We start from the raw sequence: 56,173 nt of genomic DNA, 5'->3' as shown, positions 1-56,173 counted from the left end.
CCGGTCCAGCGGCAGGTCCAGGGCGGTCGCCGCGACCTGCAGCATCTTCGTGTGCAGCCCCTGTCCCATCTCCGTGCCGCCGTGGTTGATCAGCACCGACCCGTCCTTGTAGACGTGCACGAGTGCGCCACCCTGGTTGAACGAGGTGAAGTTGAAGGAGATGCCGAACTTCACCGGCGTGATCGCCAGACCCCGCTTGGCATGGGGGTCCTGGTCGTTGTGACGCGCAATTTCATCGCGACGTTTCGCGAAGTCGCTGGTGTCGAGGACCTGCTGCCACGCGCGGTCGAGACGCGCCGCGTGCCGCACCGGTTGCCCGTACGGCGTCGGCTGGTCGTCGACGTAGAAGTTCCGCCGCCGCAGGTCGTCGGCAGCGATCCCCAACAAGGGCGCGCAGCGCCCGAGGATGTCCTCGATCACGAGCATCCCCTGCGGGCCGCCGAAGCCGCGGAACGCGGTCTGCGACGTCTTGTGGGTGCGCGCAATGCGCCCGTCCACCAGCAGGTGAGGGATCCAGTAGGCGTTGTCGATGTGGCACAGCGCGCGGGAGAGCACCGGCTCGGACAGGTCGAGGCTCCAGCCGCCGTCGGAGGTCAGCGTCGCCTCGAGTGCCTGCAGGCAGCCGTCGTCTCCGAAGCCGACCTTCCACGCCGCGTGGAAGCCGTGCCGTTTTCCGGTCATCGTCATGTCCTGCTGACGGGTCAACCGCACCCGGACCAGGCGTCCGGTGAGCCGGGCGCCGAGCGCCGCAATGGCCGCGAAGCCGTGCGGCTGCATCTCCTTGCCGCCGAAGCCGCCGCCCATCCGCAGGCACTGCACGGTCACCTGGTGGCTGGAGAGACCGAGCACGTGGGCCACGATCTCCTGCGTCTCGGTGGGGTGCTGGGTGCTGCACTGCACGAACACCTGGCCGTCGTCGTCGATGCTCGCCAGGGAGGCGTGGGTCTCGAGGTAGAAGTGCTCCTGCCCGGCGAACTCGATCTCGCCCTCGAAGACGTGGCTGCTCGCGGCAAGTCCAGCGCTGACGTCGCCGCGTTCCAGGCGTGGTCGCGCACCCTGGAAGCTCTCCTGCGCGATGGCGTCGGTGAGCTCGATGATCGACGGCAGCGGCTCGTAGTCGACCTCGACCGCCAACGCCCCCAGGCGCGCACTCTCGAGGTCCTCGCCGAGCACCCACGCGACGGCGTGGCCGTGGAACATCACCTCGTCAGGGAACAGGGGCTCGTCGTGCTTGGTGCCGGCGTCGTTGACGCCCGGCACGTCGGCGGCCGTCAGCACCCGCACCACCCCGGGCACCTGGTGGGCCGGCGTGACATCGAGGCGGGTGATCCGGGCATGCGCGTGGGGCGCCTGGACGGGGTGCGCATGCAGCAGTCCGGGCGTGCGGGCGGCGACGTCGTCGGTGTAGAGCGCGCGCCCCGTGACGTGCAGCGCCGCGGCCTCGTGCGGGAGCGACCGGCCGATCATGCGCCCTCCCGGTGGTCGAGGCGCGAGCGAGCTTCGAAACCCAGGAGCGACTCGCGCAGCATCGCCCTGCGGTACGACGCACTCGCGCGGTGGTCGTCGAGCGGGGTGCCCTCACCGGACAGCACCTCGGCGGCGGCCTGCACCGTGGCGGCCGACCACGGCTGACCGACCAGCGCAGCCTCGGCAGCAGCGGCCCGGATCGGCGTGGCCGCCACGCCTCCCAGACCGATCGCCGCTCGCCCCACCACGCCGTCAGACACCTCGATCGCGAACGCGACGGCCACCGAGGAGATGTCGTCGAACCGCCGCTTGGCGATCTTGTGGAACGCCGACATCGGAGCGAGCGGCTGCGGGATCCGGACCCGGCCGATCAGCTCACCGGGTTGAAGCACGGTCTCCCGGTAGCCAGTGAAGTAGTCGGCCAGTGGCACGACCCGTTCCCCCGCGCGGGAGACCAGCACGACGTCCGCGGACAGCGCCAGCAACGCCGGCGGGAGGTCACCGATGGGCGAGCCCGTGCCGAGGTTGCCGCCGATGGTCGCCCCGTTGCGGATCAGCCGGGACGCGAACTGCGGGAACACCTCGTCCAGCAGCGGGACCCGGCCCGCGAGCTGCCGCTCGATCTCCGACAGCGACAGCGCCGCGCCGATCTCCACGAAGTCCGCACCCACCTCCAGCGAACGCAGCTCGTCCAGCTGGTCGATCGCGACCAGGAGCGCCGGCCGGGCACCCCGCAGGTTGGCCTCGACGCCGAGGTCGGTCGACCCCGCAACCGCAACCGCTCCCGGTCCGTCGAGCGCAGCGAGCGCTTCGTCGAGGGAGCCCGGGCGGACCCACCCCGTCAGGCGGACCGGTCGCGTGAGCGGCGCTGCGGCCGTCGTACGACGTCGAAGGGGGTCGTCCGCGGACGGTGCTCCGAGCGCAGCGGCTGCGTCCATGATCGGCCGGTAGCCCGTGCAACGGCAGAGATTGCCCGAGAGCGCGTGGTGGTCGAACTCCGCACGCCCCGGCCGGTAGAACTCGGCGGCCATGCTGCACACGAAGCCCGGCGTGCAGTAGCCGCACTGCGAGCCGCCCCGGCCGGCGAGCTCGGCCTGCACGGGGTGCAGGGCCTCGGGCGTGCCCAGGCCTTCGGCGGTCACGACCTCCTGGCCGACCAGCGCTGCGGCCGGGACCAGACAGGCGTTGATGGCCGTCCACTCGGTCGGCGCGTCCAGGCCGGGCCGGGCGACCAGGACCGCGCAGGCGCCGCACTCACCCTCGGCGCAACCCTCCTTCGCCCCGGTCAGCCCGATGCCGCGCAGCCAGTCGAGCGCGTTGACCGCGGGACCGGCAGCAGCCAGCGACCGGACGGTCCCGTTGACGGTGACGGGAGCCTGCGGCAGATTGGCGGCCGGGTCGGTGCTCATCACCCCCACCGTAGGCCCGCTCCCGGTGCCTTCGGGTCCACTTGTCGACGAGACGGAACGAATTAACCCTGCCGAAACGCGGGGCGACAGCACTGAAACGCTGTGCTCATAGCGTCACTCACCAGCAACGGCCGTTGCATCTCGGACCGGTCCCGATGTCAGCTCACGCAGGAGAACACATGACCCACCCGTCCCCTCGCCCGTCCGCACGCAGGCGCCTCCGGATCATGGCGGCCACGATGGTGGCCACCGTCGGCATGCTGGGCCTCGCGGCCTGTGGCAGCGACGACGCCGACGAAGGCAGCGGCCACGGCGAGATCAGCGTGCAGTACTCCTGGATCAAGAACGAGGAGTTCGCCGGCGAGTTCTACGCCTACGACAAGGGCTACTACGAGGACGCCGGCTTCAGCACCGTCAACGGCATCTCCGGTCCGGACACCGGCGTCGCGAAGCTGCTCAGCGGCACCGTGCAGGTCGCCCTCAGCGACGCCGCCTCGATCGGCGCCGCGATCGCCAACGAGGACGCCCCGCTGAAGATCATCGGCGCGACGTTCCAGAAGAACCCCTTCACGATCCTGTCCCTCAAGGGCGGCGCCGACATCAAGACGCCCGCCGACCTCAAGGGCAAGAAGATCGGCGTCCAGGACTCCAACGCGAGCGTCTTCGAGGCGATCCTCAACGCCAACGGCATCTCGAAGGACGAGGTCGAGGTCGTCCCCGTCGACTTCGACCCGACGCCGCTGATGGAGGGCAAGGTCGACGGCTTCATGGCCTACCTCACCAACGAGGCGATCACCGTCGAGCTCGCCGGCCACGAGGTCACCAACCTGCCGTACGCCGACAACGGCGTGCCGTACGTCGCGGAGACGTTCAGCGTCACCGACCAGTACCTCGCCGAGAACAAGGAGCTCCTCAAGGACTTCCTGATCGCCGAGATCAAGGGCTGGACCGACGTCTTCAAGAGCTCGACCGACGACACCGTGGGCGTGATCACCGAGTTCTACAACAAGGCGGCCTCCGACAACGCCGAGGGCCTCGAGGCGGTGTTCGGCGCGCTGGACCCGAAGAAGACGGGCCTCGGACTGGACGCGCAGAAGCTGCTGATCTCGACGCCGGACACCGAGGCGAACGGGCTGTTCACGATCACCGACGAGCTCAAGGCGCAGACCGTCGAGTCGCTCGCCGCGGCCGGCTGGAAGGTCAGCGTCGAGGACCTCTTCGACACGACCATCATCGACGAGATCTACGAGGAGAACCCGGACCTCAAGGGATACCTGCCCTGATCATGAGCACCGGACTGCAGGTCACCGGACTGGCCAAGACGTTCAAGGTCGGGCGGGGCCGCAGCATCACGGCACTGGAAGGGACCGACCTCCACACGGAGGTCGGCTCCTTCCTGGCCCTGCTCGGCCCGTCGGGCTGCGGGAAGTCGACGATCCTGCGGATCCTCGCCGACCTGGAGCAGCCGAGTGCCGGGACGGCGCTGGTGGACGGCAAGACCCCTGCCGAGCTCCGTCGGGGCAGCGAGCTGGGCATCGCCTTCCAGGACCATGCGCTGCTGCCGTGGCGCAGCGTCACCAAGAACATCCGGCTGCCGTACGAGGTCGCCGGACGCCCGGTCGACACCGACTACATCGAGGAGCTGATCGACCTCGTCGGGTTGCGTGGCTTCGAGAAGAGCCTGCCGGCCCAGCTGTCGGGCGGCATGCGCCAACGGGTGTCGATCGCGCGCGCCCTGGCGCTCAAGCCGTCGGTCCTGCTCCTCGACGAGCCGTTCGGTGCGCTCGACGACATGACCCGGCAGAACCTCAACCTCGAGCTGCTGCGGATCTGGACCGAGAAGCCGGCCACGACGTTGCTGGTCACCCACGGCATCTCGGAGGCGATCTTCCTGTCCGACCAGGTCGCTGTGATGTCGCCGCGGCCGGGCCGGATCAAGGCGATCATCGACGTCGACCTGCCGCGGCCGCGCACGCCCGAGATGATGCGGACACCCGAGTTCCACGCGCTCGTCGACCAGGCCTCGGAGATCCTGTTCGGTGCCGACGGGCGCGCGGACGCCGAGTCATGAGCGCATCATGAGGTGGCCGTGAACAGGATCCCCGGCTGGCTGGCGACCGTCCTCGGCTGCGTCGGCCTGGTCGCCGCCTGGTGGCTGTTCTCCGCGCTCGCGTTCCGCCCGGACGCCGGCACCACCTACGACCCCGTCCCGTCCCCCCTGGCGGTCGGACGGCAGATCCTCGACGACGGCTTCTCGGCCTACTGGGACTTCTTCTCGGTCACGATCCACGAGGCCGCCATCGGGTTCGCCTGGGGCAACGGGCTCGCCCTGCTGCTGGCAGCGACCGTCCTGCTGGTCCCCCGGATCGAGGCCGTCGTGGTCCAGATCGCCGTGGTGACCTACTGCCTGCCGATCGTGGCGGTCGGCGGCATCGCCATCGTCGCGCTCGGCGGCGCGAACGCTCCGGGCGACCCGTCGAAGACGGCGATCTTCCTGGCCGCCCTGTCGGTCTTCTTCACCACCGTGGTCGGGGCGCTGCTCGGCTTCAAGGCGGCCGACAAGGCCAGCCTCGACGTCGTACGCGTCTTCGGCGGCGGACGCCTGCGCCAGCTCCTCAAGGTCCGCCTCCTCTCGGCCCTGCCGGCCATCCTCAACGCCCTCCAAGTGGCCGTACCGACGTCCCTGCTCGGCGCTGTCCTCGGTGAGTACCTCGGCGCCACCGACCGCAGCGTCGGCATCACCCTCATCCGCCTCCAGGGCTCGCTCGACTCGGTGCGCGTCTGGGCCGTCTTCCTGCTGTGCGCGCTCGTCGCCCTGGTCGGGTACGCCGCATTCGGGCTGGTCGCCCGCCTGATCACGCCCTGGGTCGCCGGACGGAGCACCGGATGAGCCGCGCGATCGGCCGGTCGCTGGTCAACGCCCTCGCCACCCTGCTCATCGTGCTCGCCCTGTGGCAGGCAGTGGTCAGCTTCGCCGGCGTCTCGCCGTACGTCGCCAAGGGGCCGCTCGACGTCTTCCGGTTCCTGTTCGTGGACGAGGCGGGCGCTGCCCCCGGGCGCCTGGCCGCGGACCACCGCGCCTCCATGCAGCCCCTGATGATCCAGACCCTCCAGGACTCCGCGCTCGGGTTCGTCGTGGGCCTGTCGATCGCGATCGTGCTGGCCGTCGGCTTCTCACTGTCGAAGGTCGTCGAGGCCAGCGTGATGCCGCTCGCGCTGCTGCTGCGGAGCGTCCCGCTCGTGTCGATCTCGCCGGTCATCATCCTGATCACCGGCCGGGGCTCGACGGCCTCGGTGGCCACCATCGGCAGCATCGTCGTGCTGTTCCCCGCGCTGGCGTCCGCGCTGTTCGGTCTCAGCCGGGCCAGCCGCGAGAGCCTCGACCTCGTCCACGTGTACGGCGGCGGGAACCTCACCGCGCTGCGCAAGGTCTCGATCCCCGGAGCCCTGCCGTCGCTGTTCGCGGCGGCCCGGGTCTCCGTGCCCGGGGCCGTCACCGGCGCCTTGCTCGCCGAGTGGCTCTCGACCGGCCAGGGCATCGGCGGCTCGATCCAGAAGTTCAACGCGGCCGCGAAGTTCGACGACCTCTGGGCGTCCGTCGCGATCATCACCGCGATCACGCTCGTGCTCTACAACCTGGTCCAGCTCCTGGAGAACGTCGTCCTCGCCCGGATGGGGATGAGCCAGCAGCAGAGCTGAGGGCCGCGCGAACGACGACGGGACGACTACGGGACGACGGGAAGGCTCAGCGTCTGGGCCGAGCCCGAGGAGATGGTGACGGGCGCCGCCACCAGGCCTCCGCGGTAGTTGATCGACCCGCCCGCGACGACCAGGCGGACCTGGTGACCGGCCGCGAACTGGTGCACGATCGCCGGCAGGGTCACTGTGAACGGCTGGTTCACGTCCGGCACCCGCACCGGCGCCTCGAGGCCGTTGATCATCGTCGCGGTGCCGTCAGGAGCCACGTCGACCACCTTGACGAAGAGGACCAGCTGGCCCGCCGCACCCAGGACCTGGGTCAGCGCGGCCGTCGGCGCGCCGACCTTGAGGGTGGCCTTCGGCGAGCCCGCGACGCGCAGCGGCGCCGTCAGCGTGGGCGAGGACCAGGCGGCGTACGTCCCGGGGAGATCGGTCACGGCCGAGCTGATCGGGCCGAGCACGCTGCCGAAGACGTCCATCTCGTCCAGGCGCGTCGGCAGTCCGGCCGCCGTGGTCAGGAACGACTGGCTGCCGGCGACCGACGGCGTCGTCCCCGACACCAGGGCGTTGGCGCCCGACAGGCGCCAGGTGCGGGCGGTCCCGACGGGGAAGGCCGACGACGTGCCGTAGGCGGGCGCCGCGTTGCCCGTGTAGGGGATCCAGTTGCGGAAGTACGCGAACTCCGGACCGGTGCTCACCGAACGACCCTTGAGGTACCGCTCGAACCAGCCGAGCACGCGGCCGGACGTGTAGCCCTGGGCCGGGTCCGTCCAGTTGACCTCGCCCGGGGCGCTGTCACCCGAGTGCCCGCCCTGCTGCCAGATCATCTTGGCCTCGGTCCCCTGCGCCTGCAGCGCGCGATAGGTGGCCACGGCCTCGTTGAGGTTGAAGAGGGTGTCCCGCTCCCCCTGCACGAGCAGGGTCGGGACCTTCACCTTCGCGACGTACGACGCCACCGACGCGTGCCGCAACGAGGCGATGTCGCCGGGCTGCAGGTAGCCCGTGGTGCCGGCCAGCACCAGTGCCGGGCAGACGAAGTCGGCGAAGTTGGGGCACGGCAGCAGGTCCGGCGGGACCTGCTGGTTCTGGAGGTCACCGGCCACCCCGGTGACGGAGAACCCGAGCGCCCACATCAGCTTGGCTGCACCGGGCACCGACGTCGAGACACCACTGGTCTGGGCGGTGTTGTTCGGGTCGAGGCTGTAGCTCAGGTCGTTCCACGTGATGAACGGGACGATGGCGTCGACCCGCGCGTCGATCGAGGCCACCGCGAACTGGAACCCGCCGCCGTACGACCCGCCGAAGGTGCCGACGCGGGGGTCGTTGCTGCGGGCGACACCGGCGTGGTCACGGGCGTCCTTGGTCACGACGTTCAGCACCGGAGCGGCCTGGGTGTGCGCGGCGTCGAGGTAGGCGATGCCGCCGGTGCCTCCGAGGTAGCTGACCAGCTGGCTCGCGGCCTTGCCGTCGTAGTCCGGGTCGTCGAGCGTGATCTTGCAGCTCGACCCACCGAACCCGAGGCCGGAGTACGACAGCACGACGTACCCACGCGCGGCGAGGGACGCGGCCGCCGTCGCCTGGTCGTTCTTGGAGCCGCCGAAGCCGTTGGTCGTGAGCACCGCGGGCATCCGGTTCGTGCTGCTCGCGCCGGTGGGCACGTAGACGTCGCCGACGATGTCGCACGCCTGGTTGTTCGCAGGCCCGACGACCACCTTGAAGTGCAGGGTGCTCAGGGCGTACGGCGTCGCGGCTCCCGCTGGGTTGCCCGCGGCTCCCGTGGCGAGCGGTGCGAGCACCGCGATCAGGAGGAGAGTGGCCAGGCTTCCGACAGTGCGCTTCACGGAGGTAGAACGAGTTACCTGTGACCGCCGTTACGTCATCGGCGTCGGCGGTGTCGGGCGGTGCAGGTCAGTGGTTGTTCGTCGTGACCAGCGCGGCGCCGAGGCCGACCATCATCACGCCGCCCGCGGCGCCGAGGGTGTCGAGGCGCTCCGGCTTGCGCGCGAACCAGTCGCGGGCGCGGCTCGCTGCCAGCGCCCAGCAGGTGTCGGAGGCGACGGCCATCGCGCCGAACAGCACACCGAGCAGCACCAGCTGGGGCGCGGCCGGGGCCGAGGAGTCGATGAACTGCGGGAGGAAGGCCACGAAGAACACGATGGTCTTCGGGTTCGTCGCGCCCACCACGAACCCGGTGCGCACCGACTTGAGGTCACCGGCCGGCGCGCCCCCGACGACGCCCGCTGCCTCGAGCGCGGCCCGCGCATCGGCGCGGTGCCGGAACGCCTGGACACCGAGGTAGACCACGTACGCCGCACCCACCAGCTTGATGACCGTGAAGGCGGTGGCCGAGGCAGCCACGACCGCGCCCAGCCCGACCGCGACGAGGACGACCTGCGCCACCAGCCCGAGCGCGTTGCCGACCACCGAGAGCAGCGCGTCGCGCCGCCCGACGGTCAGCGCGCGGCCGATCGTGAACAGGAGGCTCGGTCCCGGCACCTGGATGAACAGGATCGAGGCGATCGCGAAGGCGGCGAGCTGGCTGGACGAGGGCATGGGCAAGTATCCGTCAGGACCCCGCCGCCACGCGACCTCGTTTCCGCTCGACTTCCGCTCAGGTTCCGCTCAAGCCCGCCCGGTCCCGGTCGATGGGTCCCCCATGCAGACCTGCCCGCCGTGGTGCGTCACCAGCGCCGAGGAGCACGCGAACGAGGAACCGGGCTCCCGCCTGCACGAGGGCCCGACCTTCGGCCTGATCCGGACCTGGTGGCTCGAGGGCCCGACGGGCTCCTTCTCCGCGACGGTCACCGAGTCGCCGTACGGCGAGCTCACCTCCGACGACCTCCGGCAGCTGGCCACCGACACCCTCGACGCCGCGATGTGGATGGACCGCCAGGCGAGCTCCGGCACCCTCGACCAGGACGTCTCCGTCGTCGACCTCGTACGACGGGCGCACAACCAGGCGACGCGCTCGGCCTGAGCGAGCCGGTGCTCCGCCTAGGCTGCGGCCATGCCTGATCTCGAACAGTCCGTCCGGATCAACGCCAACCCGGCGCGCGTGTGGGAGCTCGTCAGCGACGTCTGCCGGATGCCCGAGTGGAGTCCGCAGGTGACATCGACCCGGTTGCGGTCCGGCTTCGACCTCGGCCTCGGCGCCGAGTTCACCAACCGCAACCGCGAGGGCGAGCTCGAGTGGACGACGCACGCAGAGATCGTGCGCTTCGACGCTGAGCAGGAGCTGGCCTTCAAGGTCGTCGAGAACTGGGCCGTCTGGTCGTTCCGGCTCCAGCCCGACGGTGACGGCACGGTGCTCACCCAGACCAGGGACACCCCCGACGGCATCTCCGACCTGTCGAAGGAGCTCACCGACGGGTTCTTCGGTGGCCAGGAGCCGTTCCTGGAGACCCTTGACGCCGGTATGCGGCAGACGCTCGAGCGGATCAAGGCTGCCGCCGAGGCCTGACGGTCCCGTCCGCCTCGCGAGGAGCGCGAAAGGTTGCACCTCGTAGGGTGTGCCCGTGCCTGTGCTCGTGCTCGCCTCCGCATCCCCCGCACGCCTGGCGACCCTGCGGAGTGCGGGTTTCGACCCGCGGGTGATCGTCTCGGGTGTCGACGAGTCGCAGGTCGTGGGCGTTCCGCCGGCCGAGCTCGCGCTGCGCCTGGCCGAGCTGAAGTGCGGCGCCGTTGCCGGACTCACCGACCTGTCCCCCGATTCGCTCGTGCTGGGGTGCGACTCCGTGCTCGAACTGGACGGTGAGGCACTCGGCAAGCCGGACGATGCCGCCGACGCCGTCCGACGCTGGGAGGCGATGCGCGGACGTTCAGGAGTGCTGCACACCGGCCACTGCCTGCGCGACGTCGCCTCGGGACAACAGGCCGCCGCCACGGCGTCCACCACCGTGCACTTCGCGAACGTCACGGACGAGGAGATCGCGGCGTACGTCGCCACCGGCGAGCCCCTCCACGTCGCCGGCGCCTTCACGGTCGATGGACGGGGCGGTGGGTTCGTGACGCGCATCGAGGGCGACCACCACAACGTCGTGGGCGTCAGCCTCCCCCTGGTGCGCGACCTGGTCCGGGAGCTCGGGCACCGATGGACCGATCTGTGGGCGCGCTGATCCGGGCGGCTGTCCTCGCGACCTTCCTGCTGTCGACACTGTCTGCACTGTCGATCCTCGCGGCACCGTCCAGCGCCGATGACGACACCGGACCCGCCCTCGCCGGCACGCCCGTCGCCGGCTCCGCCGATCCGGCACAGGCACCGGTCGTCACGACCGGCCGCTACCTCGACCGGCTCCCGGCGACGGGCGAGCTCCACTACCGGCTCGAGCGCAGCGAGCCCGGCAGCACCTTCCACGTCGGGGCGCTGTACGTCGGCTCCGGCAACTCGATCGGCGAGGGCGTCCGCCTCAAGGTCGGTACGACGCCCGGTGACCAGGGTTGCGGAAGCGGCGGTGTGTTCCGGCCGACCCTCGGCGAGCCGGCCCCGGTGCTGTTCACCACCGTGTCGACGTGGACCGACGTGCCCGACCACGAGTGCGCGGTCGCTGACGTGCTCCACCTCTCGGTGGCGGCGCCGAACGATGCCGCCGACGCGGACCTGGCGTTCGAGATCCTCGTGTTCGAGGAGCCGCCCCTGTCGTCGTACGCCTTCGGCGTGCTGCCGCTGCCAGCGCAGCCAGCGTGGACCCCGCTGGTCCCGGCGGACCCGGCGCACGACCTCCCTCTCGGGACGACCCCGACGAATGCTCCGGTGGTGCGCGACGGAACGTTCCGCCTCGACCTGCGACCGGGGCGAACCCTGGCGCTGGCCATCCCGCTCGACTGGGACCAGTCGCTCCAGGCGCAGCTCGACGCCGTGCTCCCGAAGGACGCTCCGACCATCGACGGCATCAGCGTGCAGATCGTCGGTCCGATGCTCGGCACCAGCCAGGTGTCGTTCACCGAGGGCCGACCGAAGGACTGGACCGCCGGCCGGGGCAGCGGGCGCTTCCGCACGGGCGCGCAGTCACACGTGGTCGCCTACCCGAACCGCGATTCGTACGACGCCGGCATCAACACCGAGTCCCTCGCCGGGATCCACTACGTGCTGGTCCACTGGACCGGGACCGCGGAAGCAGGACCGGCAGCAGCCTCGGTGAGCGTGCCCGCGACCCTCACGCTGGCGAGGAGCGGCGAGGCGCTGGACGGCGTACCGGCGTACACCGAGCTCGACGGACTGATCGGCCCGCAGGCCCGCTCGCGCCTGGTCGACGGCACGCTCCAGGCGCCGGATGCGGCCCCCGCCCCCGCGCCCCGCGTCGCCGACGACGACGGACCCGCGATCGAGCTGGTGGTGGCCGGCGGCCTGGCCGTGGTCGCGGCGCTGCTCCTCCTGCTCAGGAGGGTCCACCACCACGTAAAGCGTGGCCGGCACCGCCGGTAGGGCTACTCGACCGGGAGGCCGAGCCCGCGGGCGATCAGCATCCGCTGCACCTCCGAGGTGCCCTCACCGATCTCCAGGATCTTGGCGTCGCGGTAGAACCGGGCGACCGGGTACTCCTCCATGAAGCCGTAGCCACCGAAGACCTGGGTCGCGATCCGGGTCGCGGTGACCGCGGACTCCGAGGAGTAGAGCTTGGCGACCGAGGCGGCCTGCTTGAACTCCTTCACCGAAGGACCGCCGCCACCGAGCATGGCGTCCTTCATGGCGGCAGCGCGGTAGGTCAGCAGGCGCGAGGCGTGCAGCATGACCTCGAGGTCGGCGATCTGGAACGCGACGCCCTGCTTGCGGCCGATGGGACCGCCCATGGTCTGACGGTCCAGGGAGTACTCCACGCACACGTCGACGCAGGCCTGCAGCAGGCCGACGGCGAGCGCCGCGATGGCGACCCGGCCGTCGTCGAGCGTGGCGAGGAACTGGGCGTAGCCGCGACCGCGCTCGCCGAGCAGGTTGCCCTCGGGCACCCGGCAGTCGACGAAGGTCAGCGGGTGGGTGTCGGAGATGTGCCAGCCGAGCTTGTCGTAGGCGGCCTCGGCGGTGAAGCCGGGCGTGCCGGACGGTACGACGATCGTGGAGATCTCGGGCTTGCCGGAGTCGGAGACCCCTGTGCGGGCGGTCACCGTGACCAGCGAGGTGATGGCCGAGCCGGAGTTGGTGATGAACTGCTTGCTGCCGTTGATCACCCACTCGCCCGACGCCGCGTCGGTCTCGGCCTTCGTCTTCGTCGCTCCGGCATCGGAGCCCGCACCGGGCTCGGTGAGGCCGAAGCCGGCGAGCCGCTGGCCGGCGACCAGGTCGGGCAGCCAGGCCTGCTTCTGCTCCTCGGTGCCGTAGGTCAGGATCGGGTTGATGCCCAGCCCGACACCTGCCTCGAGGGTGATGCCGATGGACTGGTCGACGCGACCAAGCTCCTCGATGGCCAGGCAGAGCGACGTGAACGGGCCGTCCTCGGCGTCGAGCCCCGCGCCGCCGTACTCCTCGGGAGAGGTGAGCCCGAACAGGCCCAGGTCCCCCATCTTCTGGACCACGTCGGTCGGGAAATGGTGTGCCTTGTCCCACTCCGCCACGTGGGGACGGATGGTGGCGTCGGCGAAGTCCCGCACGGTACGGCGGAACTCCTCGTGCTCGCGGGACAGCTCGAACTGGGTCATGGGCGACATCCTAGGCCACGAGGTTAACGTTTGTTAACCACCGGCGGCGGGCAATTGATTACTGACCGGTCACTGGTCCCGGCGCGAGCCCGAAGGTAGGACGCCCTAGAATCCGACGTTGGCGCGCGAAAGCAGCGCCACCGACCGCTCGACAGGAGTTCCCGTGTCTCAGTCCGTGCAGCCGCTGCGCAAGGTCCTCATCGCCAACCGTGGCGAGATCGCGGTCCGCGTGATCCGCGCCGCCAAGGATGCCGGTATCGGCAGTGTCGCGATCTACGCCGAGCCCGACGCCAACGCGCTGTTCGTGCGCCTGGCCGACGAGGCCTACGCCCTCGGCGGTGCGACTCCGGCCGAGTCGTACCTCTCGATCGAGAAGATCCTCGACGTCGCTGCGAAGTCCGGCGCCGACTCGGTGCACCCCGGCTACGGCTTCCTCGCCGAGAACGCACAGTTCGCCCAGGCCGTCATCGACGCCGGCCTGATCTGGATCGGCCCCTCCCCCGACGCGATCGAGGGCCTCGGCGACAAGGCCAAGGCCAAGCAGATCGCCCTCGCCGCCGGCGCACCGCTCGCCCCCGGCCTCAAGGACGCGGTCAAGGACGCTGACGAGATCGTCGGCTTCGCCAAGGAGCACGGTCTCCCGGTCGCCATCAAGGCGGTCTTCGGCGGCGGCGGCCGTGGCCTCAAGGTCGCGCGCACCCTCGAGGAGATCCCCGAGCTCTACGAATCGGCCGTGCGCGAGGCGATCTCCGCCTTCGGTCGCGGTGAGTGCTTGGTCGAGAAGTTCCTCGACAAGCCGCGCCACGTCGAGACGCAGTGCCTGGCCGACCAGTACGGCAACGTGGTCGTCGTCTCCACCCGCGACTGCTCGCTGCAGCGTCGCCACCAGAAGTTGGTCGAGGAGGCGCCCGCGCCGTTCCTGACCGACGAGCAGAACCAGCGCCTGTACGACTCCTCGAAGGCGATCCTCAAGGAAGCCAAGTACGTCGGCGCCGGCACGTGCGAGTTCCTCGTCGCGGCCGACGGCACCATCTCCTTCCTCGAGGTCAACACCCGCCTCCAGGTCGAGCACTGTGTCTCCGAAGAGGTCACCGGCATCGACCTGGTCCGCGAGATGTTCCGCATCGCCGCAGGCGAGGAGCTCGGCTACGACGACCCCGAGATCCGCGGCCACTCCATCGAGTACCGCATCAACGCCGAGGACGGCGGCAACAACTTCATGCCCGCCCCCGGCACGCTCACCGCATGGAACCCGCCGCAGGGCCCGGGCGTGCGCGTCGACGGCGGCTACGAGAAGGGCGAGACGGTCCCCGGCTCGTTCGACTCCCTCGTCGCGAAGCTGATCGTCACCGGCCAGACCCGGACCCAGGCGATCGAGCGCTCGCGCCGCGCACTGTCGGAGTTCGAGGTCGACGGCATGCCGACCGCCATCACCTTCCACGAGGTCATCACCCGCGACCCGGCCTGGGTCGGCTCCTCGAACCCCACCGGTGAAGGCTCCTTCGACGTCTACACCACGTGGATCGAGACCGACTTCGACAACCAGATCACGCCGTACGGCGGCGCGGCCGGCGAAGCCGAGGAGGTCGGCGAGAAGCAGACCGTCGTGGTCGAGGTCGGCGGCAAGCGCGTCGAGGTCGTCCTGCCCGCGGGCCTGGGTGGCATCTCCACCGGTGGCGGCGCTGCTGCGAAGAAACCGAAGCGTGCCGCTGGCAAGAAGGCCGGCGCAGCCGCGTCGGGTGACTCGGTCACCAGCCCGATGCAGGGCACCATCGTCAAGGTCGCCGTCGAGGAGGGCCAGGAGGTCGCCGAGGGCGATGTCGTGGTCGTGCTCGAGGCGATGAAGATGGAGCAGCCCCTCAAGGCCCACAAGGCCGGCACCATCACCGGCCTGACCGCCGAGGTGGGCGTCACGATCGGCAACGGCGAAGTGGTCTGCGAGATCAAGGACTGATTCCAGCGGCAAGCTCGTCGAGTAGCCCGAGCCGCCAGGCGAGGGCGTATCGAGACGCCCACCGTCAGGAGAGGCGCTCCTCGAGCGCCACCTCGACGGTGTCGCCCTGACCCTTTCCGATCTGCTTCCGCACGCCCGCGGCCACGGGCAGCATGTGCGTGCCGTCGCCGAGGGCCATGAACGACGTGGTGAACGGCACCCCGTCAACCGTGCCGCGGACCTTCACCAGGCCCTTGGTGCCGAAGTAGTCGACGGACTCCGCCCACTTGACGCACGTCCAGGCGTTCGGGCTGTCGGTGCTCCTGCAGAGCGGTTCGGTGAAGGTGATGTCGAGAGGACCCGGGCCATGCGCTTCGTTGCTCATGCCCGTATCGACCCGGCGCCCCTCAACGATTCATCGCCAGGTACCGCCGCCCAGCAGGTCAGACGACACCGCGGTTCGTGATGAGCCGTGCAGCGTGCTGCGGCACCCCTGCTTCGTTGAGCGACTCGGCCAGGAGGGTCAGGGAGGCGCAGTCCTTGCTGATCCGCTTGACCGAGATGACCACGTCCTTGTAGCCGGCCTTCGCGACGGTGCCCACCGGGTAGCCGCTCGATGAGAACGCCTGGGACGTGACGTTGACCGTTCCCAGGGCAGCCGTTGCGGTGAAGCAGGCGCTGCCGGGTCCCGAGAGCCGCAGGCGGGTCGGGCTCGCCCCCGCGGAGTCGTTGCGCAGCCGCACGGTGAACTTCGCGATCCCGTTGAGGGCGAGTGAAGGCGCGGTCACGGCCTGGACCGCGGGCAGCATCCCGATGAAGGCCTGGGTGCCTTCCTTGGCGTACAAGCCGTAGGCGTCACTTCCGGTGGCTGGAGCCTGAACGTTGGTCTCGGTGGTGAGGGTCGCCATCGGACCACTGGCCCCGAGCAGGGTGGCCATCACCACCCCGGTCGTCCGTCCGGGATCCGTCGTGGCGACCTTGAGCACGTACTGCCCGACGCCGTTGGTGGCGATGGTCGGGGTGATGTAGTTCCCGTTCGCGTCCTTGGGCAGCAACGTGGTCCCGAGGTACACCCTGGCGTTGGAAGGAGCTCCGACCTTGGTGAGGGCGATCTTGAACGAGCTCGGGTTGATGGTCGTGTTGGTGACGCGGAGGGTGTAGGTGGCATCGACCCCAGCCGCGGTGACCGGCTTGGTGACGGTGTTGCCGAACGCCGTGTAGACCGAACCGGGACCGTAGACCTGCAGCGAGGGCGTGGTGTTCGGCGGCGGCGGGACGGTCGGGTTGGAGATCAGCCGGGAGAAGTGCATCGCGGTCGTGCCGTTGAACGACGTGGCCGTGTAGGTGACCGGCCCGCAGCCGTTGAGCACCCGCTTCACGGTGACGACGACGTCCTTCTGGGTCTTGATCGCCATAGACGGCGTGACATAGCCCGAGCCGTACGCCGCGGCTGTGACGTCGACGCCCGCGACGGTGACCTTGCTGGTCCAGCAGTTCTCGGCCGTCCCGGTGAGCTTGAGCGTGATCGGGTGCGCGGTGGTGCCGTCGTTGCGCAACCGCACGGTGAACGCGGCCGACCCGTTGAGGGCCACGGTGTTCGCCGTGATCGACTGGCCGTTGACCGAGCCGCCGATGTAGGGCTGGGCGTTGGCCGTGGCGAACAGGCCGTACCCGTCGGTGCCCGTGGCCGGAGCCTTGACGTTGGTCTCGGTGATGCCGGTGTCCTGGACAGCACCGTTGGGCGCCAGCAGGCGGACCGCAACCGTGCTGATGTTCTGGCCGGGAGTCGTCGGAGTGACCTTGACCAGGTACTCGATGAACGCTCCGGGGGCGATGCTGGCGGTGAACTGGTTGCCCGTCCCGTTGGTCGGCAGGGCGACGTTCCCGGTGGTGAAGACTCCCGCGTTCGCCGGAGCCCCGGACTTGACGAGGTTGAACTCGTACGTCGAGGCGGTCGAGCCGGTGTTGGTGACCTTGACCCGATAGGTCGCGGCCACGTTCGGACCGGTCACTCCCAGGGTGACCTTCGTTCCGTTGCCGGTGGTGTAGACGGTCCCCGGTCCACGCAGGTCCATCCGGCCCGCGCCCACGCCGCTGCCGGTGAGGCTCACCTGGTGGGGGCTCCCTGCCGCGTTGTCGGCGATCCGCAACGTCGCCGTGCGGGCGCCCGTTGCTCCGGGACGGAACGAGACCGGGACGGCGCAGCTGTCCCCGGGGTCGATCGATCCCTCGCAGAGGTGAAAGCCGAGGATGAAGTCACCCGGGTTGGCTCCCACGACCGTGATGCCGGGTACCTCCAGGACACCGAGACCGGTGTTGGTGATCAGGACTTCCCGGGGGGCTCCGGTGCTGCCCACCGGTACGTCGCCGAAGGACTGGTTGGCGGGGACCGAGACGACCGGCGGCGAGCCGGACCCGATCAGGGAAACCACGTGCGGGGAACCGGGTGCGTTGTCGGTGAACTGCAGGGACGCGCTACGCGTGTCGGGCGCCGTGGGGGCGAAGGCGACCTGGACGGTGCAGGTCGCGCCGACCGCGATCGGAGCCCCGACGCAGGTCCCGCCGAGGATCGGGAAGTCGACGGGGTGTGTTCCTGCCATCGTGACCGCACTGACGGTCAGCGGCGCGTTACCGGAGTTGCGCAGGGTGACCGTCCGCGACGCCGATGTCGTCCCGGTGCCCTGGGTCCCGAAGTCCACCGACGTCGGCGTCAGGGTGGCCAGGGGGGTCAGGCCGCTCCCGGTGAGGGACACCGAGTGCGGGTTGCCGGGGGCGTTGTCGGCGAAGAAGAGGACCCCGGTGCGAGTCCCCGCGACGGTCGGGCGGAACGCGACCTGCACGACGCACGAAGCGTTCGGGGCGAGGGCCGCTCCGGTGCAGCCGTCACTCACCTTCTGGAAGTCGGCGGCGCCACTGCCGAACGTCACGCCGGAGATGGTCAGGGTCGACGAACCCACGTTGCGCATGGTCACCGGCTGTTGCGGGCTGGTCTGCCCCACGGGCATGTCCGCGAACGTCAGCGAGCTCGGCGTGAGGCTGGCGGCGGGTTGGGTCGCGGCTCCCGACAGGCTCACCTGGTGGGGCGTGCCCGGCGCATTGTCGGCAAACGACAGGAGAGCCGCTCGGGAACCGGGGGCCTGTGGCTTGAAGGCGACCTGGACGGTGCAGGACTGGCCGGTGCTGAGCACGGCATTGGTGCAGTTGTCCGACGTCTTCACGAAGTCGGCCGCGTTGGTTCCTGTGAACGTCACGCCGCTGACCGTCATCGAGACCGGCCCGGTGTTCTGCAGGGTGACGCCCTGGGCCGAGCTCTGCTGACCGACCAGGGTGGCGGGGAACGCCAACGCCGTCGGGGACAGGTTGGCGATCGGGGTGACCCCGGTGCCGGTGAGCAGGACGGTCCGCGGAGAGTTGGGGGCGTTGGAGTTGACGAACAGGGTTCCGCTCGACGTCCCCGAAGTCGTCGGGGCGAACGTGACCGTCAGGGAGCAGGAGGCCCCGGGCTGGACCACGACCCCGGTGCACCCGGTGCTGGCCTGGAAGCCGGGATTGCCGCTGAAGGTGGCCGTGGAGACGGTGAAGGGAGCGCCGCCGGGGTTGCTCACGACGACGGTCTGCGCAGCGCTGGTCGTGCCGACCCGGACGTTGCCGAAGCTCATCGTGGTCGGAGAGATGGCCATGACGGGGCTCACCTGGAAGGTGATGCGGACGTTGCGTACTTCGAGTGCCGGCGCCACGTCCGAGGTTCCGCCGGCCGGGACCAGGCTCAGTCCGCCGGCGCCGCCTCCCGGGTATGCGTAGAAGCTGCCACCGGTGGTGCTCGCGGAACAGCCGCCGCCGCCACCACCGCCACCACGCCGGCCGCCCCCGCCGCCGCCGCCCGACGATTCGCCGCCGGCGCCAGCACCGCCGGCACCGCCGCCCGTCGTCGTGCCGGCGCCGCCGGTGCCGCCGGTGCCGCCGAAGGCGCCGCAATCCGCGCCGAGACCTCCGGAGCCGTTGGTGCTCGCCGTCGCTGGTTGCCCACCCCCGCCGCCGATGAGTGAGAAATCTCCGCTACCAGCCTCCCCGGGGGCGCCTGCGGGGCCGCCGGCCCCCTCACCCGCGCCGCCACCACCGGCAGCGATCACCAGGTCGGTCTCGGAGCCCGACGGTCCGAAGCGGACCGCAGCACTTCCCCCACCGGCGCCCCCTCCGTTGCTCGAGGAACCACCGTCGGCACGTGCCCTGATCTTGAACGTGGAACCGGCCGGGATCGAGGTGATGTTCGCGGTCACCAGCGCGCCGCTTCCGCCAGGGACGGTGCCGAAGTCCCCGGAGGCTGGCGCGCCGCGTTGGCCCACGGCGCGCACCTGGGCACTGGTGGTGCCGCTCGGAATCGGCAGCGTGTACTCGGTGGACCCCTGGTCGGTGTAGCTGCAGGTGACCATGTTGTTCGCGTCCGGCGCCGAGCACTGCGGCGGCAGTGCTGCGACCGATGCAGGCGCCGGGGCGAGGGCCACGACAGCCAGCCCCAGCATGCCGATCAATGATGCTCGCGCAGTCCAGTGACCGAGGCGGGAGCGTGGGGGTACGGCGGGCGAGGTGAACGGCATGTCTGCTCCAGAGGGCAACGGCCAGAACACCCGGACTACCTGGCTGTGGAGATAGTTCCGTCAACGTAACCGCCGCCGACCAGGCCCGTGCGGCACTTGCGCCCCTACTTTGTGAGGACTTGACGAGGTCGCCGGCGACGCCTGCGGCACCTCGGGTCATCGACGCTCAGACCGTACGCCGGCCGCTCTGCTCCGGCAGGCCGCGTGCTGAACGACCACGTCCCTGGGCCTTGGCGCGGTACAACGCGGCATCTGCAGCCGCCATCGTGGCTGCGAGGTCGTTGCCGACCGACATGGCGGCGATCCCGAAGGTGGCAGAGCGTCGGTCGGTCCCCCGTCGGTAGCGGGCCGCAATCGCCTCGGTGAGGAGCTCGGCCTCCAGGTCGGGAACCAGGAGCACGAATTCGTCCCCGCCCAGCCGACCGACGAGGCCGGGGGCGCCGACAACGGCTTCACAGCTCTCTGCGAACGCGATCAACGCCGCGTCACCGGCCGCATGGCCCAACCTGTCGTTGAGGTCCTTGAACCGGTCCAGGTCGGCGATGACCAGCGCGGCCGGTCGGCCGCGACGGCGGAGGTCGCGCTCGGCGACGCGGAAGAACTCGGCTCGGTTGAGCAGACCGGTGAGCGCGTCCCGGGTCGCCTGCACCCGCAGGTCGGAGGTCTGCTGCTCGTGGCTGAGCGCCGACATGCTGAACGTGACCACGACCAGCAGGACCATGGTGAGCAAGGTGGTCGTCTGGCCGCCGAACCCGACGTCGAAGACCCGATGCTCCGGGCCGAGGACGGCGAACACGACCGTTCGCACGACGTAGTAGCCGGCAATGGCTCCCGAGGTGATCGCCATCGAGGACACCGCGAACCGGATCTGGTCGCCATTGCCGTCCCGGGGGTCACGTTCGCGGAGCAGCTGGCGGAGCTCGAAGGCCGACCGCCCGATCAGGCCTGCCATGGCGAGGAGGTACGCGATGCCGCCGGACCACCTGTCGTGGACCGGGTCGTCCAGCAGTGCAACCAGCAGGACCAAGGCAGGAACCAGCACCAGCGGCCGCCATGAGACGTCCCGACCGCGGAGCGACCGGGCACCGGCCCAGACACAACCGGCACCGAGGGTGCCGGTGGCGTTGCCCAACGGATTGGCGACGACCTGGGCCGGGGTGCCGTTGAAGACGAACAGCAACGCGCTGAGGATGAAGCACGCCAGCGAGAGACACCACCAGGCGCTGTACGACGACCGCGTGGACCGGTACGTCACGCCGTAGAAGAGCGTCAGGACGCACACCGCCACGAGGCCGAAGGCCACGCGCAGGGTGATGGTGTCCACCCGGCCACGTTAGGTCCGTCCCGACCGGCCCGAGAACCAAATCGGGACCTGCCAGCAAATCATGGTCGAAGACCACAGCGCCATGGTCATTCCGGGCCGGTGAGGACTGTCCAGGACCGGGACCAAGTCCCGTCAGCTGGCGGGTCGAGTGCTCCCGTCGGCGAGGTGGACGGTGTACGACCACGTCTCCTCGGGGTGTTCGGAGCTCTGCGGAACCGACGGCCACCACACGGCGAACCGGTTGCCGGCCACCGAAGCCTCGATGTCGAGGCCGTCGGAGGTGTGCACGGTGACGCCGCTGACCTCGCTGCCCACGTAGCCCGCGGTCCAGTTGACCCATCCCTCCTCGGTGCTGCCGCCCATGCTCGCGGTCTCCTCGAAGCCGCTGGGGTCGAGGCTCGGCGGCGTGGACGGGTCCGGCGTGTAGCTCCCGAGGAAGCCCTTGCGCTTCTCGCGCTCGGTCGGGTGGGCGACGAGCTCGTCGGGCATCACGCAGGCGGCTTCCCCGCGCGGGCCGGCCAGCAGGACGTAGGTCCACTCGCCACGTCGCTCCGCCAGCGCCACCCGCTCGCCGCGGCCAGGTGCGGCCAGGGCTGCGCGGCAGGCGGTGGCAGCTGCGTCCGCGGCCGCGCCGGTGAGGGGCGTGGGCGTGGGCGTCCACGACCCGTACGCGGTGCCTCCACCGAGCAGCAGGACAGGGACGGCCACGCCGGCGGCGGCAGCCAGACCCGCCGTCACCAGCAGCCGGTTCCGACGCCGGTGCGGTCGGGTCGGCTCCACCGGAACGGATTGGTCGCCTGCCGTCGCCACGATGCGGGCGAATGCCGCGTCGGCACGTCCTCGCTCCTCCTCCGTCAACTGGGTCTTCGGCGCAGGATCCAGCTGACCGAGGGCAGTCATGATCACGGACTCGGCGGTGTGCCTTCTCATCGGGCACTCCTCTCGGAAGCAGGGTGGCCGGGGACGGGTTCGCCGGCGGTGGTGGAGTCGATGTGGCGTCGCAGGGTGCGTCGGGCACGGGACAACCGCAGGCGATAGGCGGTGGGCGAGATGCCCAGCACCGCCGCCGCCTCGGGCCCGGTGAGGCCGTCCAGGACGGAGAGCGCGATCGCCTCCTGGTCAGTCGCGCTCAGCCGGGGCCACGCTGCGGCGAGGTCGACCGTGCAGGCCACCAGATCGGGGTGTTGGCCGGCATCCGCAGGATCGTGCCGGACTTCGGCGAGACGGACCGCCACGGCGTCACGCCTGTCCTCGCGGCGGCGGTTGTTCTGGAGGACCTTGCGGGCCACGCCGAACAACCAGGCACGCGCGTCCGACAACACCTCCGGGACATCGTCGAGGCGGCGCCAGGCAACGAGCATGACCTCACCGACGACGTCCTCGGCGTGACTTGGATGCACGCGCCTGCGCACGAAGCGCAGCAGATCGCCGTACGCCGCGTCGTAGATCTCCCGAAAGCGTTGCTCACGCTCCCGCGGCGACGACGTGATGGATTCCATGCCCTGTTCCTGTCCGGGATGGGACGAGTGTGTCATCCGACTTCGACTTCGACTTCGACATCCGCAGCCTGACCCGGCACTGGCTAGGGTCGGTGCGTGAGTGAACTGCGCGATCCGGCCGAGCGGGTCAGCCCACGAGCGCTCGTCATGTGGCACGTCACGGAGGCCGTCAAGGCCGTCGTCCTGGGGATCGGGGCGGGCATCGGCATTGCGCTCTGGGCGCCCGACGGGCTGCGCTGGTGGCTGGCGGCACTGACCCTGGTCACGTGCGTGACCGGTGCGGTCGTCGTACCCCAGTGGCGCTATCGGGTGCACCGCTGGGAGATCTCCCCCACGGCCGTCTACACGCAGCGCGGCTGGTGGGCCCGGGAGCGCCGGATCGCGCCGATGTCGCGGGTGCAGACCGTCGACTTCGCGCAAGGACCGCTGGCCCGGCTGTTCAACCTGGCCACGGTCACGGTGACCACCGCGTCGGCTGCTGGTCCGCTGCAGATCGAGGGCCTGGACCGCGACGTCGCCGTGGCCCTCATCGAGGAGCTGACCCGGAAGGCCGACCTGGTGGCGGGCGACGCCACATGACCGAGGCCCCGCCAGAGGTCCCCACAGGAGCAGCAGCCTGGGAGCGCCTCGACCCGCGGATGCTGCTGATCCACCCGCTCAAGGAGGCGGCCAGGTTCCTCCCCGTGCTGCTGGGCCTGGCGGTCGCGGGCGGCGTGTCCGGGTCCGGTCCGTGGGCCCTGCTCGGGATCTTCGCGCCCCTGGCGCTCGGTGTCGTGCGCTACCTGACCACCACCTACCGGGTCACCGACGGACGCGTCGAGGTGCGCCGCGGGCTCCTCCAGCGGCACACGCTCTCCACCCCGGTCGACCGGGTTCGTACCGTCGACCTCACCGCGTCGCTCCTGCACCGGATGCTGGGCCTGACGACCGTCGTCATCGGCACCGGCAGCGTGGTCAGTGACGCCGACGAGCGCCTCGCGCTCGACGCGCTCCCCCGCGACCAGGCCACCGCGCTGCGTGTCCACCTGCTGGAGTCTCGACGGGCCCGCCCCACGGAGGACCCGGCAGCAGAGGCCGTCGACGAGGCCGAGCAGGTCGTCGCGCGGTTCTCACTCCGCTGGCTCTGGTACGCCCCGTTCAGTGGCACCGCGCTGGTCGCGTTCGGCGCCCTCACCGGTGTCGTCCTGCAGTTCTCCGAGGTCCTGGACGTCCGGGTCAGCGAGGAGGACATCGCGGCTGTCGACGGCCGGTTCGTCCTCACGGTCATCGCGGTCCTCGCCGTGCTGGCCGTCGTCCTCGCTGTCGGCGGCTACCTGCTGGCCAACGGCGGCTTCGTCCTCTCGCGGCACGGCGCCGCATGGCACGTCCACCGAGGGCTGCTCACCCGCCGTGAGACGAGCATCGACGTGGCCCGTCTGGCCGGCGTGAACCTCGGCGAGCCGGCGCTGCTGCGGTTGGCGAACGGGCGATCCGTGGGTGCCATCGTGACCGGCCTGGACCGCAGCCAGGCCGGCTCCTCCGCGCTGCTGCCGCCCGCTCCCGCGGCCACGGCGTACGACGTCGCGCGCACCGTGCTCGGCACCGCGGCCCCGGTGGACGGACTCCTGATCACCCACGGTCGCGCTGCGACCACCCGTCGCTTCACCCGCGCACTGCTGGGTGCGACACCCTTCGTCGTACTGCCGGTGCTGGTGGTCGCCGCTGGAGCCTCACCGTGGCTCCTGCTCGCCGCAGTCGTCCCGGTCACCATCGCCCTCGCGCTGGCCGCGGACCGGGCCAGGTCCCTCGGTCACGCCCACCTCGCGGGTCATGTCGTGATGCGTTCGGGCTCCCTGACCCGTTCCCGCTCCGCCCTCGGTTCGGCGCACGTGATCGGCTGGAACCTCCGTGCCACCTGGTTCCAGCGCCGCGCCGGCCTGGTCCATGTCGTCGCGACGACCGCCGGTGGCGGCGGGCGCATCGAGGTGGACGACGTCCCCGTCCCTGCCGCCCTTGCCCTCGCCGAAGCGGCCACCCCAGGATTGGTCAGCCAGTTCCTCAAGGAGACCCGATGACCGACGGCACCTACGCACCCCGCCGCGACGGGGACCCGGATCCGGGCGAGGTGGTGTGGGCGTGGGTTCCGTACGAGGACGATCCACTGCAGGGCAAGGACCGCCCCGTGCTGGTGATCGGTACGACGATCGGCCCCGACGGCCACACGACGGTGGACTGCCTGGTCATGACCAGCAAGGACCACGATCGCGACCAGGCCCAGGAAGCCGCCGCGGGGCGTCAGTGGATGGATGTCGGCTCGGGCGGCTGGGACCGCGAAGGTCGGCCGAGCGAGGTCCGGCTCAACCGTCTCGTGGTCCTGGACGCCGCCGACGTCCGCCGCGAGGGTTCAGCGATCGACCAGACGATCTACGACGCCGTCCTGGCAGCGCGCGCTGCCCTCTCCTGAATCCGGCTCAGCGCATGAGGAACGAGGCACGCCACGTCTTGCGGTGAGCGGCACCGACCATCCCCTGCTCCTCCAGGAACGGCATCACCTTCTCGCCCATCCAGGCAATGGTGTCGCGGTAGTTCTCGTTGCCCAGGGCGGCCTTGCGCCCCTCACGCGGGTCGATGCCGACGGCGGCGTACACGTCGGGATGCACCAGGGACCGCATCGTGATGTAGGCGACCTGGGCGGTCAACGCCTGGTGCCAGAGACGCTCGGTGCGACCGATCCCGCGCACCGACTTCGCCAGCTCGTCGCGCGCGAAGGTGACGTGCCGCGCCTCCTCGGTCACGTGGATGCGCGACACCATCCGGGTCAGCGGCTGGATCCGCTCGTCGCGCATCGAGTCACGCTGCCACCGGTCGACCGGTTCCTCCCCGATCAGGATCGAGGCGTAGGCGCTCGGACCGCGCAGGGCGAGCGGGCCGAGCCGAGCGAATTGCTTCACCTTCGGGCGCGGGCCGTAGGCAGGCATGCCCATCGACCCGATCGCGCGCCCGAACATCACGGTGTGCCGCGTCTCGTCCCCCACCTCGGTGAGGGCGAACTGCGTCCGCGGGTCCCTCGGGTCGGCCGAGTAGACGTCGCGCAGCAGCAGCTGCATGAGGACCACCTCGAACCAGATGCCGACGCTGGCGATGCTCGCGACCTCGTGGCGCGAGAGCGTGATCTGCTGCTCCTCGCTCAACCCGTCCCACAGCTTCGTGCCGTAGAGCGAGATCCGCTCCGGCTGCATCCACCACAGGCCGGGCACCGGCGGTGCATCCCAGTCGAGGTCGACCTCGGGGTCATAGGATTGCCGGGCGGTCGAGCGCAGCAACCGGTCGGCCAAACGATCGGCAAGGGGATCCACGATGGTCATTGCTCAGGTCCTTCGAAGATTAGGTATTACCGTCGGTAACGTCTACCTGTACTGTTCTCCTCATGGCCTCTGACGTCAAGAGTGACGGGCGCGCGACCCGCTGGGACAAGCACCGGGCTGACCGCCGAGCCGAGTTCGTGCAGGCCGCGATCCGGGCGATCGACGCCCTGGGGCCGGATGCGTCGGTCGCCGACATCGCCGCCGAGGCAGGCGTCAGCAAGCCGGTCCTCTACCGCTACTTCGCCGACAAGGACGAGCTGTACGCCGCCGTCGGCACCTGGGGCGCCGACCTGGTGCTCGACCGGGTGATCACGGCCGTCTTCACGCCAGCGTCCGCCCGGGACCGGGTCACCGCCGGCGCTACGGCGTACCTCGACACCCTGGCCGAGCACCCCGCCGCCTTCCTCCTGCTCATCCGCCACCACGCAGCCGGCGCCGACCCGGTCGCCGACGGGAAGACGGTCATCGCCGCCAAGCTCTCCCGCCTGCTCGGCGACGCGCTGCGACACCTCGGTGGCGACGCGGCGGCTGCCGAACCCTGGGCGCAGGCCATCGTCGGCGTCGGCAACTCCGTCGGCCAGTGGTGGCTCGAGCGCCGCACGATGTCCCGCGCCGCCGCCACGACGTACCTCAGCGACTTCATCTGGCACGCGTTGTCCGGTGCCGCAGCAGAGCAGGGCGTCGAGTTCACCGCGCTCGACGCGGCGCCCAACGTGCGGCCCACTGTCCGGGCGATCCGCAAGGAGAGCCCGTGACCGTCGCCCACGAGCCGCAGGCGTCGTACGACGGCCCGGCCACTGTCGTGGTCGACGACACCGAGCAGGCCGTCACCGTGACCCTGCGCGGAGCCTTCCAGCCGCTCGACGGGCACTTCCACTGGTACGGCCGGATCGTGGCGACGCCCGAGCTGGCCACGCTCCGCAGCGGCACGGACGTCCGCCTGCGCACCGAGCACGGCGAGTCCGAGGGCCGGGTGTCGGACCGCGACCCCTGGGGACGGCTGCGCATCGCCGGTACCGGCGTACCGCCCTTCTGATCACTGGCTGGTCACTAGTCTCGGGGCGTGAGCGAGCCGACGACCCACGGACCGGTGATGGCCGGCGTCGTGACGGCGGTGGTCGGGTTCAGCAGCTCCTTCGTGGTCGTGCTCGCCGGCCTCACCGCCGTCGGTGCGACCCCCGACCAGGCCGCCTCCGGCCTGCTGGCGCTCTGCGTGACCCAGGCGCTCGGCATGCTGTGGCTGTCCCTTCGGCACCGGATCCCGGTGACGCTGGCCTGGTCGACGCCCGGTGCCGCACTGCTCGCCTCGACGACGGGGGTGATGGGCGGCTGGTCGGCCGTCGTCGGAGCCTTCGTCGCCGCCGGTGTCCTGATCCTGCTCACCGCACTGGTGCCGCGCATCGGCGACCTGGTCGCCGCGATCCCCCACAGCCTGGCCCGCGCGATGCTTGCCGGCGTCCTGCTGCCGCTGTGCCTGGCTCCGGTGACCGCGCTGGTGGACGCGCCCCGGGTGATCGCCCCGGTGATCCTGACCTGGCTGGTGCTGCTGCGCCTCTCCCCGCGGTGGGCCGTGCCCGGCGCGCTCGCCGTCGCCCTCGGCACGGTCCTGGCCACCGCCCACATCGGCGCCGATGCCCTGGCGCCCAGCCTCGCGTGGACCACGCCGTCCTGGTCGTGGTCGGCCCTGATCGGCGTCGCCCTGCCCCTGTACGTCGTCACGATGGCCTCGCAGAACGTCCCGGGCGTCGCGGTGATGAGTGGCTTCGGCTACACGGTGCCCTGGCGCGAGACCCTGACCGTGACCGGCATCGGCACCGTCGTCGGCGCACCCACCGGCGGACACGCCATCAATCTCGCGGCGATCAGCGCCGCCCTCGCCGCCGGACCGGACGCCGGTCCCGATCGCAGTCGGCGCTGGATCGCCGCCGTCAGCGCCTCGGTGACCTACCTGGTGCTGGCGGTCGCGAGCAGCGCGCTGGCCGCCATGGTCGTGGCCGCCCAGGACGGCCTGATGCAGGCCGCAGCCGGCCTGGCCCTGCTCGGCACCCTCGGCGCAGCACTCGCCGAGGCCCTGGCCGACCCGGCAGAGAGGGAGGCCGCCGCAGCCACCCTGGTGGTCGCCGCCTCCGGCGTCACCGTCTTCGGCATCGGCGCCGCGTTCTGGGCACTCGTGGTGGGGCTGTTGCTCCGCGCGTTCCTGCACCGGCCCGGGATCAGCAGGCCGCAACGCCACCCGGACACGCGAACATCGTCGACTTGAGCCCCAGCCGGGACCGGAACGTGTCACCACTCACCACGACCACCCCGGCAGCCCCGCGGACCCGCACCTCGGTGACCCGGCCGCCCCAGCTGCCGTTGCCGTCGCGGACGGTGACACCGATCCGTTCGAAGTCCCCGATCGCCGGCCACGCGGCCTCGATCGTGGTCGCCGGGACCACCACGTCCCAGCTCGCGTTGGGGTTGCCCTCCCACACGTCGTACGGGTCCTGCTTGGCGGCGAGATAGGGCTGCGACCCGGCCGAGGACCATCCGCCGTTGCTGGAGGAGAACTGGGTGAAGGCCGGCTTGCCGTCGTAGGTCCGGATCCTGGTGGCGGTCGCCGCGATCGCGGCGTCGCTCGCCGGGTTCTCGGCGGACACGCCGCGGTAGACCTGGCACGCCGTGGTGTCGCACAGGTGGTAGTGCCGCGGGTGCCGGTTGCTGCGGGCGAACGCAGCATAGGTGCGCGCGGCGACGGCCTGGGTGCGCACCGCCTGCGGGTGCCAGGCCGCGGGCATCTCCACCGGCACGACGCCCTTGAGGTAGTCCTCGAGCCCGACGACGTTGACGGTGTCCCGACCGAGGCCGGAGTCCGGGATCGCCGAACGCACCCGGCCGCGATAGGTCGCCGATCCGCCCGGGTAGTAGACCCGGATAGGGGCCGCACCCGACGCACGGAACTCCGCCTCACCCGGGATGTCGCGCACCGTGCGCCACTTGTCGGTGAGGACCGAGAGCCGGGTCGACCTGTTGTCGGCCGAGGGGACCAGCTGCCACTGCCGGGCGCTGCTGGAGGTGAGCGCCCAGCTCGCACCCGAGGTCAGGCTCCGCACCGACAGCCCCGAACGGTGACCGACCACGAGGTTGCTGGTGGTGTCCGCGGTGAGCAGGACGACCAGCGCACCGCTCGCCGCGGCCGGACGTGTGCCGGGGTAGTAGAAGTCGAGGATCTGGCTGGTCGTGCGCGCGTGGTTCTTCGCGGCGTTCTGGGCGCCGTACTGGGACATGCCGTGCCCGTGGCCCCAGCCGCGACCGATCAGGGTCAGCGAGGTCGGTCCCTCCGCCTGCGCAGGGGGTACGACGACCGCCGTCACCACCACCGCCACCAGCCCCGCAACGAGGGCCATCAGGGCGTTCAGGACAGTTCCCGGGATCAGGCGCATCGGTCGAGGGTAACCCGCCGGTTCCAGCCCCGGGGCCGGTCCGAACTAGGATTGTGGACCATGACCGAGCTCGACAGCACTCAGGCGCCGGACCCCATCGTCGTACCGGACCGCCCGGCGCTGGAAGGACTCGAGCAGAAGTGGTCCGACCAGTGGAAGGCCGACGACACCTTCGCCTTCGATCGGACCCAGCCGCGGGAGAACGTCTACGCCATCGACACGCCGCCGCCGACCGTCAGTGGCAGCCTGCACGTGGGCCACGTCTTCTCCTACACGCACACCGACCTGATCGCCCGCTTCCAGCGGATGCAGGGCAAGTCCGTCTTCTACCCGATGGGTTGGGACGACAACGGACTGCCGACCGAACGCCGGGTGCAGAACTACTACGGCGTCCGCTGCGACCCCTCGCTCCCCTACGACGCGGACTTCACCCCGCCGGAGAAGCCGGACCCGAAGCGCCAGGTCCCGATCAGCCGCCCGAACTTCGTCGCGCTGTGCGAGCAGCTCGTCGAGCAGGACGAGAAGGTCTTCGAGACGCTGTGGCGCACGCTCGGCCTGAGCGTCGACTGGAACATCACCTACACCACGATCGGCGCGAAGGCGCAGACCGTGAGCCAGCGCGCGTTCCTGCGCAACCTGGGCCGCGGCGAGGCCTACCTCCAGGAGGCGCCGACCCTCTGGGACGTCACCTTCCAGACCGCGGTCGCGCAGGCCGAGCTGGAGGCCCGTGACTACGCCGGCGCCTACCACCGCGTCGCGTTCCACCGCCCCGACGGCACTCCGGTGCACATCGAGACGACGCGCCCCGAGCTGATCCCCTCGGTGGTCGCCCTGATCGCCCACCCCGACGACGAGCGCTACCAGGACCTCTTCGGTACGACGGTGACCTCGCCGGTCTTCGGTGTCGAGATCCCGGTCCTGGCCCACGCGGGCGCCGAGAAGGACAAGGGCGCCGGCATCGCGATGTGCTGCACGTTCGGTGACCTGACCGACGTGACCTGGTGGCGCGAGCTCCAGCTGCCCGTGCGCACCGTGATCGGCCGCGACGGCCGCTTCACCCGGGAGACGCCCGAGTGGCTGGCGAACGAGCAGGCCTCGACGGCGTACGCCGACCTGGCCGGCAAGACCGTCCACTCGGCCCGCGAGGCCGTGGTCGCGAAGCTCCGCGAGACCGGCGACCTCGAGGGTGACCCGAAGCCCACGCAGCGGATGGCGAACTTCTACGAGAAGGGCGACAAGCCCCTCGAGATCGTCTCCACCCGCCAGTGGTACCTCCGCAACGGTGGCCGCGACACCTCCGTCCGCGACCAGATGCTGGCCCGCGGGGCCGAGATCCAGTGGCTGCCGCCGCACATGAAGCACCGCTACGACAACTGGGTCGGCGGCCTCAACGGTGACTGGCTGATCTCGCGCCAGCGCTTCTTCGGCATCCCGTTCCCGGTCTGGTACCCGCTCGACGGCGAGGGCGAGCCCGACTACGCCCGTCTGCTCCTGCCGACCGAGGCCGAGCTGCCGATCGACCCGTCGACGCAGGCGCCGGCCGGCTACACCGAGGAGCAGCGCGGCAAGCCGGGCGGCTTCATCGGCGACCCGGACGTGATGGACACGTGGGCGACCTCGTCGCTCACCCCGCACATCGCCGGCGGCTGGGAGACCGACCCCGACCTGTGGTCGCGGGTGTTCCCGATGGACCTGTGCACGCACGCGCACGACATCATCCGCACCTGGCTCTTCTCCCGCGTGGTCCGCGCGCAGCTCGAGAACGGCGCGGCGCCGTGGACCCACGCCATGATCTCCGGCTTCATCGTCGACCCCGACCGCAAGAAGATGTCGAAGTCCAAGGGCAACGTCGTCGTCCCCGACGAGATCCTCCAGAAGTACGGCGCCGACGCGGTCCGCTGGCGTGCGGCCATCGCCCGCCCGGGCCTGGACTCCCCCTTCGACGAGACCCAGATGAAGGTCGGTCGCCGCCTGGCGATGAAGGTCCTCAACGCGTCCAAGTTCGTCCTCGGCAGCGTCGGCGCGACCGAGTTCAGCGCCGCGCGGGTGAGCGAGCCGGTCGACACCGCCCTCCTGGGACGCCTCGGCGGCGTGGTCCGCAAGGCCACCGAAGCGTTCGAGGCCTACGACTACACGACGGCCCTCGAGGTCAGCGAGAAGTTCTTCTGGGAGTTCTGCGACGACTACCTCGAGCTCGTCAAGGAGCGCGCCTACGCCGAAGCAGGCGACGCCTCCGACTCGGCCCGCGCGACGCTCGCCTTCGCGCTCCAGGTCCAGCTCCGGCTGCTCGCCCCGTTCCTGCCCTACGTCACCGAAGAGGTGTGGTCGTGGTGGCAGGAGGGCTCGGTGCACCGCGCGCCGTGGCCGACGGTCAACGAGCTCGGTTCGCCCGCCGCGTCCGACGGGTCGGTCATCGACTCGGTCGCCGCCGCGCTGGGCGGCATTCGTGGCGCCAAGTCGCAGGCCAAGGTCACCATGAAGACGCCGCTGTCCCGCGTCGAGGTCTCCGGCCCCGAGAAGGCGGTCCGCGCCGCCGAGCTCGCCCGTCGCGACCTGATCGCGGCCGGCAAGATCGTCGGCGACCTGGTCTTCACCGTCGACGAGTCCGCAGGCGGCCTCACGATCACCGCCGAGATCGCCGAGGTCGACGAAGCACCTGCGGCGCCGGCTGAGTGATGCCGGTCCGGTGGGTGGCCGCGGTGGCGGTGGTGCTGGTCGCCGCCACCGGCTGCCGCGCCACCCAGTGGCCCTCGGACGCGGATCCCGCGCAGTTCTGCGAGGACATGACCGGGACGCAGTTCTGGGAGAGCGGGATCGACCAGCTGATCATCGAGCACGGCACGCCCGAGGACCTGCCCTTCGAGGCGCGCCGCTACCTGATCGACCTCGACGAGGGCAGGCAGACCGATCCGGTCGGCGAGCAGGCCCTCGAGAAGTACGTCGCGGACCACTGCTGACCCACCGGGGTCAACGGTGGATCAGGCGGACTTCTTCTTCTTGGTCTCGCGCAGGATCAGCGTCGGGGCCACGTCGTTGTCGACGACGTCGCGCGTGATGATGACCTTCTCCACGTCGCCACGGCTCGGGACGTCGTACATCACGTGGAGGAGGACCTCCTCGATGATGGCGCGCAGGCCGCGGGCACCCGTGCCGCGCTCCAGGGCCTTGTCGGCGATCCCCTGGATCGCGTCGTCGGAGAACTCGAGCTCGACGCCGTCGAGGTCGAAGAGCTTCTTGTACTGCTTGGTCAGCGCGTTGCGGGGCTCGGTGAGGATCTGCACGAGGGCTGCCTGGTCCAGCGGGCTGACGCTCGCGATCAGGGGCAACCGGCCGATGAACTCGGGGATCAGGCCGAACTTGGTGAGGTCCTCGGGACGCACCTTGCTGAGCAGGTCGTCAGCGGCACGCTCGGCCTCGCCGCGCGGCTCGGCCGTGAAGCCGAGCGACTTCTTGCCCACCCGCTGCTCGATGATGTGCTCGAGACCGGCGAACGCGCCGCCCACCACGAACAGGATGTTCGTGGTGTCGATCTGGATGAACTCCTGGTGCGGGTGCTTGCGCCCGCCCTGCGGAGGAACCGAGGCGGTGGTGCCCTCGATGATCTTCAGCAGCGCCTGCTGCACGCCCTCACCGGACACGTCGCGCGTGATCGAGGGGTTCTCCGCCTTGCGGGCCACCTTGTCGATCTCATCGATGTAGATGATGCCCGTCTCGGCCTTCTTGACGTCGTAGTCAGCGGCCTGGATCAGCTTCAGCAGGATGTTCTCGACGTCCTCGCCGACGTAGCCGGCCTCGGTCAGCGCCGTGGCGTCCGCGATCGCGAACGGGACGTTGAGCATCCGCGCCAGCGTCTGGGCGAGGTAGGTCTTGCCACAGCCGGTCGGGCCGATCACGAGGATGTTGGACTTCGAGACCTCGACGACCTCGTCCTTGTGCTTGCCCTGGCCACCGGGGCCGACGCCGGGCTGGACGCCCGCCTGGACCCGCTTGTAGTGGTTGTAGACCGCCACCGCGAGGGACTTCTTGGCCTGCTCCTGCCCGATGACGTAGGAGTTCAGGAACTCGAAGATCTCCTTGGGCTTCGGCAGGTCAGCGAGCTCGACCTCGGAGCCCTCGGCGAGCTCCTCCTCGATGATCTCGTTGCACAGGTCGATGCACTCGTCACAGATGTAGACACCCGGACCAGCGATGAGCTTCTTGACCTGCTTCTGGCTCTTTCCGCAGAACGAGCACTTCAACAGGTCGCCACCGTCACCGATGCGTGCCACGGGTCCTCCTCAGATGTGAACTCCCCGACGGTACTCCCTGCCACGCCCCCACGGGGGCGTGACACGGGCTGTACGTCGAACAGGTCATCGGGTCCTACAAGTAGTCAGGTGGATCAGACGAGAACGGGGGTCTTGAGCGACTCAAGAATGGAGTCGATCAAGCCGTACTCGATCGCACCCTGAGCGGTGAGGATCTTGTCGCGCTCGATGTCGCGACTCACCTCTTCCATCGACCGGTTCGAGTGGTCGCTGATCATTTTCTCGAGAAGTTCGCGCATCCGCAGGATCTCGTTGGCCTGGATCTCGATGTCCGAGGTCTGACCGAAGGTGCCCTCGGTGTAGGGCTGGTGGATCAGGATCCGGCTGTTGGGCAGCGCCAGGCGCTTGCCCTTGGCGCCCGAGGCGAGCAGGATCGCCGCCGCCGAGGCTGCCTGGCCGATGCACACGGTCTGCACGTCGGGCTTGATGAACTGGATCGTGTCGTAGATCGCCGTCAGCGCCGTGAACGATCCACCGGGGCTGTTGATGTAGATGCTGATGTCCTGGTCGGGGTTCATCGACTGCAGGCACAGCAGCTGGGCGATGACGGCGTTCGCGACGTCATCGGAGATCGGCGAGCCGAGGTAGATGATCCGGTCCTCGAACAACTTGCCGTAGGGGTCGATGCGACGGAACCCGTAGGAGGTGCGCTCTTCCCACTGGGGGATGTAGTAGTTCATCAGCTCAGTCCTTCTTGTGGGCCGGACGGCCCTCGTCGACGGCTTCCCGGGCGCTCTTGACCACCTTGTCGACCAGGCCGTACTCCTGCGCCTCGGCCGCGGTGAACCAGCGGTCGCGGTCGGCGTCGTTGGTGACCTGCTCGACCGTCTGGCCGGTGTGCTCGGCGATGAGGTCGAGGAGCACCTTCTTGATGTGCAGCGACTGCTGCGCCTGGATCTTGATGTCCGAGGCCGAGCCGCCCATGCCGGAGGACGGCTGGTGCATCATGATCCGCGCGTGCGGGAGGGCGTAGCGCTTGCCCTTCGCGCCGGCGCAGAGCAGGAACTGCCCCATCGAGGCCGCCAGCCCCATGCCGACGGTCGCGACGTCGTTGGGGATGTAGTTCATCGTGTCGTAGATCGCCATGCCGGCGTCCACGGAGCCGCCGGGGCTGTTGATGTGGAGGAAGATGTCCGCTTCGGGATCCTCCGCAGACAGCAGCAGCAGCTGGGCGCAGATCGCGTTGGCGTTCTGGTCGCGCACCTCGGAACCGAGGAACACGATCCGCTCGCGGAGCAACCGGCTGTAGATGTTGTCGTCGAGGAAGCTGATCCCCGCGGCTCCATTCATCTCTGGGCCGTTCATCTGAGGGCCACGCTGGGGGCCACCGGGAAACTGGGTCACGACGGTGACACTAGCCGTCCCGGAGGTCAGAACCACGCGATAACCGCCCCTGTTCGCCGACAGCGGATTTCAGCCTTCGACGGCAGCCTTGAGGCCGGCGACGGTGGTGGCCATGCCGCCCTCGAGCTCGTCGGCGTGTTCGACGCCGCCGCCGAGGAAGGCCGCCGCGAACACCTTGCTCATCAGCGTGTTGCCCTCGGGGACGGGGCGCCGGTGGACCACCTGGGTCCCACCGTCCGCCGGCTCCAGCTCCCAGACCCACTGCGCGCCGCTGGACCTGGTGTCCCACACCAGCCGTCGGCCGGGAACCACGTCGGCCACGACCGACCGGGTCGGCCACACGACACCCTTGCGCCGGTTGATGCCGAGGTACCACTGGCCCGCGCGCAGCCCGCCCCGCTTGAGCGGAATCATCCGCACGGTCTCCGGACTCCACTGCGAGAGCTGCGCGAAGTCGGTGAGCAGGGCCCACACCTGCTCGGTCGGGGCATCGATCAAGGCTTCGGCGCGAAGCTCGCGCGCGGCATCTCCGGTCGTCATGCGGTCATCTTGCCTCAGGCGAGGACCGGCATGCAGAGCCAACGCTCGAGGGCGGTGTGCACCTGGGGGTGGTTGAGCAGGCCGAAGTGGTCGGTGTTCGGCAGGCGCAGCACCTCGGCGCCGGGGAACAGGTTGGTTCCCCTGCGCTTGTCGCGTCCGGTGGCCGAGCTCGGGGTCACCAGCAGGTCGCCGATCGCCCGCGAGACGGGGTGTTGCGGCGTCCTCGCCAGGGTCGCCGACACCAGGCGGTAACGGGCATGGGGCAGCGGCGGGACGTCCTCGGCGAGGCCCTCGATGAGGTCGTGGATCCCGGGCGCCTGACGGTCGATGATCCGCCCGAAGGCGGCCACCTCGGGAGCCCGCGCGAGGGTTCGACTGGCGCGGTCGGCGCTCACGGCGAACCAGGACCCGAGGTGCGGCGTCCCCAGGGTGACCACGTCACTGACCAGGTCGGTCCAGGCAGCCGGAGCGGCACCGTCGGCGACCACAACGGAGGACGCCCGCATGATCAGGCCACCGAGCGAGTGCCCGACCAGCGCGATCCGGGTGACCTCGGTCGGCCACGCGTCGACGAGGCGCTGGACGACCGCGGCGAGCGCGACGCCGTTCTCCCTCAGGGCCAGGCCGGTGTTGGCGCGCAGGTAGACAGGGGTCCATCCCTGTCGGGCCACGGTCTCGCCGTACGTCGTCCCGGTGCGGTCGCGGTGGTGGTTCCAGTACGCCTCGTTCTCGCAGAGGCCGTGCAGGAAGATCACGAGCTGTCCGGTGGCATCGGGGAACGCCGAAGCCACGCCCTCGGGCGTGAGCACGACGTCGCGACCCTCGTGGCGCACCCCCATCTCGATCGCCAGGTGCGGGTGGTCGCGGGTCAGCTCCTCGCCGATCAGCCCGTTGATGGCGGCGCGCACGAAGCGGCCGCGAGGGGTGGCGTCCAGAGCGGGTCCGACACCGGCGTCCCCCAGCTTGCCGAGCCCCTTCGCCGCCCCCTTGAGCGAGAGACCCAGAGAGCCGTAGACCAGCGCCGCAATGCCGGTGTGCAGTGTCTCCACCGGCGCCGCGGCAGATCCGACACCGACGCGAACCAGACCGTGGGCACGACGAGCAATGGCGGTGTGGGTGTCCCGGGCCGTCGCGACCAGGAGATCGTCGACGGTCAACGCCGCCAACGCGAGGGCGTCGACGACGCTCGGTTCCTGCAACATGTGAAAAAGACTACCGCCTTCAGTGCACAGTTGTGCACTGAAGGCGGTAGTGACGTTCGTCCTGCCGCCGGCGGCTCAGGCCTGCGTCGGGTCCACGGCGGGCTCGACCGCGGGGTCCAGGGCGGGCTCAGCGTCCTCGGCGTCGACGACCACGTGGTCGGCGACCATGTCATCGGCGGGCTCGTCCTCACCGATGGTGCCGTCGCCGCGCAGGTTCTTCAGCTCGACCGGGTTGCCCGAGCCGTCGACGACGGTCGCGCCCTCGACGAGCAGCTGCAGCGCCTTGCCGCGGCGGATCTCCTGGACCAGGTCCGGCACGTGGTTGTGCTCGAACATGTGGTTCACGAACTCCTGCGGGTCCTGGCCGGACTGCTGCGCACGACGGATCATGTGCTGGGTGAGCTCGGCCTGGTCGACGCCCAGCTCTTCCTTGTCGGCGATCTCGTCGAGCAGGAACTGGGCCGCCACGGCGTCACGCACGCGTCGGTCGAGGTCCGCCTCGAACTCCTCCTGGGTCTGGCCCTCCTCCTCGAGGTACTTCTCGAGGGTGAGGCCCGACATGACGAGCTGCTGCTCGAGGTTCTCGCGGCGAGCGTTGAGCTCCTCGGTGACCATCGTCTCGGGCAGCGGCACCTCGACCTGCTCGAGCAGCGACTCCAGCACGGCGTCGCGAGCGGCGGCAGCCTGCTCGAGGCGCTTGCCGCGGGTCAGCCGCTCCCGCACGTCCTCGCGGAGCTCGGCGAGCGTGTCGAACTCCGAGGCCTCCTGCGCGAAGTCGTCATCGAGCTCGGGGAGCTCCTGCTCCTGCACGCCGGTGACCTTGACCTTGACCTCGACGTCCTGGCCGACCAGGTCGCCGCTGACGAGCTGGGTGACGAACGTCTTCTCCTCGTCGATGGCCGCACCCTCGAGGGCCTCGTCGAGACCGTCGATCATGCCGCCGTTGCCGACCTTGTAGGAGAAGCCAGCGATCTCGGCGCCGTCGACGACCTCGCCGTCCTGCGTGGCCACGAGGTCGATGACCACGAAGTCGCCCGACTTCGCGGGGCGCTCGACGTCGATCAGGGTCGCGAAGCGCTCACGCAGCGCGTCGACCTGCTCGGTGACGTCGTCGTCGGAGACGGCCAGGTCCTCGACCTTGGCCGACAGGCCGTCGTACGCCGGAAGGGTGATCTCGGGCTTGACGTCGACCTCGGCGGTGAACTCGAGGCCCTCGTTGTCCTCGAACTTCGTGACCTCGATGTCCGGCTGCGCCAGCGGGGTCAGGGAGTTCTCGGTGAGCGCCTCCATGTAGGCCTTCGGGAGCACGTCGTTGACGGCCTCGTCGAGGACGACGGCACGGCCGACCTGGCGGTCGATGACCTGCGGCGGGACCTTGCCACGGCGGAAACCGGGGACGTTGATCTGCTTCGCGATCTTCTGGTACGCCGCGTCGAGGCTCGGCTTGAGCTCCTCGAAGGGCACCTCGACGGTCAGCTTGGCCCGAGTCGGGCTCAAGGTCTCGACGGCGCTCTTCACAGGTGTTCTCCTACGTGTCAGTGGGTGGTGCACGGGCAGGTGCCCGCTGGTGCGATCGGGATGATCAGTCGAGCCAATCAGTCGGGCTAATCAGTCGGGGCGACAGGACTCGAACCTGCGGTCTCCTGCTCCCAAAGCAGGCGCGCTAGCCACTACGCTACGCCCCGTCGGTGGCCCTTCTCGGCCGCACTTCGAGGGGATGACGGGAATCGAACCCGCGTAATCAGTTTGGAAGACTGAGGCACTACCATTGTGCTACATCCCCGCGTGCAGGAGAGCTCCCGCAAGCGGTAGTCATGGTGCCACATTGCCGGGTGCTGACCCCAACCGAGGCGCCCTCGTGGACGTGCTCGACGACCGGACTCAGGGCCGACGGTGGACCACGAGCAGCGCGCGATCGTCGTCGGGGGATCCCACGGCGTCGACCAGACGGTCGGCCAGGCCGTCCCAGGTGTGGCGGAGCAGGCCCTCGGCCGTGCCCATCATCCGGTCGATTCCGAGCTCGATGTCCTTGCGCGGCTCCTCGACCATGCCATCGGTGTAGAGGAGCAGGCTGTCGCCGGGATCGAGGCGACCGGCGTAGCAGTCGTAGTCGACGTCCTCGACGATGCCGAGGACCGGGCCCTCGGCGCGCAGCACCTGCCAGCGCCCCGAGCCGGCGTGGCGCTGGACGGCCGGCGGGTGGCCGGCGCAGCGCAGCTCGAACACACCGGACTCCAGGTCGATGGACACGTGGATCGCGGTGGCGAAGCCCTCCTCCCAGTGACGCTGGAGGAGGTAGTCGTTGGCGGCCGGGAGGAACCGGCCCGGGGGCAGCGCGCCGACCAGGCCACCCATCGCGCCCGACAGCTGGAGCGCGCGGGTGCCGGCCGCCTCGCCCTTGCCGGAGACGTCGACGACGACCAGCTCGATCTGTCCACCGTGCGCACGGGTGGTGGCCACGACGAAGTCACCCGCGAAGGGCGAGCCGCCCGCCGACGACAACGCGGACTGGACCAGCCACCGCGACGGCAGGGTCGGGATCTCGCCCTGGGCGAGGATCCGGTCACGCAGGTCGACCAGCATCGTCTCCCCGCGCGTCGGCCCGACCCCGAGCTGGCTGCGGCGGGCCGAGACGAAGATGACCACCAGAGTGATGCCGAACATGACGACGAGGGCGATCACCATGCGCCCTGTCCACACCTCCTGGAGGGAGGTGGCGGTCGCGAGGGTCAGCAGGATGAAGCCTGCGAACAACGGCAGCACCCGACTGCTCAGCAGCAGGACACCCAGCACCAGCGGCAGGAAGACGGCGTTGATGGGGACGTCCATCGGGCGCCAGGCAACACCCGCGAGAGCGAGCACGGACACCGCCGCGAGCGCGAACCCGATGCCGCCGTCGGACGTTGCCCACCGACGCCCCGCGCCGATCATCGAGCCGCCCGGGAACGGAAGGACGGCTGGCAGTGGGCGCACCAGAACACGTTGCGGCCGGCGAGGACGTCGGTCCGCACCGCGCTGCCGCAGACGTGGCAGGCCTGGCCGGTCCGGCGGTAGACGTAGACCTCGCCACCGTGGTCATCGACCCGTGGCGGACGGCCCATGGCTTCGGGCAGGTGCTCTCCCCGGACGGTGTCGATCCGTCCGGTGACCACACCCTCCTGCATGAGCACGACCAGATCCTCCCAGATCGCTCGCCACTGCGAGACCCGAAGCGTGCGACCGGGGCGCAGCGGATGGATCCGGTGACGGAACAACACCTCGGCGCGGTAGACGTTGCCGACACCGGCGAGGACGGCCTGGTCCATCAGCAGGGTGCCGATCGGCGCCGAGCTGCGACCGATCCGAGCCCACGCGCGGTCCGGGTCGGCATCCGCGCGCAGGGGGTCGGGGCCGATCCGCGCCAGCACGGCGTCACGCTCCTCAGGCGTGACCAGGGCGCAGGTGGTCGCGCCGCGGAGGTCGGCGTACGCCGGCGGCCTGGCCTCCAAGGCTGGGCGGATCAGTCTCATCCGCACCTGACCGATCGGGAGCGGCACCTCTGCTGCGGTGTCGTCCACCTCGAAGGTGCCGTAGAGGCCCAGATGCACCCGGACCAGCCGGTCCGCCTCGAAGCGGATGAACAGCTGCTTGCCCCAGGCGTCGGCATCGAGCAGCCGGCTGCCGTCGATCCGTTCGGCGCCGTCAGCGAAGCGACCCTGCGGGCTGCCCACCCGCACGACGTGTCCGCCGAAGACCTCGGTGATGCGGTCGGCCAGGCGGTGGAGGGTGTGTCCCTCAGGCATCGCCGAGCCCGGGCGCGCCCAGCCCCTGGGCGGACTCGGGCAGCGGCGGCAGCTCGCCGGTCGTCTCGTACGACGCCATCTGGCCGATGCGACGTACGTGCCGCTCGTCGCCGGGGAACGGGGTGGAGAGGAACACCTCGACGAGGCGGGTCATCTCCTCGAGCGTGTGCATCCGGCCGCCGACGGCGACCACCCACGCGTCGTTGTGCTCACGGGCCAGGCTCGCGGTCTCCTCGGACCAGGCGAGGGCCGCGCGAACGCCCTTGACCTTGTTGGCGGCGATCTGCTCGCCGTTGCCCGAGCCGCCGATCACGACGCCGAGGCTGTCGAGGCCGGCGTCGCGGTCGGCGACGACGCCTTCAGCGGCCCGGAGGCAGAAGACGGGGTAGTCGTCCACGGCGTCGTAGACGAACGGGCCGTGATCGACCGGCTCGTAGCCGTGCTCGGTGAGCCAGCCGGTCAGGTGGGACTTGAGCTCGAGGCCGGCATGGTCGCAGCCGAGGTGCACGCGCATGCCCGCATTCTCGCAGGCGTCACGCCCGGTGCAATCGGCGGGCAGCCTCGGCCACGGAGCCGCTGATCGACGGATAGACCGTGAAGGTGTGGGCCAGCTGATCGGCGGTGAGTCGCTCGGTGACGGCCAGTGCAACCGGGTGGATCAGCTCGGACGCCCGGGGGCCGACCACCACACCACCGAGCAGGTTGCGCGAGCCCGGCGCGACGAACAGCTTGACGAAGCCGTCGGTGATGCCCTGCATCTTCGCGCGGGCGTTGGTGGCCAGCGGTTGCATCACGACCTCCGCGAGGACCTCGCCGGCGTCGACCTGCTTCTGCGTGACACCGACCGTCGCGATCTCGGGCGCGGTGAAGACGTTCGAGGACACCACGGAGAGGTCGAGCGGCTGGACCGCGTCGCCGAGGAAGTGGGCCATCGCGATCCGCCCCTGCATGGCGGCAACCGACGCGAGCATGAAGACCCCGGTGCAGTCACCCGCGGCGTAGACACCGCGGGCGGCGGTCCGCGAGACCCGGTCGACCTTGATGAAGCCCCCGTCGTCGAGGATGACCCCGGCCTCCTCCAGACCGAGACCGGCCGTGTTCGGGACCGAGCCGAGCGCGAGGATGCAGTGCGACCCGGTGACCTCTCGCCCGTCCGCGAGCGTGACCGTGACGACATCGCCCGAGCGGGTCACCGACTGCATCCGGGACTGCCCGAGCACCGTCATTCCGCGCCGTGTCGAGACGTCCTCGAGCACCTGGGCTGCGTCGGGGTCCTCCCCCGGAAGGATGCGTTCACGCGAGGAGACCAGGGTGACCGGGATCCCGAGCGCCTGGTACGCGCTGGCGAACTCGGCACCGGTCACGCCGGAACCCACGACGATCATGTGTTCGGGCACGGCGTCGAGGTCGTAGACCTGTTCCCACGTCAGGATGCGTTCACCGTCGGGTTGGGCCGTGGGGAGCACCCGCGGCGCGGCCCCCGTTGCCACCAGGATCGCGCCCGCGTCGTACGACTGCTCAGATCCGTCCTCGAGGGTCGCGATCACGCGGGTGGGGCCGTCGAGCCGACCGCGACCGTGCACCACAGTCACGCCCTCGCGGGCCAGGCGACCCTCGATGTCGGAGGACTGCGCCTGCGCCAGGGCCTTGACCCGCTCGTTGACCCGACGCAGGTCCACCGTCGGGTGGTGGGCCTCGATGCCGAGCTCGCCGGCCTCGATGAAGTCGGTCATCACCTCGGCGGTCGCGATCAGCGTCTTGCTGGGCACGCAGTCGGTGAGCACCGCCGATCCGCCGATGCCGTCGGAGTCGATGACGACGACCTCGGTCCCGAGCTGGGCCGCAACCAGGGCGGACTCGTAGCCGCCAGGGCCTCCACCGACGATCACGACACGCGTCATGGTCTGGTCCGGCTCAGAGGTTGATCATGTGGCCGGCGATCCCGTGGATCGCCTCCTTGACCGCCTCGGTGAGCGTCGGGTGGGCAAAGACGTTGCGGCCGACCTCGTCAGCCGTGAGGTCCCACTTCTGCGCGAGCGTGAGGACCGGCAGCAGCTCGGTGACCTCGGGGCCGATCATGTGGGCGCCGAGGATCTCGTTGTGCTCGGCGTCGGCGACGATCTTGACGAAGCCGACAGCCTCGCCGAGGCCCTGGGCCTTGCCGTTGGCGGAGAAGGGGAAGGTGGCCGTCTTGACGTCGTACCCCTTGTCCTTCGCCTGCTGCTCGCTGTAGCCGAACGAACCGATCTGGGGCTGGCAGTACGTCGCGCGCGGCGTGAAGTCGAACTCGATCGGCATCGTCTCGGCGCCGGCGATCGTCTCGGCGGCAACGATGCCCATGGCCTCGGCGACGTGGGCGAGCATGAACTTGCCGGTCACGTCGCCGATGGCGTAGACGCCGTCGACGTTGGTACGGCCGAAGTCGTCGATCGCGATCGCACCACGCTCGGTGAGCGCGACGCCGGCAGCGTCGAGGCCGTAACCGTCGATGCGGGGCGCGAAGCCGAAGGCGGCGAGGAACTTGCTGGCCTCGATGACCTGCTCGTCCCCACCGGCGGCCGGCGCGATGCGGACCTTGACGCCCGAACCGGTGTCCTCGACGCCCTTGACGGCGGTCGAGGTCAGCACCTTCACGCCGAGCTTCTTGTAGTGGCGGGCGAGCTCCTTGGACACGTCGGCGTCCTCGGTCGGCACCATCCGGTCGAGGAACTCGACGATGGTGACGTCGACACCGAAGTTCTTCAGGATGTAGGCGAACTCGACCCCGATGGCACCCGAGCCGCCGATGACGATCGACTCCGGCAGGTTCTCGTCGAGGATCTGCTCCTCGTAGGTCACGATGTTCTGACCGTTGACCTCGACACCGGGGACCGAGCGGACGGTCGCACCGGTGGCGATGATGATGCTGTCGGCGGTGTACGACGTCGTGGTGCCGTCCTCGGCCTTCACGTCGATGGCCTTCGGGCCGGTGAGCGTGCCCCAGCCGTCGATCTCGGTGATCTTGTTCTTCTTCATCAGGAAGTGGACGCCCTTGACGATCCCGGCGCTCACCTGGCGGGAGCGCGCGTGGGTCGGGCCGTAGGACATCGTCGCGTCACCCTCGATGCCGTACTTGGCCTTCTCGTGGGTCAACGTGTGCGCGAGTCCGGCGTTCTTGAGCAGCGCCTTGGACGGGATGCAGCCGACATTGAGGCAGACACCGCCCCAGTACTTCTTCTCGATGACAGCAACGGACTTGCCGAGCTGAGATGCGCGAATAGCGGCGACGTAGCCCCCGGGGCCGGCACCAAGGACGAGGACATCGAAGTGGGTCACGCGACCAGCCTAGTAGGCAGCCGCTTGTGTCCGTCATCACGTTCAGGGCAGAGTTCCACCTACTCTCCGGTAGGGCGGCATGGGGTCGCTCACCGTCACGCAAGGAGCCGCTCCACCATGTCTCGGATTCTCGGAATCATCGCAGCCTGCGCGCTCGCATTCGCGAGCCTCACGCAGGTCTCGCTCCCCGCAGCACAGGCCGCTCCGGTCAACGCCCGATCGGCGGCCCAGTCGGCCGGCCTGCTCGACGTCATCGTCACCCTGAAGCCCACCGCTGACGCGCAGGCCACGGCCAACGCACTCGTCACGAACAAGGGTGGCCAGGTCACCCACGTCTACCAGCACGTGCTGAACGGCTTCGCCGCCACGCTGACCGACACCCTGCTCACCGTGCTCCGCGGTGACGCCCGGATCCAGGCGATCGAACTGGACCGCACCATGCGGATCAACGACACCCAGACGCCCACCCCGAGCTGGGGCCTGGACCGGGTCGACCAGCGCAACCTGCCGCTCAACAACGCCTACACCTATGCCAGCACGGCCTCGGGCGTGGACGTCTACGTCGTCGACACCGGCATCCTCACCACGCACCCCGACTTCGGCGGCCGCGCGGTCCACGGCACCGACACCATCGACGGTGACAGCAACGCGACCGACTGCAACGGCCACGGCACCCACGTCTCCGGCACCATCGGCGGCAACTCCTACGGTCTCGCGAAGCAGGCGAGGCTGATCGGCGTCCGCGTGCTCGACTGCAACGGTTCCGGCTCCAACTCCGCAGTCATCGGCGGCCTCGACTGGGTCGTCGCCAACCACCAGGCCGGCAAGTCGGCCGTCGCCAACATGAGCCTCGGCGGCGGCGCCTCCACCGCCCTCGACGACGCGGTGCGCCGCGTGATCGCCGATGGAGTGACCATGGCTGTCGCTGCCGGCAACGAGAACAGCGACGCCTGCTCGAAGTCGCCCGCCCGGGTTCCCGAGGCGCTCACCGCCGCTGCCAGCGACATCAACGACGCCCGGGCGAGCTTCTCGAACCGGGGCACGTGCGTCGACCTGTTCGCTCCCGGCGTCAACATCACCTCGGCCTGGCTGGACAACGGCACCAACACGATCAGCGGTACGTCGATGGCCTCCCCGCACGTCGCTGCAGCCGCCGCGCTCTACCTGTCCACCCACCCGGGCGCCTCCCCCGCCACGGTGAACTCGGCGATCGTGGCCGCCACCACGAAGGGCAAGATCACCGGCACCGCGCGCACCTGCGTCCTGCTGATCATCTGCTCGGCGGCCACCCCGGCCAACCACCTGCTCTACACGGGCAGCTGACGCCCTCGCGGCGTACGACGTCACACGCACGCCAGGCACTAGCCTGTCGCCCGTGACGTCGTACGCCGCCTACGGCACCAACCTCGACCCGGCCCGGATGGGCGAGCGGTGCCCCCACTCGCCCCTGCAGACGACCGGGTGGCTCACCGGGTGGCGGCTGACGTTCGGCGGCGAGGAACACGGCTGGGACGGCTCGCTGGCCACGATCGTGCAGGACCCGCTCGAGCAGGTCTTCGTCGCTGTGTACGACGTCAGCCCGCTCGACGAGCCGAACCTCGACCGCTGGGAGTCCGCCGACTCCGGTCTCTACCGCCGCACGAAGGTCCGGATCGCGACCATGGGCGGCGAGGTCGTGGCGTGGACCTACGTCCTGGACGCCTATGAGGGCGGGCTGCCCTCGGCGTCGTACCTCGGCGTGCTCTCGAACGCCGCCGAGGCGGCCGATGCTCCCGCCGACTACGTGAACGCGCTGCGCCGTCGCGCCTGCAGGTCCACCGGCCTCTGAGGGACGTGACCCCGCAGAACGTGAATCGTTGTCACGTTCATGCGCTTGCGAATCGCCGCGGCCGCGGCCGCCGTCACCGGCCTCGTCCTGACCCTCCAGCCGTCGGCACCGGCCACCTCCGCGGATCCCGCGCCCGAGCTGCGTGACGTGATGTGGGTCGGCAACAACTGGGCCGGCACGGCCAGCATCGTCGACGCCCACTCCTTCGACGTGCTCAAGCGCGGGGTCGACCTGGTCCCGGACAAGAAGCAAGAGCTCGCGGACATCTACAAGGACCCGGCCGCGCTGGCCTACTTCCTGGTGATCCGCGTCGGCCCCGGCGAAGGGCACGACCAGTACGTCGACGACATGTTCACCACCCTCGACGGCCGCTACCTGGCGGTGTCCCGGCCGAGCTTCGCCGACGTCGTGTGGATCGACATCGCCAAGGCCACCGCCGGCGACCCGAACTCGATCGTCCGCGAACAGGCCATGGACGGCCACCGCAGCGACCACATGGGCCTGTCTCCCGACGGTCGCCGACTCCTGGTGTCCGACTCGACCTCGCGTCAGGTCATCGAGTACTCGATGGTGAACGAGACGCTTCCCGGCGGCGCCCAGGTCTCGATGGGTGACCGGACCCGCACCTTCGCCTCCGGCGAGACGCCGCACGAGAGCAACTACACCGAGGACGGCGAGCGGATCTTCCACGCCTCGATCGGTCTGGTCTACACCCCCGGCGACATTCCGCTGCTGGACGGGCTCAAGGGCGACCGCTGGTTCCAGGTCGTGCGCAATTCCGACTTCGCCATCGAGCAGCGCTGGGGCATCGGGCGCGAGCTCGCCGAGGCCGGCTACCCGCGGATGAGCAGCGCCGTCCGGCCGATGGCCCTGTCCCCCGACGAGCGGTTCGTCTACTTCCAGGTGTCCTTCTTCCACGGGTTCGTGGAGTTCGACACCCAGGCTCCCGACCTCAACGGCAAGGTCGACTACACCCTCGGCGGGATTCCCGAGCCGCGCACCGGCGCCATCACGCGCGTGGTGCCGTTGCCGAACCTGGTGCCGAACATGCTGCGGGAGCAGTACGTCAACGACTCCGCCCACCACGGCCTGTCCATGAACGACGCCGGCACGAAGCTGTGCGTCGCCGGCACGATGGACGACTACGCGGCGCTGGTCGACCGGAGCACCGGGCACTACCAGCTCTTCAACGAGAAGACGACCGGTCACGCGTACCTCAAGCCCTACTGGACGACCGAGGGCCTCAGCGACACCTGCTGGATCTCCCTGTCGGGCAGCGACGCGGTCGCCGTGCTCGACCCCAGCACCGGTGAGGAGCTGGCCTACCTCGCCGTCGGCGACCACCCGCAGCGGGTCCGTCACGGCTACGTCCCCGAGCTCCTCGCCGCCACTTGGTGACGGACTAGAGTCGCGTCGTGACCGAGTCGACCTCGCCGTACGTCCTGGCCGATGCGGCCGCCGCCCGCCTCTCCGAGCTGACGGGCGTGGGCCGTCACGACGTCGCCCTCGTGCTCGGCTCGGGCTGGTTGCCTGCCGCCGATGCCCTCGACGGGTCCGGCGGCGCGAACACCACCGAGATCGACGTGACCGACCTGCCCGGCTTCGCGGCCTCGGCTGTCGTGGGTCACTCCGGCAAGATCCGCTCGATCCGGGTGCCCGGCGTCGACGGCGGTGTCGACCAGCACCTCCTCGTCTTCCTCAGCCGCACCCACTACTACGAGGGCCGTGGTGTCGCGGCGGTCGTGCACGGCGTGCGTACGGCGGCCGCGGCCGGATGCCGCGCGATCGTGCTCACCAACGGCTGCGGCGGGCTCAAGCCGACCTGGACGCCCGGCACACCCGTGCTGATCAGTGACCACATCAACCTGACCGGCCAGTCCCCCATCGTCGGGGCCAACTTCGTCGACCTCACCGACCTCTACTCCAGCCGGCTGCGCGAGATGTGCCGCGAGATCGAGCCGTCACTCGACGAGGGCGTCTACGTCCAGTTCCCCGGCCCGCACTACGAGACCCCGGCGGAGGTCCGGATGGCCGGCGTCATCGGCGGCCACCTCGTCGGCATGAGCACGACGCTCGAGGCCATCGCCGCCCGCGAGGCCGGCATGGAGATCCTCGGCATCAGCCTGGTCACCAACCTCGCCGCCGGCATGAGCGGCGAGCCGCTCAACCACGCCGAGGTGCTCGAAGCCGGACGCGCAGCAGCCACCCGGATGGGCGACCTGCTCACCCGGGTGGTGCCGCGCATCTGACGCTCGGGCTCTAGCTCGCCCGGTTCATCGTCCGTACGCCGACCCACAGGCCGAACGCGGCGACCAGGACCGAGGCGCCGAAGCCAGCGGCCAGGGTGTCGACGGGGAACGAGCCGGCGAACAGGTGCCGTTCGGCGTCGACGACGTACTTCATCGGGTTGAGGTCGGAGGCCGTCTTCAGCCAGCCGGGCGCTCCGTCGATCGGCAGCAGGACGCCGCTGAGCAGGAGCAACGGGAAGATCGCCGTCTGCTGCACGGTCCAGAACACCCACGCCTGCTCCTTGGCCGCGATGGCCAGGGCCAGGCTCAGCGCGCCGAGACCGACGCTGAACGGCACGAGCACCGCGACGCCCGTGAGGACTCCCAGCAGGTGCAGGTCGAAGCTGAACGGCGTCACCACCGCCACGATGATCACCGTCTGCAGGACCAGCGGCACCATCTCGCGCAGTGCCTTGCCGACCATGAGTGCCGATCGTCGTACCGGCGAGACGAGGAGGCGCTCGAACGAGCCGCTGATGATCTCCTCGCTCAGGTTGGCGCCGGTGAACGACGCACTCATCAGCGCGGTCATCGCGACGATGCCGGGGACGAACCACTGCAACGCGGACCCGTCGCCGGTGTCGGGGAGCAGGGGCGCGAACAGGCCCAGGAACACCAGCGGCTGCACCATGGCGAACAGGACCGAGGCCGGCTGGCGCAACACGGGCTGCAGCTCGCGGACGAGCACGTTGACGATGTCGGCGACCAGGCCGACCGGCTCCGCCTTGACGGGAGTACGACGAACGGCGGGCGCCGTGGCCGTGGGGGTCTCGATGTCGATGGTCATGCTGCCGCTCCTTCGGTGGTGGCGGTCTCGTTCTGGGACTCACGCAGGCTGCGGCCGGTGAGGTTGAGGAAGACGTCGTCGAGAGTCGGGCCCGCGACCTCGAGGCGGCTGACGGGCGTGCCGGCTGCGGCGAGGTCGGCCACCAGGCCGGGCGCCGCGTCACGGCCGTAGGCGGCACGCACGGCGACGTGGGTGCCGTTGACCGTGATCTGGGCTCCAGCGATGCGATCGGCGCGCTCGGCCGCTGCTCGCGCGGCGTGTGCGTCGGCGAACTCCATCGACACGAGGTCGCCGAGCGCGGACTTGAGGCGCGCCGCGGTGTCGTCGGCGATCACCTCGCCGTGGTCGATGACGACGACCCGGCCGGCGAGCGCGTCGGCCTCCTCGAGGTAGTGCGTCGTCAGCACGATCGTGGTGCCGAGGTCGGCGTTGAGGCGTCGTACCTGCTCCTGGAGGTTGGCCCGGTTCTGCGGGTCCAGACCCGTGGAGGGCTCGTCGAGGAACAGGATCGGCGGCTCCTGGACGAGGCCGATGGCCACGTCGAGCCGGCGCCGCTGGCCCCCGGAGAGCTGGGCGACCGGGCGGTCGGCATGCTCGGTCAGGTCGAACGCCTCGAGCAGCTCCTCGGTACGGACCCGGGCGTCGCGCCGCGAGAGACCGTGGGCGCGCGCCTGGCACATCACCTCGTCACGGCCGCGGAACTGGTGGCCCGCGGCATTGCCCTGGCCGACGTACCCGATCGAACGACGTACGGCGGCGCGGTCACGGACGACGTCGAAGCCGGCCACCTCGGCCGTGCCCTCCGTCGGTGCGATCAGGGTCGTCAGCATGCGCAGCGTCGTGGACTTGCCGGCGCCGTTGGGACCGAGGAACGCGACCAGCTCGCCGGCCGCGACCTCCAGGTCGAGGCCGCGCACGGCCTCGATCGTCTCCTTGCCTCGGGTGAAGTGGCGGGTGAGTCCGACGGTGCGGATCACCGGGCCACTGCTCTTCGTGTTCTGGTTGATCTCCATGAGGACAACGCTAGGAAGCCTTTAGGTCAGTTTCTGTCCTGAATGCGAACTAGTCTGGAGAACATGAGTACGAGCGCCCGGATGCTCCGCCTGCTGTCCCTGCTCCAGACCCACCGGTTCTGGGCCGGGGGCGACCTCGCCGACCGGCTGGAGGTCAGCGAGCGGACCGTGCGGCGCGATGTCGAGCGCCTGCGCGACCTCGGGTACGACGTCGACGCGGTGCGTGGCGTGGCCGGCGGCTACCAGCTGCGGGCCGGCGGCAGCATGGCGCCGCTGCTGCTCGAGGACGACGAAGCAGTCGCCATCGCGGTCGGCCTGCGCGCCGCGGCCGGCGGCGGCGTACCCGGCTTCGAGGACACCGCCGTCCAGGCGCTGACCAAGGTGATCGGGCTGATGCCGCCCCGACTGCGGCGCCGCATGGACGCCCTCAAGACGCAGACCGATGCCCTGCCCTGGTCGGGCGGGCCGACGCTCGACGCCGAGGTGTTGACCACGCTCGCCCAGGCCTGCCGCGACGACGAGGCGGTGTCCTTCGACTACGTCGCGGCCGACGGAGCCGCGACCACGCGTCGGGTCGAGCCGCACCGGATGGTCAACATCGGGCGCCGGTGGTACCTCGTCGCGTACGACCGGGACCGCCACGACTGGCGGTCCTTCCGCATCGACCGGATCGCGGGTACGCCGACCACGACCGGGCAACGCTTCGCACCCCGCGAGGTGCCGGGTGGCGACGCGGCCGCGTTCGTCAGCAACGGCCTGCGCAGCCGGCCCCAACGCCACCAGGTGCGGGTCCGGATGGTCGCGCCGGCCGCCGACGTCGAGGCCTACATGGGCAGGTGGGGAACGGTCGAGGCGACCGGGGACTCCTGCGTGATGACGCTCAACACCGACAGCCTCGACTGGCCGGTGATGATCCTCGCGAGCTTCGACTGCGACTTCACCGTGGAGGAGCCCGTAGAGCTCATCGAGGTGATCGCGCGGGTGGGTCGCCGGTTCACCGGCGACCAGTCAGCACGTCGTTAGAAGGGCGGAGGTCCAACGATCTCGATGCCGCCGTTCTCCTCGGCGCTCCTCGCGATCCGGGTGAAGTCCACGATGCACGCCGATCCCTCGAAGGGTTCGCTGGCGCCCAGGTAGAAGGGCTCGCACTCGCACGTGGGCTGGATGCCGAGCACCTTGGCCGTCCCGCTCGTGACGAGGAATGCGTGCGGCACCCCCGGGGGCACCATCACGAAGTCACCAGCGCCGAGCTCGTGCTCGTCGTCGTTGATGCGGTACCGAATCTGTCCGTCGAGCACCCACATCGATTCCGAGACCGGGTGGGTGTGGACCGGCGTCCACTTGCCCTCGACCATGTCGATCTCGATCAGGCTGATCTCCTCGTCGGCACTGCCGAGCTTCCAGGTGAAGACCCCACCGCCGAAGAACCATCGCTTCTCGCCCTCGCCTGCCCGTCGGATCACCGGCGCGAGCGTCGTCTTCTCAGTCATCTGACACTCCGAATCGTTCGTGAGACTAGCGTCTCGTAATGAGATTGACATATCATGAAGCCCATGTCAACGGACTACCTCGATTCGGGTCGCGCCCAGCAGAAGCAACGCACCCGCGACCAGCTGATCGCCGCAGCGCGCGAGCTGATCAGCTCGGGCGAAACGCCCCGTGTCGAGGAGGTCGCCAAGGCCGCCGGGATCTCCCGCCCCACCGCCTACCGCTACTTCGCGTCCCAGGCCGAGCTTCTCGCTGCTGCGTTCCCGGAGACGGCGACCACCTCCGCCCTTCCCGACCCGCCTCCGGAAGCCGTCGACGATCGCGTGGCCGCCGTTGCTGCGTTCGTCATCGGTCGCGTCCAGGACACCGAACCACAGCAGCGCGCGATGCTTCGCCTCTCGCTGGGAGAGGTGCCGCACGAGCTGCCGCTGCGCCAAGGCCGCGTCATCCCGTGGTTCGTCGAAGCGCTCGAGCCCCTGGAGGAATCGATCGGCGAGGAGAGCGTGCACCGGCTCGCGCTCGCACTCCGCGCCGCATGCGGCATCGAGACCCGGGTCTGGCTCAGCGATGTGGCCGGGCTCGCCCCCGCGGACGTCAGCGCCCTCCAGCAGTGGATGGTGGATGCCCTCGTCAAGCAGGCCTTCGAAACTCCCCCGCCCTGACAGGCCCCGCACCCGCACGCAGGAACTCGCCCGTTCGACGCACCCCGACCGTCTCGCCGAGAGCACCCGCCGCGAACACCTCCGTGCCACCCACGAGCACGGAGACGACCGTGTCGTCGTTGCGGTTGACCATCCGTGACAGCCCACCGAATGCGGGGATCGGGTCCTCGGCGTACGCATCCAGCGAGTCGTCGAGGCGCGAGGGATCGATGACCACCAGGTCGGCCCGGTCCCCTACACGCAGGTGGCCGGCGTCGACGTCGTACCACTCGGCGAGCTCGCCGGTGAGGCGGTGGACGGCGTGCTCGACGGTCATGAACGGGCGGCCTGCCTGCTCGGCGTCACGCACGCGCCGCAACAGGCGGAGCCCGAAGTTGTAGAACGCCATGTTGCGGAGGTGAGCGCCGGCGTCGGAGAAGCCGAGCTGGATGCCCGGGTCCGCCGCGAGCACGTCGAGCACCGCGGGGCGGTGGTTGGAGATCGTCGTACGCCAGCGGACCTTGTCGCCGTGCTCGACGACCAGGTCCAGGAACGCGTCGACCGGGTGGACTCCCCCGCGATCGACACCGACCTGGCCGAAGGTCTTGCCGATCACCGACGCATCCGGGCACTCGGTGATGTCGGCGTCGAAGAAGTCGCGGTGCCACACCCGCGGCCCGTACTTCATGCCGTACTCCTTGCGGAAGGCACGGCGGTAGTCCTCGTCGACCAGCAACGCACGCTGCGCGTCGACCTGGTCCGAGAGGTGCAGCGCCGCCGCGCCCGAGCCGAACTCCTCGAACACCACCAACGCGATGCCGTCGGCGTAGACCTCGAACGGCACAGGCAGGTGCTGGAACCGGAAGTTGCCGCCGAACCGGTTCACCCACCGGGCGATCAACGGGAACAGGTGCGCGACCAGCGGGATGGCCTTGATGTCGGCTGCCGACAGCAGGCTGACCTTGAGTGCCGGCTTGCGACCCCAGCCGCAGCTGCTGAACGCCATCGTCACGAGGCTCTGCGGCTTCGCCACGTCCGGTCCGCCCTGCAGCGCGCGGCCCCTGGCACGCAGCACCTTGTTGAGGCGGCGCCGCTCCTTGCGTCGTGCGTACGTCGACGGGAGGGTGCGCGAGCGACACACCTCGCCGTCCAGCTTGTCGAACATGAGCTGCTGCGAGGACATCCCGACGAAGCCGGCATCGAGCGCGTCGACGAGGTCGGCCTCCATCTGCGCCAGCTCTGTCGCGGTCGGCTTCACCGCGGCGTCGGTCGACCGCTCGAGGCCCATCCGGGCCGCCCGGATGTCGGAGTGCCCGATGAAGGCGGCGATGTTCGGCCCGAGGGGCAGGGTCTCCAGCGCAGCGACGTACTCGCCTGCCGTCGTCCACGTCTTGACCTCGTCCAGCGCCCCGACGACGTAGGGACGCGGGATCGCCTCGACGCGACCGAACAGGTCGCCGGCGTCGGACGGGTTCGCGTGGATCGTCGACAACGAGCACGAGCCCAGCAGGATCGTCGTGACGCCGTGGCGCAGCGACTCGACGAGCGCCGGCTGCACGAGCACCTCGACGTCGTAGTGCGTGTGGATGTCGACCATGCCCGGGATCACCCAGTGGCCAGCGGCGTCGATGACGCGCGGACAGCCCGTCTCGTCGAGAGAAGTCTCGCTGACCGACGCCACCCGGCCGTCCCGGATGCCGAGGTTGCGGACGGCCGAGGCAGCGCCCGTCCCGTCGAACCAGCGGCCGTTCTTCACGATCACGTCGAAGCTCATCGGTAGGTCCTGTCTCTCTCGCCGCGTGCCCACACCGGGTCCTCCGTGGCCACACCCTCGACCCGGAGCTCCCGCTTGAGGACCTTGTTGGTGGCGGTGCTGGGCAGCGCCTCCGCGATCCGTACGTACCGCGGCCACGCCTTCGGTGACAGGTCCGGCTGTGCGTGCAGGAACTCCCCGAAGTCTTCCGGCGTGAGTACGGCGCCCTGCCGCAGCACCAGCGCGCTCATCACCTGGTCGCCCACCCGGTCGTCGGCGACCGCGTACACCGCTGCCTGCGAGATCGCCTCATTGCGCAGCAGCAGCTGCTCCAGGGGCGCGGCTGCGAGGTTCTCGCCGTCGACCCGCAGCCAGTCGTCGGTCCGGCCGGCGAGGAAGACGAATCCGTCGGCGTCGCGGTAGCCCAGGTCACCGGACCAGTACATGCCGCCGTCGAGCCGCTCCGCCGTCGCCCGCTCGTCGTTGTAGTAGCCCGCGAAGAAGCCGGCGCCCTGCGTGTTCACCAGCTCGCCGACCGCCTCGTCGAGGTTGACGACCCGGCCACTCGCGTCCCTGACCGCGCGAGGACATTCCGTCCCGGTCGCGCGGTCGTAGACCGCGACGCCCTCGAACGGGACGCCGATCGATCCCGGCGGCGTGTCCTCGGTCCGGGTGATGATGATCGCCGTCTCGGTCGACCCGAACCCGTCCCAGACCGAGCAGCCGAACCGCTCGGCGAACTCGACGATGTCGCGGTCGGACGCCTCGTTGCCGAAGGCGAACCGGAGCGGGTTGTCGGCATCGTCGGGCCGCGCCGGCGTCGCGAGGACGTAGGCGAGCGGCTTCCCGACGTAGTTGAGGTACGTCGCCCCGTGGCGCCGGATGTCGTCGAGGAAGCTGCTCGCAGAGAAGGTCGCCAGGGCCAGCGCGGCACCGGAGGCGGCACTCACCGCGAACCCCGACATCACCGCATTGCTGTGGAACAGCGGCATCGAGCAGTAGACGACGTCGTCGGTCCCGAGCTCGTACTTCTCGGCGAGGACAGATCCCGCCATCACCACCATGAAGTGGGCGACGCGCACGGCCTTGGGATCACCGCTGGTGCCCGAGGTGAAGATCAGCATGAACGTGTCCATGGTCTCCACCGGCGGGAAGCCGTCGGTCGAGGTCGGAGCGGCGGCCACGCGGGCGGCCCAGTCCGGCGCATCGGTGTCGACGACGGTCGCGCCCCCGAGGTCGAGGCCGTCGAGGAGGGGCAGGTGCTCCTTGTCGGTGAGCACCACCTGGCAGTCCGCGCGACGGACGTCCGCGGCCAACGCCGCGCCACGACGGGTGACGTTGAGGCCGACGGTGACGTGGCCGCCGATCGCGCCCGCGGCAATGGCCAGTCCCATCTCCGGCGCGTTCGGCAGGAGTACGCCGACGTGGAACGGCCGCACGGGATCAGCCATGTTGCGCAGCACATGGGCGCGGGCGGCGGCTTCGGCGAGGTAGGCGCGCCAGGTCCAGGTGCGGTCGTCGTACCGCAGGGCGACGGAGTCGCGATCGGCGTGCTGGAGCAGGAGTGCGCGAACGGTGTCAGACACGGACAGCCTCCGCCTCGTGGACCTCGGCGACGTCGGCCAGGCCCAGGTGGCGCTTCAGGAAGTGGAGGGCGTGCCGCACGGCCGGCTCGTGGAAGGCCTTGCCCGGGAACAGGTCGAAGTGGTCGCCCGGGTAGTGACGGACCTCGGCCCGGCCACTGAAGGCGGCCTTCATCGCGGCGTGGAGCGGGGCGCTCCGGTCGAAGTCGGCCACCTGGACCAGCCACGGGACCGACAGCTCCGCGGCCGCCTTCGCCGGGGCGCGGCCGCCGAGCTCCATCACGACGTCCGCTGCGACCTCGTTGCGCCAGGTCGGGCCGGCGATCGAGTGGTAGTCCTCGTAGGCGCCGGAGAGGGTCAGCGCGCCGACCTCGCCGGGCATCGCCACCACCGGGATCATCGACGGCCCCCGACCTGCCTTGCGACGCAGGGCGCTGACCGCCCCACGACCCGTCGAGGCCAGCAACTGACCGGGGCTGTGGTGCTGCAGTGCGAGCCGCCCCGCGGCCACACCGTCGACCATCGGGACCGCCGAGATCACGGCAACGACGTCGGCCCGCTGCGCAGCGACCGACACGACGTGTCCACCGCCGAGCGAGATGCCCCACAGCACGACTCGCGTCGGGTCGACGCCCTCGAGCCGCTTGGCCGCGTCGATGGCGGCATGCAGGTCGGCCACCTGACCCTCCAGCGACACGACCTGGCGCGGGTCGCCGTCGCTGGCCCCGAAGCCGCGGTAGTCGAACGTGACTGCGTGGACGCCGGCTGCCGCGAAGGCCTCGGCGAACGGCGCCAGGCCGGAGTCCTGCGTGCCCGCGAGGCCGTGGGCGAGGACGACGACCGGAGCCTTGGTTTCGAGGCTCGCTGGCGCTCGCACCTCAACCAGCGCCGGGAAGTGGGTGGCGGCGCAACGCACGCCGGAGGAGGTGAAGCTGAAGTTCGTCACGAGGTGCTCCCGTAGATGCCTTGGATCCAGAGGT

Annotated in this window: 53 protein-coding genes and 2 tRNA genes (2 of these 55 running past the window's edge); 23 read left to right on the top strand and 32 right to left on the bottom strand. The window is 70.2% G+C overall.

Annotated features, from left to right (window positions below):
- Together xdhB and ASD84_RS18550 are read right to left on the bottom strand one after the other, a co-directional pair.
- Window positions 1–1,467, bottom strand: partial view of a xanthine dehydrogenase molybdopterin binding subunit gene (gene xdhB / locus ASD84_RS18555; RefSeq protein WP_056713549.1) — the 5' portion only. It extends 786 nt beyond the left edge of the window; the window shows 1,467 of its 2,253 coding nt (coding positions 1–1,467); it begins with the start codon at window positions 1,465–1,467; the stop codon falls past the left edge of the window.
- Window positions 1,464–2,876 (bottom strand): xanthine dehydrogenase small subunit, encoded by a 1,413-nt coding sequence (locus tag ASD84_RS18550; RefSeq protein WP_056713547.1) that lies wholly within the window; start codon window positions 2,874–2,876, stop codon window positions 1,464–1,466. The genes xdhB and ASD84_RS18550 overlap by 4 nt, the downstream gene beginning before the upstream one ends.
- 179 nt (window positions 2,877–3,055) lie before the next feature.
- On the opposite strand from ASD84_RS18550, the gene ASD84_RS18545 reads away from it, so the two are divergent.
- The 4 genes from ASD84_RS18545 to ASD84_RS18530 are packed head-to-tail and all read left to right on the top strand — an operon-like array spanning window position 3,056 to window position 6,575.
- Window positions 3,056–4,159, top strand: coding sequence for an ABC transporter substrate-binding protein (locus tag ASD84_RS18545; protein WP_056713546.1), 1,104 nt, complete (start codon window positions 3,056–3,058; stop codon window positions 4,157–4,159).
- A 2-nt stretch (window positions 4,160–4,161) separates the two neighbouring features.
- Window positions 4,162–4,947, top strand: a complete 786-nt coding sequence (locus ASD84_RS18540) for an ABC transporter ATP-binding protein (protein WP_056713544.1) — start codon at window positions 4,162–4,164, stop codon at window positions 4,945–4,947.
- 18 nt (window positions 4,948–4,965) lie between these two features.
- Complete coding sequence (locus ASD84_RS18535; RefSeq protein WP_200954634.1) at window positions 4,966–5,766, top strand: ABC transporter permease; 801 nt, start codon at window positions 4,966–4,968, stop codon at window positions 5,764–5,766.
- Window positions 5,763–6,575, top strand: a complete 813-nt coding sequence (locus tag ASD84_RS18530) for an ABC transporter permease (RefSeq protein ID WP_056713541.1) — start codon at window positions 5,763–5,765, stop codon at window positions 6,573–6,575. The genes ASD84_RS18535 and ASD84_RS18530 overlap by 4 nt, the downstream gene beginning before the upstream one ends.
- Before the next feature lie 26 nt (window positions 6,576–6,601).
- Here ASD84_RS18530 and ASD84_RS18525 read toward each other — a convergent pair whose 3' ends face one another.
- Window positions 6,602–8,416 carry a CocE/NonD family hydrolase gene (locus tag ASD84_RS18525; protein ID WP_200954633.1) on the bottom strand — a complete coding sequence of 605 codons (1,815 nt, stop codon included), beginning with the start codon at window positions 8,414–8,416 and terminating at the stop codon, window positions 6,602–6,604.
- Between the two features lie 67 nt (window positions 8,417–8,483).
- The gene (locus tag ASD84_RS18520) at window positions 8,484–9,128 is read right to left on the bottom strand and encodes a LysE family translocator (RefSeq protein ID WP_056713539.1); all 645 of its coding nucleotides are present in this window, start codon (window positions 9,126–9,128) and stop codon (window positions 8,484–8,486) included.
- Between the two features lie 103 nt (window positions 9,129–9,231).
- On the opposite strand from ASD84_RS18520, the gene ASD84_RS24855 reads away from it, so the two are divergent.
- The 4 genes from ASD84_RS24855 to ASD84_RS18500 are packed head-to-tail and all read left to right on the top strand — an operon-like array spanning window position 9,232 to window position 11,997.
- A complete protein-coding gene (locus ASD84_RS24855) occupies window positions 9,232–9,552 on the top strand; it encodes a hypothetical protein (RefSeq protein ID WP_156392096.1) in 321 nt (106 codons plus the stop codon).
- Between the two features lie 30 nt (window positions 9,553–9,582).
- Complete coding sequence (locus ASD84_RS18510; RefSeq protein ID WP_056713535.1) at window positions 9,583–10,035, top strand: SRPBCC family protein; 453 nt, start codon at window positions 9,583–9,585, stop codon at window positions 10,033–10,035.
- Between the two features lie 55 nt (window positions 10,036–10,090).
- The gene (locus ASD84_RS18505) at window positions 10,091–10,690 is read left to right on the top strand and encodes a Maf family protein (protein ID WP_056714888.1); all 600 of its coding nucleotides are present in this window, start codon (window positions 10,091–10,093) and stop codon (window positions 10,688–10,690) included.
- Window positions 10,666–11,997, top strand: a complete 1,332-nt coding sequence (locus ASD84_RS18500) for a hypothetical protein (protein ID WP_156392094.1) — start codon at window positions 10,666–10,668, stop codon at window positions 11,995–11,997. The genes ASD84_RS18505 and ASD84_RS18500 overlap by 25 nt, the downstream gene beginning before the upstream one ends.
- Window positions 11,998–11,999: 2 nt before the next feature.
- Here ASD84_RS18500 and ASD84_RS18495 read toward each other — a convergent pair whose 3' ends face one another.
- Entirely contained in the window at window positions 12,000–13,205 is a 1,206-nt protein-coding gene (locus ASD84_RS18495; protein WP_056713531.1) for an acyl-CoA dehydrogenase family protein, read from the bottom strand.
- Between the two features lie 184 nt (window positions 13,206–13,389).
- On the opposite strand from ASD84_RS18495, the gene ASD84_RS18490 reads away from it, so the two are divergent.
- A complete protein-coding gene (locus ASD84_RS18490; protein ID WP_200954650.1) occupies window positions 13,390–15,159 on the top strand; it encodes a biotin carboxylase N-terminal domain-containing protein in 1,770 nt (589 codons plus the stop codon).
- 64 nt (window positions 15,160–15,223) lie between these two features.
- Here ASD84_RS18490 and ASD84_RS18485 read toward each other — a convergent pair whose 3' ends face one another.
- From ASD84_RS18485 to ASD84_RS18465, 5 genes are all read right to left on the bottom strand, one after another.
- Window positions 15,224–15,523, bottom strand: coding sequence for a DUF1905 domain-containing protein (locus ASD84_RS18485; RefSeq protein ID WP_056713527.1), 300 nt, complete (start codon window positions 15,521–15,523; stop codon window positions 15,224–15,226).
- A gap of 58 nt (window positions 15,524–15,581) precedes the next feature.
- Window positions 15,582–19,733, bottom strand: a complete 4,152-nt coding sequence (locus ASD84_RS18480) for a choice-of-anchor D domain-containing protein (RefSeq protein WP_156392092.1) — start codon at window positions 19,731–19,733, stop codon at window positions 15,582–15,584.
- 166 nt (window positions 19,734–19,899) lie between these two features.
- Entirely contained in the window at window positions 19,900–21,057 is a 1,158-nt protein-coding gene (locus tag ASD84_RS18475; RefSeq protein WP_056713524.1) for a GGDEF domain-containing protein, read from the bottom strand.
- A 132-nt stretch (window positions 21,058–21,189) separates the two neighbouring features.
- The gene (locus tag ASD84_RS18470; RefSeq protein ID WP_056713521.1) at window positions 21,190–21,987 is read right to left on the bottom strand and encodes a hypothetical protein; all 798 of its coding nucleotides are present in this window, start codon (window positions 21,985–21,987) and stop codon (window positions 21,190–21,192) included.
- Window positions 21,984–22,556, bottom strand: coding sequence for an RNA polymerase sigma factor (locus ASD84_RS18465; RefSeq protein ID WP_056713519.1), 573 nt, complete (start codon window positions 22,554–22,556; stop codon window positions 21,984–21,986). The genes ASD84_RS18470 and ASD84_RS18465 overlap by 4 nt, the downstream gene beginning before the upstream one ends.
- Before the next feature lie 96 nt (window positions 22,557–22,652).
- On the opposite strand from ASD84_RS18465, the gene ASD84_RS18460 reads away from it, so the two are divergent.
- Genes ASD84_RS18460 through ASD84_RS18450 form a run of 3 tightly spaced genes read left to right on the top strand, consistent with a single transcriptional unit; the run spans window position 22,653 to window position 24,999 of the window.
- Complete coding sequence (locus ASD84_RS18460) at window positions 22,653–23,135, top strand: PH domain-containing protein (RefSeq protein ID WP_056713517.1); 483 nt, start codon at window positions 22,653–22,655, stop codon at window positions 23,133–23,135.
- Window positions 23,132–24,610 carry a PH domain-containing protein gene (locus ASD84_RS18455; RefSeq protein ID WP_082573801.1) on the top strand — a complete coding sequence of 493 codons (1,479 nt, stop codon included), beginning with the start codon at window positions 23,132–23,134 and terminating at the stop codon, window positions 24,608–24,610. The genes ASD84_RS18460 and ASD84_RS18455 overlap by 4 nt, the downstream gene beginning before the upstream one ends.
- The gene (locus ASD84_RS18450; RefSeq protein WP_056713513.1) at window positions 24,607–24,999 is read left to right on the top strand and encodes a type II toxin-antitoxin system PemK/MazF family toxin; all 393 of its coding nucleotides are present in this window, start codon (window positions 24,607–24,609) and stop codon (window positions 24,997–24,999) included. Before ASD84_RS18455 ends, ASD84_RS18450 begins: the two co-directional genes overlap by 4 nt.
- 7 nt (window positions 25,000–25,006) lie before the next feature.
- Here the strand turns inward: ASD84_RS18450 and ASD84_RS18445 are convergent, their stop codons facing one another.
- Complete coding sequence (locus ASD84_RS18445; RefSeq protein WP_056713511.1) at window positions 25,007–25,900, bottom strand: AurF N-oxygenase family protein; 894 nt, start codon at window positions 25,898–25,900, stop codon at window positions 25,007–25,009.
- Window positions 25,901–25,962: 62 nt separating this feature from the next.
- On the opposite strand from ASD84_RS18445, the gene ASD84_RS18440 reads away from it, so the two are divergent.
- From ASD84_RS18440 to ASD84_RS18430, 3 genes are read left to right on the top strand one after another with little or no spacing between them, the layout of a single operon-like run.
- The gene (locus tag ASD84_RS18440) at window positions 25,963–26,655 is read left to right on the top strand and encodes a TetR/AcrR family transcriptional regulator (protein ID WP_056713509.1); all 693 of its coding nucleotides are present in this window, start codon (window positions 25,963–25,965) and stop codon (window positions 26,653–26,655) included.
- Window positions 26,652–26,936 (top strand): DUF4873 domain-containing protein, encoded by a 285-nt coding sequence (locus tag ASD84_RS18435; protein WP_056713507.1) that lies wholly within the window; start codon window positions 26,652–26,654, stop codon window positions 26,934–26,936. The genes ASD84_RS18440 and ASD84_RS18435 overlap by 4 nt, the downstream gene beginning before the upstream one ends.
- A gap of 27 nt (window positions 26,937–26,963) precedes the next feature.
- Window positions 26,964–28,160: a benzoate/H(+) symporter BenE family transporter gene (locus ASD84_RS18430; RefSeq protein ID WP_235531173.1), complete on the top strand. Its 1,197-nt coding sequence runs from the start codon at window positions 26,964–26,966 to the stop codon at window positions 28,158–28,160.
- Here ASD84_RS18430 and ASD84_RS18425 read toward each other — a convergent pair.
- On the bottom strand, window positions 28,114–29,322 hold the full coding sequence (locus ASD84_RS18425; RefSeq protein ID WP_056713505.1) for a SpoIID/LytB domain-containing protein: 1,209 nt from the start codon (window positions 29,320–29,322) through the stop codon (window positions 28,114–28,116). The two genes, ASD84_RS18430 and ASD84_RS18425, sit on opposite strands and share 47 nt — an antisense overlap.
- Before the next feature lie 60 nt (window positions 29,323–29,382).
- Here ASD84_RS18425 and valS point away from each other — a divergent pair, with 60 nt between their 5' ends.
- Both valS and ASD84_RS18415 read left to right on the top strand, forming a co-directional pair.
- Entirely contained in the window at window positions 29,383–31,998 is a 2,616-nt protein-coding gene (valS, locus tag ASD84_RS18420; protein ID WP_056713503.1) for a valine--tRNA ligase, read from the top strand.
- Entirely contained in the window at window positions 31,998–32,279 is a 282-nt protein-coding gene (locus ASD84_RS18415; protein ID WP_056713501.1) for a hypothetical protein, read from the top strand. The genes valS and ASD84_RS18415 overlap by 1 nt, the downstream gene beginning before the upstream one ends.
- A gap of 21 nt (window positions 32,280–32,300) precedes the next feature.
- Here the strand turns inward: ASD84_RS18415 and clpX are convergent, their stop codons facing one another.
- The 13 genes from clpX to lpdA form a co-directional block, all read right to left on the bottom strand.
- Entirely contained in the window at window positions 32,301–33,590 is a 1,290-nt protein-coding gene (gene clpX / locus ASD84_RS18410) for an ATP-dependent Clp protease ATP-binding subunit ClpX (RefSeq protein ID WP_056713498.1), read from the bottom strand.
- Between the two features lie 113 nt (window positions 33,591–33,703).
- Window positions 33,704–34,309, bottom strand: coding sequence for an ATP-dependent Clp protease proteolytic subunit (locus ASD84_RS18405; RefSeq protein ID WP_056713496.1), 606 nt, complete (start codon window positions 34,307–34,309; stop codon window positions 33,704–33,706).
- A gap of 4 nt (window positions 34,310–34,313) precedes the next feature.
- Window positions 34,314–34,919, bottom strand: coding sequence for an ATP-dependent Clp protease proteolytic subunit (locus tag ASD84_RS18400; protein WP_182380865.1), 606 nt, complete (start codon window positions 34,917–34,919; stop codon window positions 34,314–34,316).
- A 123-nt stretch (window positions 34,920–35,042) separates the two neighbouring features.
- Window positions 35,043–35,513, bottom strand: a complete 471-nt coding sequence (locus ASD84_RS18395; RefSeq protein ID WP_056713491.1) for an SRPBCC family protein — start codon at window positions 35,511–35,513, stop codon at window positions 35,043–35,045.
- Between the two features lie 14 nt (window positions 35,514–35,527).
- Window positions 35,528–36,715 (bottom strand): lipase family alpha/beta hydrolase, encoded by a 1,188-nt coding sequence (locus tag ASD84_RS18390; RefSeq protein WP_056713490.1) that lies wholly within the window; start codon window positions 36,713–36,715, stop codon window positions 35,528–35,530.
- Between the two features lie 75 nt (window positions 36,716–36,790).
- The gene (gene tig / locus ASD84_RS18385) at window positions 36,791–38,233 is read right to left on the bottom strand and encodes a trigger factor (RefSeq protein ID WP_056713488.1); all 1,443 of its coding nucleotides are present in this window, start codon (window positions 38,231–38,233) and stop codon (window positions 36,791–36,793) included.
- Between the two features lie 94 nt (window positions 38,234–38,327).
- A tRNA-Pro gene (locus ASD84_RS18380) sits at window positions 38,328–38,400 on the bottom strand.
- Window positions 38,401–38,427: 27 nt separating this feature from the next.
- Window positions 38,428–38,498: transfer RNA gene (locus tag ASD84_RS18375), tRNA-Gly, on the bottom strand.
- A gap of 98 nt (window positions 38,499–38,596) precedes the next feature.
- Window positions 38,597–39,688, bottom strand: coding sequence for a PP2C family protein-serine/threonine phosphatase (locus ASD84_RS18370; protein WP_056713486.1), 1,092 nt, complete (start codon window positions 39,686–39,688; stop codon window positions 38,597–38,599).
- Window positions 39,643–40,497, bottom strand: coding sequence for an Fpg/Nei family DNA glycosylase (locus ASD84_RS18365; RefSeq protein WP_056713485.1), 855 nt, complete (start codon window positions 40,495–40,497; stop codon window positions 39,643–39,645). The genes ASD84_RS18370 and ASD84_RS18365 overlap by 46 nt, the downstream gene beginning before the upstream one ends.
- Window positions 40,490–41,011 (bottom strand): ribose-5-phosphate isomerase, encoded by a 522-nt coding sequence (locus ASD84_RS18360; RefSeq protein ID WP_056713483.1) that lies wholly within the window; start codon window positions 41,009–41,011, stop codon window positions 40,490–40,492. Before ASD84_RS18360 ends, ASD84_RS18365 begins: the two co-directional genes overlap by 8 nt.
- A 19-nt stretch (window positions 41,012–41,030) precedes the next feature.
- On the bottom strand, window positions 41,031–42,398 hold the full coding sequence (locus tag ASD84_RS18355; RefSeq protein ID WP_056713481.1) for an NAD(P)H-quinone dehydrogenase: 1,368 nt from the start codon (window positions 42,396–42,398) through the stop codon (window positions 41,031–41,033).
- 13 nt (window positions 42,399–42,411) lie between these two features.
- Window positions 42,412–43,812 carry a dihydrolipoyl dehydrogenase gene (gene lpdA / locus ASD84_RS18350; protein ID WP_056713479.1) on the bottom strand — a complete coding sequence of 467 codons (1,401 nt, stop codon included), beginning with the start codon at window positions 43,810–43,812 and terminating at the stop codon, window positions 42,412–42,414.
- A 117-nt stretch (window positions 43,813–43,929) separates the two neighbouring features.
- Here lpdA and ASD84_RS18345 point away from each other — a divergent pair, with 117 nt between their 5' ends.
- The 4 genes from ASD84_RS18345 to ASD84_RS18330 are packed head-to-tail and all read left to right on the top strand — an operon-like array spanning window position 43,930 to window position 47,889.
- Complete coding sequence (locus ASD84_RS18345; RefSeq protein WP_056713477.1) at window positions 43,930–45,135, top strand: S8 family peptidase; 1,206 nt, start codon at window positions 43,930–43,932, stop codon at window positions 45,133–45,135.
- A gap of 52 nt (window positions 45,136–45,187) precedes the next feature.
- Window positions 45,188–45,640, top strand: a complete 453-nt coding sequence (locus ASD84_RS18340) for a gamma-glutamylcyclotransferase family protein (protein WP_082573799.1) — start codon at window positions 45,188–45,190, stop codon at window positions 45,638–45,640.
- A 39-nt stretch (window positions 45,641–45,679) separates the two neighbouring features.
- Window positions 45,680–47,038, top strand: a complete 1,359-nt coding sequence (locus ASD84_RS18335; RefSeq protein WP_056713475.1) for a YncE family protein — start codon at window positions 45,680–45,682, stop codon at window positions 47,036–47,038.
- A gap of 17 nt (window positions 47,039–47,055) precedes the next feature.
- Window positions 47,056–47,889 (top strand): purine-nucleoside phosphorylase, encoded by an 834-nt coding sequence (locus tag ASD84_RS18330; protein WP_056713473.1) that lies wholly within the window; start codon window positions 47,056–47,058, stop codon window positions 47,887–47,889.
- Between the two features lie 10 nt (window positions 47,890–47,899).
- Here the strand turns inward: ASD84_RS18330 and ASD84_RS18325 are convergent, their stop codons facing one another.
- Both ASD84_RS18325 and ASD84_RS18320 read right to left on the bottom strand, forming a co-directional pair.
- Window positions 47,900–48,715: an ABC transporter permease gene (locus ASD84_RS18325; RefSeq protein ID WP_082573797.1), complete on the bottom strand. Its 816-nt coding sequence runs from the start codon at window positions 48,713–48,715 to the stop codon at window positions 47,900–47,902.
- The gene (locus tag ASD84_RS18320; RefSeq protein ID WP_056713472.1) at window positions 48,712–49,728 is read right to left on the bottom strand and encodes an ABC transporter ATP-binding protein; all 1,017 of its coding nucleotides are present in this window, start codon (window positions 49,726–49,728) and stop codon (window positions 48,712–48,714) included. The genes ASD84_RS18325 and ASD84_RS18320 overlap by 4 nt, the downstream gene beginning before the upstream one ends.
- A 63-nt stretch (window positions 49,729–49,791) precedes the next feature.
- Between ASD84_RS18320 and ASD84_RS18315 the strand changes: the two genes are divergently transcribed.
- Complete coding sequence (locus ASD84_RS18315; protein WP_235531172.1) at window positions 49,792–50,751, top strand: helix-turn-helix transcriptional regulator; 960 nt, start codon at window positions 49,792–49,794, stop codon at window positions 50,749–50,751.
- Here the strand turns inward: ASD84_RS18315 and ASD84_RS18310 are convergent.
- The gene (locus tag ASD84_RS18310; protein WP_056713468.1) at window positions 50,748–51,218 is read right to left on the bottom strand and encodes a cupin domain-containing protein; all 471 of its coding nucleotides are present in this window, start codon (window positions 51,216–51,218) and stop codon (window positions 50,748–50,750) included. The genes ASD84_RS18315 and ASD84_RS18310 overlap by 4 nt on opposite strands.
- 63 nt (window positions 51,219–51,281) lie before the next feature.
- Here ASD84_RS18310 and ASD84_RS18305 point away from each other — a divergent pair, with 63 nt between their 5' ends.
- Window positions 51,282–51,878, top strand: coding sequence for a TetR/AcrR family transcriptional regulator (locus tag ASD84_RS18305; protein ID WP_056714877.1), 597 nt, complete (start codon window positions 51,282–51,284; stop codon window positions 51,876–51,878).
- On the opposite strand, the gene ASD84_RS18300 is transcribed toward ASD84_RS18305, so the two are convergent.
- The 4 genes in view from ASD84_RS18300 to ASD84_RS18285 are tightly spaced (each overlapping or abutting the next) and all read right to left on the bottom strand, a layout consistent with a single transcriptional unit that may run on beyond the window.
- Window positions 51,847–53,631 (bottom strand): N-acyl-D-amino-acid deacylase family protein, encoded by a 1,785-nt coding sequence (locus ASD84_RS18300; RefSeq protein WP_056713466.1) that lies wholly within the window; start codon window positions 53,629–53,631, stop codon window positions 51,847–51,849. The genes ASD84_RS18305 and ASD84_RS18300 overlap by 32 nt on opposite strands.
- Window positions 53,628–55,196, bottom strand: coding sequence for a fatty-acid--CoA ligase FadD1 (fadD1, locus tag ASD84_RS18295; protein WP_056713465.1), 1,569 nt, complete (start codon window positions 55,194–55,196; stop codon window positions 53,628–53,630). Before fadD1 ends, ASD84_RS18300 begins: the two co-directional genes overlap by 4 nt.
- Window positions 55,189–56,139, bottom strand: coding sequence for an alpha/beta hydrolase (locus ASD84_RS18290; RefSeq protein ID WP_056713463.1), 951 nt, complete (start codon window positions 56,137–56,139; stop codon window positions 55,189–55,191). Before ASD84_RS18290 ends, fadD1 begins: the two co-directional genes overlap by 8 nt.
- Window positions 56,136–56,173 carry the final stretch of a TetR/AcrR family transcriptional regulator gene (locus ASD84_RS18285; RefSeq protein WP_056713462.1) on the bottom strand. Its footprint extends 622 nt past the window's final position, so the window shows 38 of its 660 coding nt (coding positions 623–660); its start codon lies off the right edge, out of view; it ends in the stop codon at window positions 56,136–56,138. Before ASD84_RS18285 ends, ASD84_RS18290 begins: the two co-directional genes overlap by 4 nt.

Source organism: Nocardioides sp. Root682, from assembly GCF_001427795.1.
Lineage (GTDB): Bacteria > Actinomycetota > Actinomycetes > Propionibacteriales > Nocardioidaceae > Nocardioides.
This window is presented reverse-complemented; position numbering and strand designations above follow the sequence as displayed.

Coding starts and splice junctions, on each gene's coding strand:
- ASD84_RS18545 (WP_056713546.1), top strand. CDS start 3,056: ATGACCCACCCGTCCCCTCGCCCGTCCGCACGCAGGCGCCTCCGGATC.
- ASD84_RS18345 (WP_056713477.1), top strand. CDS start 43,930: ATGTCTCGGATTCTCGGAATCATCGCAGCCTGCGCGCTCGCATTCGCG.
- ASD84_RS18500 (WP_156392094.1), top strand. CDS start 10,666: ATGGACCGATCTGTGGGCGCGCTGATCCGGGCGGCTGTCCTCGCGACC.
- ASD84_RS18325 (WP_082573797.1), bottom strand. CDS start 48,715: ATGACCATCGACATCGAGACCCCCACGGCCACGGCGCCCGCCGTTCGT.
- ASD84_RS18470 (WP_056713521.1), bottom strand. CDS start 21,987: ATGAGAAGGCACACCGCCGAGTCCGTGATCATGACTGCCCTCGGTCAG.
- ASD84_RS18355 (WP_056713481.1), bottom strand. CDS start 42,398: ATGACGCGTGTCGTGATCGTCGGTGGAGGCCCTGGCGGCTACGAGTCC.
- ASD84_RS18310 (WP_056713468.1), bottom strand. CDS start 51,218: ATGACTGAGAAGACGACGCTCGCGCCGGTGATCCGACGGGCAGGCGAG.
- ASD84_RS18465 (WP_056713519.1), bottom strand. CDS start 22,556: ATGGAATCCATCACGTCGTCGCCGCGGGAGCGTGAGCAACGCTTTCGG.
- ASD84_RS18495 (WP_056713531.1), bottom strand. CDS start 13,205: ATGACCCAGTTCGAGCTGTCCCGCGAGCACGAGGAGTTCCGCCGTACC.
- ASD84_RS18530 (WP_056713541.1), top strand. CDS start 5,763: ATGAGCCGCGCGATCGGCCGGTCGCTGGTCAACGCCCTCGCCACCCTG.
- ASD84_RS18395 (WP_056713491.1), bottom strand. CDS start 35,513: ATGACGACCGGAGATGCCGCGCGCGAGCTTCGCGCCGAAGCCTTGATC.
- ASD84_RS18540 (WP_056713544.1), top strand. CDS start 4,162: ATGAGCACCGGACTGCAGGTCACCGGACTGGCCAAGACGTTCAAGGTC.
- ASD84_RS18485 (WP_056713527.1), bottom strand. CDS start 15,523: ATGAGCAACGAAGCGCATGGCCCGGGTCCTCTCGACATCACCTTCACC.
- ASD84_RS18445 (WP_056713511.1), bottom strand. CDS start 25,900: ATGACCATCGTGGATCCCCTTGCCGATCGTTTGGCCGACCGGTTGCTG.
- ASD84_RS18400 (WP_182380865.1), bottom strand. CDS start 34,919: ATGAATGGAGCCGCGGGGATCAGCTTCCTCGACGACAACATCTACAGC.
- ASD84_RS18510 (WP_056713535.1), top strand. CDS start 9,583: ATGCCTGATCTCGAACAGTCCGTCCGGATCAACGCCAACCCGGCGCGC.
- ASD84_RS18305 (WP_056714877.1), top strand. CDS start 51,282: ATGTCAACGGACTACCTCGATTCGGGTCGCGCCCAGCAGAAGCAACGC.
- ASD84_RS18365 (WP_056713485.1), bottom strand. CDS start 40,497: ATGCCTGAGGGACACACCCTCCACCGCCTGGCCGACCGCATCACCGAG.
- ASD84_RS18320 (WP_056713472.1), bottom strand. CDS start 49,728: ATGGAGATCAACCAGAACACGAAGAGCAGTGGCCCGGTGATCCGCACC.
- ASD84_RS18300 (WP_056713466.1), bottom strand. CDS start 53,631: ATGAGCTTCGACGTGATCGTGAAGAACGGCCGCTGGTTCGACGGGACG.
- ASD84_RS18390 (WP_056713490.1), bottom strand. CDS start 36,715: ATGTTGCAGGAACCGAGCGTCGTCGACGCCCTCGCGTTGGCGGCGTTG.
- ASD84_RS18450 (WP_056713513.1), top strand. CDS start 24,607: ATGACCGACGGCACCTACGCACCCCGCCGCGACGGGGACCCGGATCCG.
- ASD84_RS18360 (WP_056713483.1), bottom strand. CDS start 41,011: ATGCGCGTGCACCTCGGCTGCGACCATGCCGGCCTCGAGCTCAAGTCC.
- ASD84_RS18480 (WP_156392092.1), bottom strand. CDS start 19,733: ATGCCGTTCACCTCGCCCGCCGTACCCCCACGCTCCCGCCTCGGTCAC.
- ASD84_RS18315 (WP_235531172.1), top strand. CDS start 49,792: ATGAGTACGAGCGCCCGGATGCTCCGCCTGCTGTCCCTGCTCCAGACC.
- ASD84_RS24855 (WP_156392096.1), top strand. CDS start 9,232: ATGCAGACCTGCCCGCCGTGGTGCGTCACCAGCGCCGAGGAGCACGCG.
- ASD84_RS18405 (WP_056713496.1), bottom strand. CDS start 34,309: ATGAACTACTACATCCCCCAGTGGGAAGAGCGCACCTCCTACGGGTTC.
- valS (WP_056713503.1), top strand. CDS start 29,383: ATGACCGAGCTCGACAGCACTCAGGCGCCGGACCCCATCGTCGTACCG.
- ASD84_RS18455 (WP_082573801.1), top strand. CDS start 23,132: ATGACCGAGGCCCCGCCAGAGGTCCCCACAGGAGCAGCAGCCTGGGAG.
- ASD84_RS18335 (WP_056713475.1), top strand. CDS start 45,680: ATGCGCTTGCGAATCGCCGCGGCCGCGGCCGCCGTCACCGGCCTCGTC.
- ASD84_RS18550 (WP_056713547.1), bottom strand. CDS start 2,876: ATGAGCACCGACCCGGCCGCCAATCTGCCGCAGGCTCCCGTCACCGTC.
- ASD84_RS18520 (WP_056713539.1), bottom strand. CDS start 9,128: ATGCCCTCGTCCAGCCAGCTCGCCGCCTTCGCGATCGCCTCGATCCTG.
- ASD84_RS18425 (WP_056713505.1), bottom strand. CDS start 29,322: ATGCGCCTGATCCCGGGAACTGTCCTGAACGCCCTGATGGCCCTCGTT.
- ASD84_RS18440 (WP_056713509.1), top strand. CDS start 25,963: ATGGCCTCTGACGTCAAGAGTGACGGGCGCGCGACCCGCTGGGACAAG.
- ASD84_RS18415 (WP_056713501.1), top strand. CDS start 31,998: ATGCCGGTCCGGTGGGTGGCCGCGGTGGCGGTGGTGCTGGTCGCCGCC.